The sequence below is a fragment of the Streptomyces sp. Ru62 genome, assembly GCF_002920615.1.
Lineage (GTDB): Bacteria > Actinomycetota > Actinomycetes > Streptomycetales > Streptomycetaceae > Streptomyces.
In genome coordinates, this window is sequence record NZ_PQSU01000013.1 from 115344 (window position 1) to 170579 (window position 55236).

Consider the following 55236-nt stretch of genomic DNA (forward strand, 5'->3'; position numbering starts at 1 on the left):
CCCACAACACCCCGCACTGCAAGTCGAACGTCGTCTACAAGGGCGCCCTCCAGGGCGACGACGCGCACGCGGTCTGGATCGGTGACGTGCTCATCGAGGCCAAGGCCGAGGGCACGGACACCTACGAGATGAACCGCAACCTGGTCCTCACGGACGGCGCGCGCGTCGACTCGGTGCCGAACCTGGAGATCGAGACCGGCGAGATCGTCGGCGCCGGGCACGCCTCCGCCACCGGCCGCTTCGACGACGAGCAGCTCTTCTACCTGATGGCCCGCGGCATCCCGGAGCACGAGGCCCGCCGCCTCGTGGTCCGCGGCTTCTTCGCCGAGCTGGTCCAGCAGATCGGTGTCTCCGACATCGAGGAGCGCCTGCTCGCCAAGATCGAGGAAGAGCTGGAGGCTTCGGTCGCATGACGTCGTCGTTCGTACGCGCCTGTGGGCTGAGCGAGCTGGAGGAGGACACCCCGAAGCGGGTGGAACTCGACGGCACGCCGGTCTCGGTCGTGAAGACCGAGGGCGAGGTGTTCGCGATCCACGACATCTGCTCGCACGCGAACGTCTCCCTCTCCGAGGGCGAGGTGGAGGACTGCCAGATCGAGTGCTGGCTGCACGGCTCCAGCTTCGACCTGCGCACCGGCAAGCCGTCCGGCCTCCCCGCGACGCGCCCCGTCCCCGTATACCCCGTAAAGATCGAAGGGGACGACGTTCTCGTCTCCCTCACCCAGGAGTCCTGAGGCACCCATGGCAACGCTTGAAATCCGAGACCTGCACGTCACCGTCGAGGCCGACAACGCCACGAAGGAGATCCTCAAGGGCGTCGACCTCACCGTGAAGCAGGGCGAGACGCACGCCATCATGGGCCCCAACGGCTCCGGCAAGTCGACCCTCGCCTACTCCCTCGCGGGTCACCCGAAGTACACGATCACCGGCGGCACCGTCACCCTGGACGGCGAGGACGTCCTGGAGATGTCCGTCGACGAGCGCGCCCGCGCGGGCCTGTTCCTGGCGATGCAGTACCCGGTCGAGGTCCCCGGCGTCTCGGTCTCCAACTTCCTGCGCACCTCCGCCACCGCCATCCGCGGCGAGGCCCCCAAGCTGCGCACCTGGGTGAAGGAGGTCAAGGAGGCCATGGAGCGCCTCAACATGGACCCGTCCTTCGCCGAGCGCAACGTCAACGAGGGCTTCTCCGGCGGCGAGAAGAAGCGCCACGAGATCCTCCAGCTGGAGCTGCTCAAGCCGAAGGTCGCGATCCTGGACGAGACCGACTCCGGCCTGGACGTCGACGCGCTGCGCATCGTCTCCGAGGGCGTCAACCGCGTCCGCGAGAGCGGCGAGGTCGGCACCCTGCTGATCACGCACTACACGCGCATCCTGCGCTACATCAAGCCCGACCACGTCCACGTGTTCGCCGGCGGCCGCATCGTCGAGTCCGGCGGCCCGGAGCTCGCGGACAAGCTGGAGAACGAGGGCTACGAGGCATACGTGAAGGGTGGCGCATCCGCGTGACACAGCTGCCGGGCCTCCTCGACGTCGAGGCGATCCGCAAGGACTTCCCCGTTCTGGACCGAGTCGTCCACGACGGCAAGAAGCTCGTGTACCTGGACAACGCGGCGACCTCGCAGAAGCCGCGCCAGGTGCTGGACGCCCTGAGCGAGTACTACGAGCGCTACAACGCCAACGTCCACCGCGGTGTGCATGTGCTCGCCGAGGAGGCCACGGCGCTGTACGAGGGCGCGCGCGACAAGGTCGCCGCGTTCATCAACGCGCCGAGCCGCGACGAGGTGATCTTCACCAAGAACGCCTCCGAGTCGCTGAACCTCGTGGCGAACATGCTGGGCTGGGCCGACGAGCCCTACCGGGTGGACCACGAGACCGAGATCGTCATCACGGAGATGGAGCACCACTCCAACATCGTGCCGTGGCAGCTGCTCGCGCAGCGCACGGGCGCGAAGCTGAAGTGGTTCGGCCTCACGGACGACGGCCGGCTCGACCTGTCGAACATCGACGAGATCATCACCGAGAAGACGAAGATCGTCTCCTTCGTGCTGGTGTCCAACATCCTGGGCACGGTCAACCCGGTCGAGACGATAATCCGCCGCGCCCAGGAGGTCGGCGCGCTCGTCTGCATCGACGCCTCCCAGGCCGCCCCGCACATGCCGCTGGACGTGCAGGCCCTGCAGGCCGACTTCGTGGCCTTCACCGGCCACAAGATGTGCGGCCCGACCGGCATCGGCGTCCTCTGGGGCCGCCAGGAGCTGCTGGAGGACCTGCCTCCGTTCCTCGGCGGCGGCGAGATGATCGAGACGGTCTCGATGCACTCCTCGACGTACGCCCCCGCCCCGCACAAGTTCGAGGCGGGCACGCCCCCGATCGCCCAGGCGGTCGGCCTCGGCGCGGCGATCGACTACCTCCAGTCGATCGGCATGGACAAGATCCTCGCCCATGAGCACGCGCTGACGGAGTACGCGGTGCGGCGCCTGGCGGAGGTTCCCGACCTGAGGATCATCGGCCCGACGACGGCCGAGGACCGCGGGGCGGCGATCTCCTTCACGCTCGGGGACATCCACCCGCACGACGTGGGCCAGGTCCTGGACGAACAGGGCATCGCGGTCCGGGTCGGCCACCACTGCGCCCGTCCGGTCTGCCTCCGCTACGGAATTCCTGCGACCACGCGAGCGTCGTTCTACCTGTACTCCTCGCCGGCCGAGATCGACGCTCTGGTCGACGGCCTGGAGCACGTACGGAACTTCTTCGGCTGAGAGGCGTGTCGACACCGTGAAGCTGGATTCGATGTACCAGGACGTCATCCTGGACCACTACAAGAACCCGCACGGGCGTGGTCTCCGGGACGGCGACGCCGAGGTACACCATGTGAACCCGACCTGCGGCGACGAGATCACCCTGCGCGTGAAGTACGACGGCACGAAGATCGAGGACGTCTCGTACGAGGGCCAGGGCTGCTCGATCAGTCAGGCGAGCGCCTCCGTGCTCAACGAGCTCCTCGTCGGCAAGGACCTGGCCGAGGCGCGGAAGATCCAGGAGACCTTCCTGGAGCTGATGCAGTCCAAGGGCAAGATCGAGCCCGATGACGCGATGGAGGAGGTGCTGGAGGACGCGGTCGCGTTCGCCGGTGTCTCCAAGTACCCCGCGCGGGTCAAGTGCGCCCTCCTGAGCTGGATGGCGTGGAAGGACGCGACGGCCCAGGCGCTGGGTGGCGCCGACGCCGAAAGGAAGACGGCATGACCGACACCGCAGAGATGAAGCCGGTCTCGGAGGAAGAACTCCGCGAGGCCCTGATGGACGTGGTCGACCCCGAGCTGGGCATCGACGTCGTCAACCTCGGCCTGATCTACGGCATCCACATCGACGACTCCAACGTGGCCACGGTCGACATGACCCTGACCTCGGCGGCCTGCCCGCTGACGGACGTCATCGAGGACCAGGCCAAGTCCGCCACGGACGGCCTCGTCAACGAACTCCGCATCAACTGGGTCTGGATGCCGCCGTGGGGCCCCGACAAGATCACGGACGACGGCCGCGAGCAGCTCCGGGCGCTCGGGTTCAACGTCTGACGCACCGCCTGTGACAGGGGCCGTGGCCATGTGCCACGGCCCCTTTCGCATGCTCGGGTTGCGGGGCTCAGGCGAGCCCGTCCACCAACCGGAACGCCGAGTCCGCGCGGTAGAGGTCCGTGTTCTGGTACGGGTCCAGTCGGAGCTGGAAGTTCTGGTGGCGCAGGAAGCGGCCGGGGTAGTTGACCGACTCCAGCATGACGGCGCCGGTGAAGGCGGAGGCGCGGGGGCAGAACGTGGCGTCCTGCCGGAACAGGGGCGAGCCGTCGGCGGGTTCGGCGCGGAGCAGGAAGTCGCGGTGGCGGAGGTAGCTGCCGTCGGCCGTGGTGAAGGACCAGCACCGGGCGTCGGCAAGGCCCTTGACGCGCGTGAAGGTGGCGGCGCGGCGGTCCGCGGCCGAGCCGACGGGGTCGAGCCTCACCAGGCCGGCGCTGAGGTGCCAGGAGCGGTCGGGGTGGTTGACGGAGCGGACGGAGGTCCCGTGCTCCACCGGCTCCCGTGAACTCGCCGAGGGCGCGGGGGACTTGGCGGGAACCTGCTTCGGTTGGGCGGAGGACTCGGGAGCGCTGGGGGAAGAGGGTGGCTGTGACGGCTCGTCCGGCTCGTTCTTCGCGGAGGCCGGTGGGGTGGACGGGGTGGCGAAGGAGAGCAGACCGGGGCCGTCGTCCGGCGGGGTGATGGGCGCGGTGGCGGCTCTCCGTTCCGCCGGCTCGTCGTTCATGGACAGGGCGGTCACGCAGGCGGCCACGGTTGCCAGGGCCAGTGCGGCGGCCGGCCGGAGTCTTCGGGCGCGGGGGGTGTTTGCGGGCACGGGCCCGCACAGTAGTGGAGGCGGAAGCCGGCCGCGGGCCGTTTCAGTGAGCGGTTTCCATGAAAATGAAACTTTCTCGTCGTGTACGGGCGTACGCATCGATCCGTACGCTCGTACACATGGGGTATCTGCTGCTCTCCGGCGCCATCGCCGCGGAGGTCGCCGCCACGACGGCGATGAAGTACAGCGAGGGATTCAGCCGGTTCTGGCCCTCGCTCGTGACCGCTCTGGGGTACGTCGTCTCGTTCGCGCTGCTCGCCCAGACGCTGAAGACCGTCCAGATCGGTACGGCGTACGCCATCTGGTCCGGCGTGGGCACCGCGACCATCGCCGTCCTCGGTCTGCTGCTGTTCGGCGAGGGGCTGAGCCTGACGAAGCTCGCCGGCATCGTGCTGATCATCGGGGGAGTGGTGGTGCTCAACCTGGGCGGGGCGGCGCACTGATGCCGCGCCGCCACGACCCCGGGCGCCGGCAGCGGATCATCGACGCGGCCATCCGGGTGGTCGGCCGGGACGGCATCGCCGGGCTGAGCCACCGTACGGTCGCCGCCGAGGCGGACGTACCGCTCGGCTCCACGACGTACCACTTCGCCACCCTCGAAGAGCTGCTGGTGGCCGCGCTGAGGCAGGCGAACGAGGGGTTCGGCCGGGTGCTGGCCGAGCTGCTGCCGGAGGGCGGCGGCGACGGCGACCTCGCCGCGGATCTCGCCCGGGCGCTCGGGGAGTGGCTGGCGGGCGAGCGCACCGGCGTGGAACTGGAGTACGAGCTGTACCTGGCCGCGCTGCGCCGTCCCGCGCTGCGTCCCGTCGCCGCCGAGTGGACCGAGCGGGGGGCCGCGCTGCTGGCCCGCCGCACCGACCCGGTCACCGCGCGGGCCCTGCTCGCGCTGATGGACGGCATCTGCCTCCAGGTGCTGCTGACGGGCGGTTCCTACGACGAGGAGGACGCGCGCGCCACGCTGGCCCGGCTGATCCCCTGAACCCGCGCCCGGCACGTGAGACGCGGTTCGCCCTCACCACCCCGCCCACGTTAGGTTTTCTCCCATGACCGAGTCTGCAACCCGTACCACCGGCGCCGTCGCCGCCGGCCTCGCCACGATCGCCTCCGACGGCACCGTTCTCGACACCTGGTTCCCGGCCCCCGAGCTGGTCGAGGAGCCGGGTCCGGCCGGCACCGAGCGGCTGACCGCCGAGCAGGCGGCCCAGCTGCTGGGCGGCGGCGCGACCGCGGCGACCGGCCCGGACGCCCGCCGGGGCGTCGAGGTGGTCGCGGTCCGCACGGTCATCGCCTCGCTGGACGAGAAGCCGGTCGACGCCCACGACGTCTACCTGCGCCTGCACCTGCTCTCGCACCGCCTGGTCAAGCCGCACGGCCAGAACCTGGACGGCATCTTCGGCCACCTCGCCAACGTCGCCTGGACCTCGCTCGGCCCGGTCGCCGTGGACGACATCGAGAAGGTGCGCCTGAACGCCCGTGCCGAGGGCCTGCACCTCCAGGTGACCTCGATCGACAAGTTCCCGCGCATGACGGACTACGTCGCCCCGAAGGGCGTGCGCATCGCCGACGCCGACCGGGTCCGCCTCGGCGCGCACCTCGCGGCGGGCACCACGGTCATGCACGAGGGCTTCGTCAACTTCAACGCCGGCACCCTCGGCACCTCCATGGTCGAGGGCCGGATCTCCGCGGGTGTCGTGGTCGGCGACGGCTCGGACATCGGCGGCGGCGCCTCCACCATGGGCACCCTGTCCGGTGGCGGCAACGTGATCATCTCCATCGGCGAGCGCTGCCTGGTCGGCGCCGAGGCGGGCGTCGGCATCGCGCTCGGCGACGAGTGCGTGGTCGAGGCCGGCCTGTACATCACCGCGGGCACCCGCATCACCATGCCCGACGGCCAGATCGTCAAGGCCCGCGAGCTGAACGGCGCCTCCAACATCCTGTTCCGCCGCAACTCGGTCACCGGAACGGTCGAGGCCCGCCCGAACAACGCGGTCTGGGGCGGCCTGAACGACATCCTGCACAGCCACAACTGACGCATCCCGTCCGGCCGAGCGCCCTCCACCGTGGTGTGGGGGGCGCTCGGTCATGTGGGTGGTGCCGCGATGTGGTGTGAGGGTCTGCGGCCCGTCGTGGCTGGTCGCGCGGTTCCCCGCGCGGATCAGCCCGCGCAGAGCGCCTCGTACGCCGTCAGCAGCCCGTCGGCCGTCTCCCGGTCGGCGGGCAGCAGCGGTGCGCGGACCGGGCCCGCGGGCAGACCGAGGCGGGCCAGGAGGGCCTTCGCGGTGACCGTGCCGGGCAGACCCGCGCCCATCATCGCCTCGGTCAACGGAGTGACGGCCCGCTGGAGTCCGGCCGCGCGGGCGGTGTCGCCGGCGTCGAACGCGGCCAGGATCGCGGCGACCCGGTCCGGTACGGCGTTCGCGACCGTGCTCACACAGCCCGCCGCCCCGACCGCGTACAGCGCCAGTACGTGCTCGTCGCAGCCCGCGTAGTACGCCAACTCCGTGCGCTCCAGCACCTTCAGGGTGCCGAGGAAGTCGTAGGAGCAGTCCTTGACGGCCACGATCCGGGGGTGGTCCGCGAGGCGGATCATCGTGTCGGGCTCGATCCGGGTGCCCGTGCGGCCCGGGATGTCGTAGAGCATCACCGGCAGGTCGCTCGCGTCGGCGACCTGGAGGAAGTGGGCGGCCACGGCCTCCTGCGGGGGCCGGCTGTAGTACGGCGTCACCACCAGGACACCGTCGGCGCCCGCCTTCCCGGCCGCCAGCGCCAGCTCCACCGTGTGCCGGGTGTCGGACGTGCCCACGCCCGCGACCAGCGCGGCCCGGTCGCCGACCGCCTCCCGCACGGCCGCGACCAGCCGCGCCTTCTCCTCGTCGGTGGTGGTCGGCGACTCGCCGGTGGTGCCGTTGAGGACCAGGCCGTCGCAGCCCCGCGCCACCAGGTGCGCGGCCAGCCGCCGGGCGCCGTCCAGGTCGAGGGCGCCCTCCTCGGTGAACGGCGTGATCATGGCGCAGAGGGTGCGGCCGAAGGGAGCGGGCCCACGGGTACTCGTCATGGGAGTAGTCTCGGCAGCACGTCCGTGAAGCTCTACTTAATTCTGCTACCAGGTATCAGTAAGAGTTGCTAATAACTTGCGAGCCCGGGCGGAGGCCCTGTGTCCAACTCGGCACCTCATGGGTCACTATGGCCGGAGGGTCACCGACGTCCGTCATGGGAGGCGCCATGAAGCTCGGCAAGGTACTGGCCACCGGGATCGCGGAGGAGCGGCCGCTGGTCCAGGAGGAGAAACCGCAGGTCGGCCCCGAGGAGACCGTCCGCACGGACGCGGCCGAACCGGCCGGGCCGGCCCGCGAAGAGGTCCCGGCCGCCCGATGAGGCTGCGGCTCCCGGCGGAACGCCCGACGGAGCCGCCGACCGGCTACAAGATCGCCCACCCGGTGCTGTCCCAGGACGGCACCCGGGCCGGGTTCACGGGTGTGTCGCTCGGCGGCGCGCTGCCGTACGGCGTGCTGGACGACGCCTCCTGCGTCTACGGCTTCCGGCACCGCCCGCCCGCGCGCCGGTGCGACTGCGGTTTCCACTGCGTGCACGACCGGGCGGCGGCCGAGGCGCTGCTGTGCACCGCCGACCACCGCGCGGCCGTCCTGCTGGAGGTCTCCGTCCTCGGCGCCTACATCCGCTTCGAACGCGGCTTCCGCTACGCCCGGCAGCGCGTGCGCACGGCCACGGCCGGTCCCTGCGGCTGCGGCGCCCGTGCCGTCGCGCTGGCCGACGCCGGCTGGGGCCGGCCGGGCTGGCGGGTCATGGCACCCGTCTGCGCGGGCTGCGTGCGCGGTCGCGCGTCGGTCACGCTCGCGGGGTTCGCCCGGCTGGCCGGACACGGGCTCCGGGTGATCGCGGGCGGCGGCGGCACGGCCCGCGCGGCCGCCGGATTGGCAGCGGGCGGCGAGCCGGGCGTACCCGAACTCGTGGCCGAGGCGGCCCTGTTGCAGGCACGCCTGGACTGGTTCCAGTCCCAACTCGCGCGTCTCGGGGAACGCGGGCCCGGCGGCACCGCGCAGGGCTAACGACCTTCGGCCCGGGTACCCGGAGGTTCCGCACTGAGAGGAGGCGGAACACCGTGACCGTGACCCCGCACACCCGGCCCGCGGCCGACGGGCACCCCTCCACGGGCGAACTCGTCGGCCGGGCCACCGAACAGCTCTCCCGGCTGTTGCGCCAGGAGGTCGCCCTCGCCAAGGAGGAACTGGCCGAGAAAGGACGCCGGGCCGGACGCGGCGGCGGCCTGCTGGGCGCCGCCGGCGCCGTCGGCTACGTCGGACTGATCACCCTGGCCGGAGCGGCCACCGCCGCCCTCTCCCTGGCACTGCCCGTGTGGGCGGCGGCGCTGATCGTGGCAGCGGTGTTCTTCGCCGTCGCCGGCCTGCTGGCCGCGACCGGCCGCGCCCAGCTGCGCCGCGCCGCCCCGCCCACGCCCGAGAAGACCCTCGGCAGTGTCAGGGCGGACGTCGACGCCATCAGGGAAAGGGCACACCGATGACGCACAGGAACCCGCACGGCTCGGGCGCCAAGGGCCCCGACGAGCTGCGGCGGCAGATCGAACACACCCGGAGCCAGCTCGGCGACACCGTCGCCCAGCTGGTGGACCGGGCCGATGTGAAGGGCCGGGCCCGGGCGCGCGCCGCCGACCTGAGGGACAAGGCCGGCGCCATGACCGTCCAGCTGCGCGCCGGCGCCGCCCAGGCGGGGCACGGGGTGCAGGACCGGGCGGCCAAGGCGGGCCACCTGGTGCAGGACCGCGCCGCGCGCGCCGGCCACACCGCGCAGGAACGGATGACCAAGGCCGGGCACCTGGTGCAGGAACGGGCCGGGCACAGCCGGCACGCCCTGCGGGACCGGGCGGCCCACGCCGGCCACACCATGGAGCACGACGCGCGGGTGCCGGGCCCGGTGCGGTCCGCCCTGAGCGCCGCGATGCGGCACCCCCGGCCGGCGCTGATCATCGGCGCGGCGGGCGCCGCCGTCGTCGGCGCGGCCGTGCTCTGGCGCCGCATCGACCGATGCCAGTGAGCCCCTGCCACTGAGCTGCTGCCGCTGAGCTGCTGCCGGTGAGCCCCTGCCGCCTGGCCGCTGCCAGTGGGCCTCTGTCACCGGGCCGCTGCCGGTGAGCACGGGACGGCGGGATCGCCCGGGCGTGAACCCGGGCCGGTCCCGCCGTTCTGTCACGGACGGAACCGCAGCACCTGCGGGTCGTGGTCGCTGATCTGGTCGTTGAACTCCGAGTTGATGTGCACGCTGTCGTACTCGAAGTCGCAGCCGCGGCGGATCGCCGGGCTGATCAGGATCTGGTCCAGGACCTGCTGGTTGCCCTGGTAGTCATAGGTGTAACGCTCGCTCTTCGGCAGCGACTTGATCGCCGACCACAGCTCGCCGTCGCCCTCCAGGATCCGCGCGGTCCCGGAGAACTCGAAGTCGTTCATGTCGCCGAGCGCGATGACGTCCGCGTTCTTCTGCGCGGACAGGATGTCCTTGACGAACGCGTTCACCTCGGTCGCCTGGGCGTGCCGCTGGATCTCCGAGCTGCGCACCGGCGGCTGGTACTGCGCGGTGAGGCCCTGGTCGCCGCCCTTGGAGTTGAGGTGGTTGGCGATCACGAAGACGGTCCTGCCGCGGAAGACGAACTCGCCCGCGAGCGGCTTGCGGCTGTTGCTCCAGGCCGCGTTCGCGGGGTCGATCCGGCCCGGGGAGACCGTCAGCTGCGCCTTGCCGTGCACCTTGGTGACGCCGACGGCGGTGGTCGGGTCGCCGCCCGCGCGGTCCACGAAGGAGACCCGCTCGGGGTTGAACAGGAACACCTGGCGGATGTTGCCGCCGGGCTCACCGCCGTCCTGGTCGTTGACCGGGTTGACCGAGCGCCAGTCGTACCGGGGGCCGCCCGCCGCCACGATCGCGTCGATCAGCTTGGTCACGGTCTGGTCCGCGTCGACCGTGCCGTCGTCCTTGGCGCCGTTGTTGTCCTGGATCTCCTCCAGGGACACGATGTCCGGCGACTGGAGGTTGTGCACGATCGCGAAGGCGTGCTGGTCGAAGGTGGCGTCCGACGGGTCGAGGTTCTCGACGTTGTAGGTCGCCACCGCCAGCTCGCGGCCCGACTGCTTCCGTGTCGTCTCGCGCTCCAGACCGGCGCTCTTCAGCGTGCCGAGCTCGCTCGCGACGAGGGTGTAGCCGCCGTACTGGTTGAAGTCCAGCGGGCCGGTGGTGGTGCCCTCCAGGGTGTCGCCGACGTTCGCCTTCGGGAAGTCGGCGGTCGAGCCCAGCGACTGGATCTGGAGCCGGCCGGTGTTCTGGGAGTCGTAGGAGCCGTACACCGTGCCGCCGCGGCGGCTGCGGTGCTCCCACGGCTTCACGGTGACCCACAGCTCGCTGTACGGGTCGGTCGCGGTGACCACGCGGGCGTCGGCGACCTGGACGTTCATGCCCTCCAGGGACTCGTAGTGGTCCAGCGCGTACGCGGACGGGTCCAGGGGGAGGCCGTTGATCGAGTTGGCCGCGGCGGCGTCGCCGGTGGGCGCGTACGCGTCCGGCACCGTGTCCTCGTCGACGACGACCGGCGCCGGGACCGCGTTGCCCGTGGAGACGGTGGTGATCACCGGCTTGGTGATCTCCGTCAGCGACTGGTTGCCGGAGGAGGTGCCGCCCGGGACGTACTCGGAGACCGTGCCGGTCACCTTCACCGCGTCACCGACCGCCACCTTCGGCGTGGAGCTGGTGAAGACGAACACGCCCTCGCTGGTGGCCGGGTTGTCGTCCGGGGTCGGGTCCTGGAGCCAGAAGCCCCTGGAGGAGCCGTACGTGCGCGTGGCCGTGACGATGCCGGGCACGTCCGTCACCTTCTGACCGGCGAACGGGGATATCCGGGTCGTGCCCTGGATGTCGTGCACGCGCACCGAGTCGGCGTGCGCGGGCGTGGGGAGGGCGACTATCTGGCTGACCGCCGCCGCGCTGCAGACGGTGGCGACGGTGAGCGCGGCGAGGCGCGCGGAAGACCTGCTCGGCAAGGGATCCCTCCGGGGACGTGACGATGCGCCGGGACGAGGGTGGAACGGGAGCGTGTCGAGGTCGTGGCCCTCTGTGACACGCGTAGAGCCGAGTGAACAGTTGTCCCCCCAACTTCTACGCGCGTCAATCTCCTGCCTGCCCCTGGGAGTTGTCAAGGTTTCGGCCATGTCCGGCCGCTTACGGTGAGATGAACCGGGCGGCATGGGTGGAAATCCGTCTAGGCTGAGCGGCTGAGCCCGTTCACGGTCCGAGGAGAACCAGCCGATGTCAGACAGCTCCCCCCTGCCGCCCGTACGGCTGCATCCCGAAGCGGAGCTGGCGCGCGCCGCGCTGTCCACGCCGTTGCTCTCCAGGGCGGCCCGCCTCGCCCGCTGGGCCGGCCCCGGCACCCGCGTCGACGCCGGCGGCGGGCTGGTCGAGGAGCAGTTGCCGGCCGCCGTCGAACTGCTCGGACTGACCGGGGACGACGCCGCCGCGTACGCGAGCGAGGCCTGGCGGGTCGCCGTGGACGCCGGTCTGGTCGAGATCGTGGACGAGGAGGCCGGCACCGTCCGGGCCGGCGAGGAGCTGGAGCTGCTCACCGGCGGCTCCCCGCGGGACGTGCTCACCGTGTGGCTGGCCGCACTGGAGACCGTCATCGCCGACGCGACCGTCCCCGACCTGGACGACCTGGTCGACGCGCTGGACGAGGGCGGCGAGGTCGATTTCTCGTCACTCGGCTGGGACCCCGAGGCCGAGGCGGAGTTCCTCGACGGCGTCCTGGGCAACCTCTACCTGCTGACCGTCAGTGAGGACGGCCCCGGCGACGCCACCGTCCCGCTGCCCGCGCTCGCCGCCTCCGTGATCGTGCCCGACGGCATGGGCGAGCCCACCAACGACGTCCTGGAGCAGATCTCCGACGCGATGATGCGGCTGGACGACCAGTTCCGGGTGCTGGAGCCGGTCGGACTCGTGGACTACCGGCCGGTGGACGAGGCGCTGATGGCCGACACCGACGAGGAACCCGCGGCGACCGTGGACGACACCGACGTCGCCCGCTACGGCATGGTCCGCCTCACCCCGCTCGGCGCGTACGGGCTGCGGGCGCGGCTGCTGGAGGCCGGGTTCGAGGCGCCCGCCGTCGGTGACCTGGCCGACAAGGGCGCGGACGTCCTGCTCGACGGCACCGCCCGGTTCGGCCAGTCCGCCGCCCGGGCCGAGACCGAGCAGTGGCTGGCCCGCCGCGAACCCCTCGCTGCCGCACGGGAGTTGCTGGCGGCGGCACGCGGCGCGGACGCCGGGGCCCCGTTGCGCAGGCTCCGCTGCCAGCAGGCCCTGTCGCTGGTCGGCGCCGAGGCCGAGCCCGCGCTGCGCGAGGTGCTGGACGACCCCGAGCTGGGCGGGCTGGCCCGGGTGTGGCTGAGCGAACGGGGCGCCGCCGGAGTGCCGGCGCCGTCCGAGGACATGGTGTTCTGGCTGACCGTCGACACACTGGCCGCACAGCTCGCGGCCGAGGGCAACTCCGAGGAACTCCAGGCCCTCGTGGAGGGGCTGGCCGCCCAGCACAGCGGGTTCTTCACGGCGGCCTGGCGGGTGGAGCACCCCGACACCGCCGAGGTCCTGGACGCGATGGGGCGGCTGCACCCGGACAAGAAGGTGGCCAAGCAGGCGCGGAAGGCTGCGTTCAAGGCGCGTTCGCAGCAGGGGAGTTGAGGACGCGCCCGGTCGGCGGCCCGACCGGTGCCTTTTGCTGGCGATGGGGTGGTGCGTACGGATTCTTGAACAAGGACCGGTGAAGTAGCCCGGCGTTCAACTCGCGTTCACAAGTGGGCGGGAGCGTGTGCGCCGAACCGAGGCCCCCCACCCTCCACGGCACTACCACCGTCGTCACAGGAGACACCATGTCGCTCACCCGCAGGGACTTCGCCAGAAAATCCGCGATCACCGGTGCCGGGGTCGCCCTGGCGGGCAGCGTCGGCGCCCTCGCCACCGCGCCGAACGCCCTCGCCGCCACGGACACCGAGAGCGCCGAGGCCGAGTCCGCGCACGGGGGCCACCACCACGGCGTCGGCTACGGCCCGCTGATCGCCGACCCCAAGGGCATCCTCGCCCTGCCCGCCGGCTTCTCGTACAAGATCATCACCTACAGCGGCAGGACCAAGCTGGAGTCCGGCGAGTTCACCCCGTCCAACCACGACGGCACGGCCACCTTCGAGGGCCCCCGTGGCACCACCCTCCTCGTCAACAACCACGAGCTGGCCGGCGCCCGCTCCCAGTGGCCGTACCCGGTGCCGCTCACCGAGGGCCTGGTCTACGACCCGGCGGCGGCCGGCGGCTGCACCGTCGTCGAGGTCCGCCGCGGCGGCGAGGTCGCCGAGTGGGTGGGCATCGCCGGCACCGCCACCAACTGCGCCGGTGGCAGCACCCCCTGGGGCACCTGGCTGACCTGCGAGGAGACCGAGGACAAGGCCGGCAAGAACGGCTTCACCAAGGACCACGGCTACGTCTTCGAGGTCGACCCGGAGGACCGCCGGGCCAACCGCGACCCCAAGCCCGTCAAGGCCCTGGGCCGCTACGCCCACGAGGCCGTCGTGGTCGACCCCAAGCGCGGGCACGTCTACCTCACCGAGGACGCCTCCGGCCCCAACGGCCTGTTCTACCGCTGGACCCCGCCGGAGGGCTTCCGTCACGGCCGGGGCAAGCTGCGCACCCTCGCCGACGACGCGGGCGTGCTCCAGGCGTTCAAGTGCTTCGACTCCGGCGGCAAGTTCGTGGACGACCTGTCCCGTGCCACGAAGATCGGCACCGTGTACGGCGTCGACTGGGTGGACGTCCCCGACCGTGACGCCAGGACCGTCTCGGTGCGCAAGCAGTTCACCGACGGCCAGGTCACCCGCGCCCGCAAGCTGGAGGGCATGTGGTGGGGCGACGGCGGCGTCTACGTCGTCTCCTCCTACGCCCGCCAGGAGAGCCCGGTCCAGCACGACGGCCAGGTCTGGTTCTACGACCCCAAGCGCCGCACGCTGACGCTGAAGGTGCTGCTCGGCGTGAACCCGGACCCGGCGAAGGACGGCGCCTTCGACGGCCCCGACAACATCACCGTCTCCCCGTACGGCGGCCTGGTCATCGCCGAGGACGGCGAGGGCGTCCAGCACCTGTTCGGCGCCACCGACAGCGGCCGGACCTACCCGATCGCCCGCAACGAGCTGAACATCGGCACCGCCGAGGCGCCGGAGTACAGCGAGTTCACCGGCGTCACCTTCTCGCCTGACGGCAAGACCCTCTTCGCCAACATCCAGACGCCCGGCATCATGCTCGCCATCACCGGCCCCTGGAAGCGCCAGAAGTGCGACTGAGCCCCGCTCGGTGACTGACGCGCCGGCTCGTTCCCGCTGCCGCCTCCGAGGGTGATCCCCGTACGGTGGCCGTGGGAACGAGCCACGCCTCTTCGGGCGCCGCGTCACACACGCTGTGGCGTGCGGGCCTCGGTCACTTCACCGGCTCGCGCCGGCCGGTCAGGACCGTCGCCGCGAGCAGCAGGCCGGCCAGGGTGATCAGGGCGCCGGCGGCGAAGGCGTGGGCGGCGCCGTGGGTGAGGACGGCGCCGGGTGAGCCGGTGGTGTGCCGGGTGGCCGTGCCGTACACCGTGACCAGGACGGCCAGGCCGACCGTGCCGCCCAGCCACTGCAGGGTCTGGAGCAGCCCCGAGGCCGCGCCCGCGTCCCTGGGGGTGACGGCGGCCAGGATCGTCGCGTTGAGCGGCATGAAGCTCAGGCCGACGCCCAGGCCCACCAGGAGCAGCGGGCCGAGCAGCCCGGCCGCGTAGCCGTCCCCGGGCTCCAGCCGGGCCAGCCAGCCGCTGCCGAGCGCGGCCAGGGACATGCCGGTCAGCAGCACCGGCTTGGTGCCGAACCGGGCCAGCAGCCGGGGCACCAGCCGCACGGTCGTGAACATCACCAGGGTCATCGGCAGGAACGCGAAGCCCGCGCGCAACGGGCTGTAGCCCAGCACCTGCTGGCCGAACAGGGTGAGGAAGTAGAAGGCGCCGAACATCCCCGCGGGCAGCAGCAGGATGCTCGCGTACCCGCCGGCCCGGTCGCGGTCGGCGAACAGGCGCAGCGGCAGCACCGGTTGGTCCGCGCGGGACTCCACCAGCAGGAAGCCGGCGAGCAGGACGGCCGCAGCGGCGAAGCCGAGCAGCGCCCGGGTGTCGCCCCAGCCGCCCTGCGAGACCCGGATGAACGCGTACACCAGCGAGGTCGTCCCGGCCGTCCCGGTCAGCGCGCCGGGCAGGTCGAACCGGCCTGTGTGGCGCGGGGTCTCGGGGACGAACCGGGGCAGGGCGAGGGCCAGGGCGAGGCCGATGGGGACGTTGACGAGCAGCGCCCAGCGCCACGAGGCCCACGAGGCCCACGAGGTGAGCATGCCGCCGAGGACCAGGCCGACGGAGCCGCCGACGCCGGCCATGGCGGAGTAGACGCTCAGCGCGCGGTGCCGGCGCGGGCCCTCGGGGAAGCCGGTGGTGATCAGGGCCAGGGTGCTCGGGGCGATCAGGGCGGCGCCCAGACCTTGTGACGCGCGGGCGACGAGCAGCCAGGCGCCGTCGGCGGCGAGGCCGCCGAGCAGGGAGGACAGGGCGAACAGCAGGACGCCCGCGGTGAGGGTGCGGCGGCGGCCGAGGAGGTCACCGACCCGTCCGCCGAGCAGCAGCAGGCCGCCGAAGGCGAGGGTGTAGGCGTTGAGGACCCAGGACAGGCCGGTGCGGCTGAAGTGCAGGCCGCGTTGGATGTCCGGCAGCGCCACGTTGACGACGGTGGAGTCGACGCCGACCATCAGGTAGGCGGTGACGATGACGAGGAGCGTGGTGCCGAGCCGCGCCGGTGGCGCGGTCCCGGCGGAGGCTTCGGTGGCCGGCGAGGCGATGGGTTCGGACGGGGTGGACGGGGTGGACATGGCGGTCTCCCGGTCTGTGCGTCCCCGGGCACGCGGATGTCCGGGCAGGGGTGAGCTGCCCGCGAAGCACTACTACGGTAAGCGGGGACTGTCTCCGTTTAGTGCTCGATAAGATACGGAGAGAGTCCCCGGTTTGCAAGGAGTGAGTGGATGACGCAGGGCAGGCCCATGCGCGCGGACGCTCGGCGCAACTACGAGCGGCTGCTGAAGGTCGCGGCCGAAGCCTTCGCCGAGCACGGGGAGAACGCGTCACTCGACGACATCGCCAAGCGGGCGGGCGTCGGCTCCGGCACGCTCTACCGGCACTTCCCGACCCGGCAGGCGCTGCTGGAGGCGGCGTACGTCGACCGGATCGAGGCGCTCGGGGCGCGCGCCGACGAGCTGGCGGAGGAACGGCCGCCGGGCGAGGCGCTCATGGAGTGGCTGTACGAGCTGGCGGTCCGCACCCTTCAGGTGCGGGGGATGAAGGCCCTGCTCAGCTCGGCGGTGACGGAGCACAGCAGCGCGGCGGCGCTGACGGCGTGCGGGACCGTGGTGAAGAGTGCGGTGACCCGGCTCGTGGAGGCGGCACAGGCGGAGGGTGCGCTGCGGCGGGACGTGGAACCGATCGAGGTGCTGCGCCTGGCCCATGGAGTGGCCTCGGCGGCGGAGCTGGCCGGAGTGGGGGAGCGGGAGATCCGGCGCTACCTGGGGCTGCTGACGGAAGGGCTGCGGGCCGGCTGAGGTGCTGGTTGCCCGGCCGGGGCGGAGCGGTGGCCGGGGGACCGCCGTCAGGACGACAGCGAGTCCCCGGCACAGCCCGGGCTCCCCGCCGGACTACAGGGCGCGAGCCCCCGGATCCACCATGTTCCGTACGGTGCGGGCCTTCACGAACTCGCCCATCGCCGTCATGTCCCACTCGCCGGAGAACTGGCGGACGAGCTTGGCCATCATGACGCCGGTCTGGGGCTCCGCGCCGGTGAGGTCGAAGCGGACCAGCTCCTCGCCCGAGAAGGCGTCGACCAGCCGGCAGTACGCCTTGGCGACCTCGGTGAACTTCTGTCCGGAGAACGAGTTCACGGTGAAGACCAGCCCGGTGACCTCCTGCGGCAGCCGGCCCAGATCGACCGTGATGACCTCGTCGTCGCCCCCGCCCTCGCCGGTCAGGTTGTCCCCGGAGTGCCGGATCGCGCCGTTCAGGATCGTGAGCTTGCCGAAGTAGCAGCTGTCGATGTGGTTGCGCTGCGGGCCGTAGGCGATGACCGAGGCGTCCAGGTCGATGTCCTTGCCGCGGAACGCCGGCTCCCAGCCGAGGCCCATCCGCACCTGGGAGAGCAGGGGCCGGCCGCCCTTGATGAGGGACACGGTCTGGTTCTTCTGCAGGCTGACCCGGCCCTTGTCCAGGTTGATCTTCCCGGCGCCGGGCGCGGGAGCGGGCGGCGGGGTCACCGGCTGCGGCGGGGCGGCGGGGGCGGCGGCCGGCTGGGGCGGGGCGGTCGGCGCGGCCGGGGCCGCGGCCGGCTCCTCGACCGTCACTCCGAAGTCGGTCGCGATGCCCGCGAGCCCGTCGGCGTACCCCTGTCCGACGGCCCGCGCCTTCCACTGGCCGCCCCGGCGGTAGATCTCCACGACCACCAGCGCGGTCTCACCGCCGAGCTGCGGCGGCGTGAACGTCGCCAGCACGGCGCCGCCGTCGGCGTCCCGGATCGTGGCCGTCGGCTCGATGCCCTGGAAGGTCTGGCCGGCCGCGTCCGGGCTGGCCGTGACGACGATCTTCTCGATCTCCGGCGGTACGGCGGCCGTGTCGACCGTGACCGCGTCCGGCGCCGTACCGCCGCCCGACCGGTACGTCACGCCCGGCCCCGTGGGCTGGTTGTAGAAGATGAAGTCGTCGTCGGAGCGCACCTTGCCGTCGCCGGTGAGCAGCAGGCCCGACACGTCGAGCCGCACCGGAGCGGAGACGTCCACCGTCACGCGCGCGGCCGGGAGGGGGATGTTCGAGCCAGGGGTCATAGCTGTCATGCCGGGAGAACGAACGACACCGCTTTACCGTTCCCTTACTCATCCCCCGATCGGCTCAGGGCCCGCCCCCCCCGGTCGGCCGAGGGCCCGACCCCGAGCCGGTTCAGGGCACCACCACGATCTTCCGCCCGACCCCCGCCGCGAACTGCTCCAGCGCCTGCGGGTACCGCTCCAGCGGGATCCGGTCGCTGATGAAGACGCCCGGGTCCAGCACGCCGTTCGCGAACAGCTCGGCCGCCCGCTCGAAGCTGTGCAGCACCGCCATGGAGCCGGTGATCGTGATCTCCTGGTTGTAGATCCGGTACGGGTCGATCGTCACCCGCGTCGCATAGTCCGCCACCCCGAACTGGAGGAAGGTGCCCGCCTTCGCGACCCGGTCCAGGCCGTCCTGGATCGCCGCCGCGTTGCCGGTCGCGTCGATCACCACGTCCCAGCCCTGAGGGCGGTCCAGTTCGTCGGCGTTCGCCGCGGACGCCGAGACGCCGAGCAGGCCGGCCGTCTCCAGCCGCGCCGGGTTGACGTCGACCACGTCCACGCTCGCCGCGCCGGTCCGCTTGGCCAGCTCCAGCATCATCAGGCCCATGGTGCCGGAGCCGTAGATCAGCACGTGGGCGCCCAGGCGGGCCCGGAGGACGTCGTAGCCGCGGACCGCGCAGGACAGGGGCTCTACCAGGGCCGCGTCCTCGGTGCGGACGTGGTCGGGCAGCTTGACGCAGTTGGCGACCGGGGCGAGTGCGTACCGGGCCGCGCCGCCCGCCGTCGTCACGCCGATCGCCGCCCACCGCTCGCACAGGTTGTTGTGGCCCGTACGGCAGTACCGGCACTCGTAGCAGTAGAGCGAGGGGTCCACGGCCACCCGGTCGCCGACGGCCACCTCGGTGACCTGGGTGCCGACGCCGACGACCTCGCCCGCGAACTCGTGCCCGGGGACGATCGGCAGCTTGGGCGCGAACTCGCCCTGGAGGATGTGCAGGTCCGTGCCGCACAGACCGCAGGCCGCGACCTCGACGACCACCTCCCGGGGGCCCGGCGTCGGGTCGGGCACCTCGGTGACGACGGCGCGGCCCACGGACTCGATGACGGCGGCCTTCATTTCACGGCTCCCAACGACAGGCCCTGGACCAGCTTGTCCTGGGCGGCGAACCCCGCGGCGAGCACCGGCAGGGAGATGACGAGCGACGCGGCGCACACCTTGGCCAGGAACAGGCCCTGGCTGGTGATGAAGCCGGTCAGGAAGACGGGGGCGGTCTCGGCGACCACGCCCGTCAGGACTCGGGCGAAGAGCAGTTCGTTCCAGCTGAAGATGAAGCAGATCAGGGCGGTGGCGGCGATGCCGGGCAGGGCGATCGGGGCCACCACGCGCGCGAGGATCACCGGGAGCCGGGCGCCGTCCACCCGTGCCGCCTCGATGACCGCGACCGGCACCTCGGCGAGGAAGGACTGCATCATCCACACCGCGATCGGCAGGTTCATGGAGGTGTACAGGACGACCAGGAGCCAGATGTTGTCGAGCATCCCGGCGTTCTTGGCGAAGAGGTAGATCGGCAGCAGGCCCGCCACGGCCGGCAGCATCTTGGTGGACAGGAAGAAGAACAGGACGTCGGTCCACTTCCGCACCGGCCGGATCGACAGCGCGTAGGCCGCCGGGAGGGCCAGCAGCAGGACCAGGAGCGTCGAGGCGACCGACGCCACCGTGGAGTTGACCAGCGCGGGCCACGGGCTCGCCCCGCCGCCGCTGCCGAAGAACTCGCGGTAGCCGTCGAGGGTCAGCGAGGCGGTGAAGGACGGCGGGTTGGTCGCCGCGTCCGCCTCGGAGTGGAAGGACGTCAGTGCCATCCACGCGATGGGCAGGAAGAAGACGATGCCGGCCAGCCAGGCCACCAGGCCGACACCGCCTCGACGCAGTACGGCGGTCATGCGCGGGACACCTCCTCGCGGAACAGGGACGACACCACGCGCAGGGCGAAGGTGGCGATGACGATCGAGCCGATGACCACCAGGACGCCGGCGGCCGAGGCCAGGCCGTTCTCATGGGCCTGGTAGAAGCTCTGGTAGACGGTGTAGGGCAGGTTGGCGGTGCCCAGGCCGCCGGAGGTGATCGTGAAGACCGCGTCGAAGTTCTGGACGATGTAGATCGACCCGAGCAGCGCGCCCAGTTCCAGGTAGCGGCGCAGGTGGGGCAGGGTCAGATGACGGAAGATCTGCCAGTCGCTCGCGCCGTCGACCCGCGCGGCCTCGATCTGCTGCTGGTCCCGGCTCTGGAGCCCGGCCAGCAGGATCAGCATCATGAACGGCGTCCACTGCCACACCAGGGATGCCTCGACCGCGAGCAGCGGGGTGCGGGAGACCCAGTCCGGCTGCGGCCCGCCCACATAGTGCAGCAACCCATTGAGCAAGCCGTATTCGGGGTTGTAGAGCACATGTTTCCAGAGCAGCGCGGCGGCCACCGGCACCACCAGGAAGGGGGCGATGAGCAGGGTGCGGACGATGCCCCGGCCGCGGAACCGCCGGTCCAGCAGCAGCGCCAGCGCCAGCCCGAGGACCAGGCTGGCCAGCACCACGGCAGCCGTGAGCAGCACGGTCGTCCACACCGAGTGGCGCAGGCCGGCGTCGGTGAGCACCTGGCGGTAGTTGTCCAGGCCGGTGAAGCGGCGGGCCTTGGGATAGAGGGCGTTCCAGTCGAAGAAGGAGATCACCAGTGTGGCCACGAAGGGCAGCTGGGTCACCACGATCATGAAGACGAGGGCCGGCAGGAGCGGGGCGCGGGTGGCCCAGGCGCGCAGCCGGGCCGAGGGCTGCCTGACCGTCCGGGTGGGTGTGGCCGCGAGGGGGGCCGTGGTCGTCGCTGTCATCGTCCCTCGTACTCCTTGGAGATCTTCTCGGCGAGCGCTTGCGACTTCTTCAGGGCCGCGCCGACGGACTGGCGCCCGGCGATGGCCGCGCTGATCTCCTGGGAGACCTTGGTGCCGAGGTCGGTGAACTCGGGGATGCCGACGAACTGGATGCCGGGCGCGGGGCGCGGCTGCACGCCGGGGTCGTCGGGCCGGGCGCTCTCGATGGCCTCCTTGGTCATCTCCTGGAACGCGGCGGCCGACTTCCGGTAGTCGGCGTTGGTGTAGGTCGACGCCCGCTTGCCCGCCGGGACGTTCGACCAGCCGCTGGTCTCGCCGACCAGCTGCTCGTAGCCCTTGCCCGACGCCCAGGAGACGAACTTCCACGCCTTGTCCGGGTTGCGGGAGGCCTGCTGGATGCCCCAGGCCCAGGTGTAGAGCCAGCCCGAGGACGTGGTGCGCTCGACGGGGGCCGGGGCGTAGCCGAGCTTGCCCTTGACCGGGGAGCCGGCCGCCTCCAGCAGTCCGGCCGCGGAGGTGGCGTCGTACCACATGGCGACCTTGCCCTGGGTCATGTTGTTCAGGCATTCGGCGAAGCCGGACTGGGCGGCGCCGGACTCGCCGTGCCCGCGGACGAGGTCGACGTAGAACTTCGTCGCCTTCTCGAAGGCCGGGGAGTCCAGCCGCGCCTTCCAGTCCCTGTCGAACCAGGTGCCGCCGAAGGTGTTCACGACCGTGGTCAGCGGTGCCATCAGCTCGCCCCAGCCGGGCAGTCCGCGCAGGCAGATGCCCCGCATGCCCGGCCGGGCGCCGTCCGCCTTCGAGGCCAGGTCGGCGACCTGCCGCCAGGTGGGACGGTCGGGCATGGTCAGGCCCTTCGCCGCGAACACGTCCTTGCGGTACATGAGGAAGGACGACTCGCCGTAGAAGGGCTGCCCGTAGAGCTTGCCGTCGTCGCCGGTGAGGGACTGGCGCATCGGCTTCAGCACGTCCTGCTCGTCGTACGACCGGTCCTTCGCGACGTAGGAGTCCATCTCGTGCAGCCAGCCGTTGCGGGCGTAGATCGGTATCTCGTAGTTGGACAGGGTGGCCACGTCGTACTGGCCGGCCTGGTTGGCGAAGTCCTGGCTGATCTTGTCGCGGACGTCGTTCTCGGGCAGGACCGTGAAGTTGACCTTGATGCCGGTGTCCTTGGTGAAGTGCTCGGCGGTCAGCTTCTGCAACTCGGTCATCTGCGGGTTGTTGACCATCAGGACGTTGATGGAGTCGCCGCCGGAACCGGTCCCGCCGGCACCGGCCCAGCAGCCGGAGAGCAGCGGGGCGAGCAGCGTCCCTGCGGCGGCCAGGGCGAGCGTGGCTCGCGGCCTCCGTCGGCTCGGGGTGCGCATGGATCGCTCCTGAGAGTGGGGAAAGTGGAAAAACGTGGGCATAAGGGGCGCTCGGGGGGTGAGGAACGCCCCTGGAGGGGGGCGAGTGGGAGCATCAGACCCGGATGACCTGCGGGCCCAGCAGGGAGTAGCGGTGGGCCTCGGCGGCCGGGAGGAGGGTGCTGGTGACGATCGCCTCCAGCGCGCCGATCTCCGCGAACCGGCAGAAGCTGACCGCGCCGAACTTGGTGTGCACGCCCGCGAAGACCGTGCGCCGGGCGGCCCGGACTGCCTGCGCCTTCACCTCGCTGACCGCCGGGTCGGGGGTGGTCAGACCGTGTTCGCGGGAGATGCCGTTGGCCCCGATGTAGGCGAGGTCGATCACGAAGCCGGCCAGCATCTTCGTCGTCCAGTGGTCGACGGTGGCCAGCGTGCCCGGGCGGACCCGGCCGCCGAGCAGCAGCACGGAGACCTGGTCGGCCTCCGCGAGGGTGCCCGCCACCGGCAGGGACGCGGTGACCACGGTCAGCGGCCGGTCCCTGGGCAGCGCCTCGGCGATGAGCTGGGGGGTGAAGCCCTCGTCGACGAAGACGGTCTCGGCGTCCCCGAGCAGTTCGGCCGCCGCGGCGGCGATCCGGCGTTTCTCGGGCACGTGGCTGGTGGCGCGGAAGGCGAGGGTCGTCTCGAACCCGGCGCTCTCCACCGGATAGGCGCCGCCGTGGGTGCGGCGGACCAGGCCGTGGTCCTCCAGGGCGCGCAGATCGCGCCGGATGGTCTCCTTGGCCACGCCCAGGTCGGCGGCGAGCGCGGTGACGTCCACCGAGCCGGTGGCGCGGGCGGCCCGCACGATCTCGCGCTGGCGTTCTTCCGCCGTCCTGGTGGTCATGTCGTCACCCACTTCCCTGTGGACCTGCCCGTTCGGGCCCATGGGGGAAGTTCTACCGCCGGTGCGCGGCGCTGACCAGGTCTGTTGCGGGCCCGATACTGCCCGCTTGTGCCCGCTTCACGCGGACCGTGCCCGTCGCGGACCTGCGCGGCTGTCCGGGGCGGGGTGGGATCGGGCACGGCGGATGCCCGGACACGGCGGCGGGCGGGCCCGTTCGGTGCCCGCCCGCGCGCGTGGACGATCGTTTCCGGCCGCCGGGTGCCGCCCGGGGAGCCGGCGGAGGGGTTCAGTACGGCCAGATCGGCGGGTCGTTCACGAAGTGCCCGCCCAGGTGGCCGTGGGCCGGGTTCTCCGGGTCCAGCTCGCCCTGTTCGGAGATGAGCTTCCCGGCGTACGGCTCGGAGTCGTCCTGGGGGTCGTAGCCGAGCGCCCGCGCGGTGGTCAGGTCCCACCACAGGCGGGTGTTGGCGGAGGAGCCGTAGACGACCGTGTGGCCGACCTCCTCGGCGGTCAGGGCCGCGTGGAAGAGGCGGGCGCCGTCGGCCGGGCTCATCCACACCGAGAGCATGCGGACGCTGGTGGGCTCCGGGAAGCAGGAGCCGATGCGCACGGAGACGGTCTCCAGGCCGTGCTTGTCCCAGTAGAACTGGGCCAGGTCCTCGCCGAAGGACTTCGACAGGCCGTAGAAGGTGTCCGGGCGGCGCGGGGTGTCGATGGGGATCAGCGGCTCGCCCGCGCGCGGGGCCGGGGTGAAGCCGACGGCGTGGTTGGAGGAGGCGAAGACGATCCGCGGTACGCCTTCCAGGCGGGCGGCCTCGTACAGGTTGTAGGTGCCCTCGATGTTCGACCTGAGGATCTTCTCGAAGGGTGCCTCCAGGGAGATCCCCGCGAGGTGCAGGACCGCGTCCACGCCCCGCACCGCCTCGCGCAGCGCCACCTTGTCGCCGAGGTCCGCGCTGATCGCGTCCGGCTCGCCCTCGACGGGCCGCACGTCGAACAGGCGCAGCGTGTAGCCGTACTCCGGCAGCAGGGACCGCATCAGGGTGCCGAGCCCGCCGGCGGCGCCGGTGAGCAGGATCGTGCGGGGAGCGGGCATCCTCGGTTCTCCTTGTGGCCGGTATTCACATACGTGGACACGCTAGAGAGTTCGCCCGGCACCGTCAAGTGTCGCGTGATGACGGGGATTTCGCTCCCGTCGTGCGAGTTTGCCTGCTTGACCCGCCACAAGAAGGCCCTTTAGCGTGGTCACGTTCAGAAATATGGACATGGATCAGAAACATGCACCGGCGTGTCCCAAGGGAGAGTCCGTGACGCCAGCCCCTCTGACCGAACGGCTCAGCGATCCGCGCGGGCCGCTGTTCTTCCCCGTCACGGCCTACGGCCCCGGCGGCTCACTCGACCTGGACGCCTACCGCACCCATGTGCGCCGCGGTGTCGCGGCCGGTGCCGCCGCCGTCTTCGCCTGCTGCGGCACCGGGGAGTTCCACGCGCTGCTGCCGGAGGAGTTCGAGGCCTGCGTCCGGGCGGCCGTCGAGGCGGCCGAAGGGCGCGTCCCGGTCGTCGCGGGCGCCGGGTACGGTACCGCCCTCGCCGTCCGCTACGCGCGTCTCGCCGCCGGTGCGGGTGCCGACGGCCTCCTCGCCATGCCGCCGTACCTCGTGCTCGCCGGCCAGGAGGGCCTGCTGCGGCACTACCGGGAGGTCGCCGCCGCCACCGACCTGCCCGTCATCGTCTACCAGCGCGACAACGCCCTCTTCACCCCGGCGACCGTGGTCGAACTGGCCCGCACCGACGGCGTCATCGGCCTCAAGGACGGCCTCGGCGACCTCGACCTCATGCAGCGGATCGTGAGCGCGGTCCGCACCGAGGTCCCCGGCGACTTCCTGTACTTCAACGGCCTGCCCACCGCCGAGCAGACCCAGCTCGCCTACCGCGCCCTCGGCATCACCCTGTACTCCTCCGCGGTGTTCTGCTTCGCGCCGGAGATCGCCCTCGCCTTCCACCGCGCGCTGGAGACGGGCGACCTGCCCACCGCCCACCGCCTCCTGGACGGCTTCTACCGCCCGTTCGTCGAACTGCGCGCCCAGGGCCGCGGATACGCCGTCTCCCTCGTCAAGGCCGGGGTACGGCTGCGCGGCCTGGAGGTGGGCGAGGTCCGGCCCCCGCTGCACGAGCCGCCCGAGGAGCACGTCAAGCAACTCGCCCGGCTCATCGAACGCGGCTACGAACTGCTGGAGGAGGACGCGTGAGCGAGCACGGCCACGCCCTGCCGGAGGTGGACGCGTGAAGGCGTCGGCGTTCGTCTACCCCTGGGACGTCAACGGGGACCCCGCCGCCCCGGAGCGGATCGCGGGACTCGGAGTGGAGCAGGTGACCCTGGCCTCCGCCTACCACTCCACCCGTGCCCTCACCCCGCGCCACCCCCGCCACCGCATCGTCACCGCCGAGTACGCGGCCGTCCTCTACCCGCCGGGCGACCGCTGGGCGGGCCGCGGCCTGCGGCCCTACCCAGCCGGCCGCTGGGCCCCCGGCAACGCCTACGGCGAGGCCGCCGAAGCCCTCGCCGCGGCCGGCCTGGAGGTGCACACCTGGGTCGTCCTCGCCCACAACTCCCGCCTGGGCGCCGAACATCCGGACACCTCGGTCGTCAACGCCTACGGCGACCGCTACCCGTGGGCGCCCTGCGTCGCCCAGCCCGCCACGCGCGCGTACCTGGTCGACCTGGCCGCCGAGGCCGCCGTGCGCCCCGGCGCGCACGGCACCGAACTGGAATCCCTCGGCTGGTACGGGCTCCAGCACCTGCACGCCCACGACAAGACCGCGGGCGTCGGCCTCGGGGACGCCGGGCAGTACCTGATGTCCCTGTGCTTCTGCCCGACCTGCCGCACCGGCTACGGCGAGCAGGGCCTGGACGCCGACGCGCTGGCCGGGGCCGTACGCGAGGCGCTGGAGCCGCTGTGGCGGGGCGCGGCGGACGACGGGGGCTGGCCGACCGTGGAGAAGCTGCTCGGCGAGGACACGGCGGCCGCCACGCGCGCGTGGCGCGACACCACCGCCCGCACCCTCCAGGAGGAGGCGGTCACCGCCGTGCGCGCCGCCGCGCCGGACGGCTTCCAGATCCTGCTGCACGCCGACCCGGTCCCGTACCACTGCGGCGCCAACGTCGGTGTCGACCCCGCTCACATCCTGTCCGTGGCCGACGGCGTGGTGGTGCCCTGCGCCGGCGGTACGGCCCTGCTGGCGCCCTTCGCCGGGCAGGCGCGCGAGAGCACCGTGCTGGCCGCCAACTTCACGGTCGTCGCGGGAATGGGCGGCAGCCCCGGCACGCTCACGGCGGACGCGGCACGCGCGCGTGCCGAAGGCGCGACGGAACTTCGGCTCTACCACGCCGGGTTGGTGTCGGACGGTGACCTGGCGGCGGTCCGGGAGGCACTGGTGGCGCGGTGAGCGGTCGGCAGGGGTGCCGGGCCGTTGGGCGGCCGGGGCGGGTCGCGGCATGCGCGCGTGCCGGGGGCGCGGCGGAAATGCGGCTCCGTCACGCCGGGTTGGTGTCGGACGGTGACCTGGCGGCGGTCCGGGAGGCACTGGTGGCGCGGTGAGCGGTCGGCAGGGGTGCCGGGCCGTTGGGCGGCCGGGGCGGGTCGCGGCATGCGCGCGTGCCGGGGGCGTGACGGAAATGCGGCTCCGTCAGGCCGGGGTGGTGTCGGACGGGGAGCTGGTGGTGGTCCGGGGGGTGCTCGTGGTGCGCTGGGTCAGCGGCAGCGCCGTCAGGAGCAGTGCCAGGCCGTAGAGCGGCAGCAGCAGCCCGGGGCCGGCCAGTTCGACCAGGCCGGCCCCCAGGGCGAGGCCGACCACGTTCGGGGTGAAGAGCAGCGTGTTGGCGGTGGCCGTCGCCCGGCCCAGCAGCGGGCCGGGGGTCTCCCGCTGGACCGCCGTCAGCGCGGCGACCAGCACACAGGGCAGGCCCAGACCGCACGCCACGCTGGTGGCCAGTGCCATCGGGTCCCACGGCACGGCCCGTGCCACCACCGCGGCCCCGGTCAGCGCGATCCCGGCCGCCGCGAACCGCCGCCCGCCCAGCCTGCGCAGCGCCGGGCCGGCGAGCAGCCCCGCCGTCACCGAACCGGCGCCCTGAGCGGCGTACAGCACGCCCGTGTAGGCGGGGGAGTGGCCGAGGCGGTCGACCACGGCGTACACCGTGGTGCTGCTCAGCGCCGTCAGCAGCATCGTCGTACCGCCCGCCCGGACCAGCGGGCGCAGCACGGGGTGGCCCCACAGGTGCCGGACTCCCTGCGCCGCCTGCTGCCGCCAGCCGGCGGCGGACCGCACGGGCTGTTCCTCGCGCACCCGCAGCAGGCCGCACAGCCCGGCGGCGAGGAGGAAGGTGACGGCGTCCAGGCAGGCCACGGCAGGGCCGCCCCAGACCGTGTACAGGCCCGCCCCGGTCAGCGGGGCGACGAGCTTCATGCCCTCGGTGAGTGTCATCCGCAGCCCGTTGACGTCACCGAGCAGATCCGGGCCGACCGCCGCCGTCAGCAGTGCCGACTCGGCGGCGTCGTGTACGGCACCGGCCGCGCCGTACACCACCAGGACGGCGAACAGCAGCCACAGACGGCCGGGGGAGTCGACGGCGAACAGGGCGGGCAGCAGCGCCGCGAGGCCCAGGTTCACCGTGATGAGCAGAGGCTTTCGGCGGAACCGGTCGGCGAGCGTGCCGAGCGCCGGGCCGGCCGGGGTGGGCGCCCACATCGCGAGCAGGCACAGGGCGGCCAGTCCGTCCGACCCGGTCAGCTCCTTCACCCACACGCCCGACGCCAGCCACAGCGAGGAGGTGCCGAAGGCGGACACCACCAGGCCGGTGAGACACAGCCTCGCGTTGTGGTCCCGCAGCACGCGGGACACGGTCCAGGAAGTCGTCATGCCCGGTCATCGTGGCCCTAAGGCGCGGGGCCGCGGATCGGGCAGTTTCCCTAGGTTCGCGAGCTGCCCCGGTACGGCGGACGCCCGCGCCCGGCGCCGTCCCCCGGCCCTGGGCAGCACGCCTCCGGGGGGAAGCGGCCTGACTCCGCGCGGCGACAATCCGTCGGAACGTGGCACGGGAGCCCCTGGGGCGCCGGGGCCCGGAAACCTACCGTCGACCGCATGCGCTACCTCGCTCCCCTTCTCATCGGCCTGCTCTACGTCATCCTCATGTCCCTCGTCCCGGAACCCCACCGGCGCCGCCTCAACGCCGTCATGGTGGCCGGTGCCGGGGCCGCCTACCTCAGCGGCGGCGGCCTCGGCGGCTGGGAGTTCGCCTTCACGGCGGTCGCCACCTACGTCGCCTACAAGGGACTGGACTCCTGGACGTTCATCGGCGTCGGCTGGCTGCTGCACACCGCGTGGGACGTCGTCCACCACCTCAAGGGCCACCCGATCGTCCCCTTCGCGCACGACTCGTCGTTCGGCTGCGCGCTGTGCGACCCGGTGATCGCCCTCTGGTGCCTCGGCGGCGGCCGTGCGCCGTGGGAGTGGTCGCGCCGCACCGATGAGTTTCCGGAGGCCCACCGGTCACCCCTTCGTACGGAGAGCGCCACCCTGAAGGAGTGAGCATGACCATGGTGGACCTAGGCCCCCAGACCAGGATCGTGGCCCGGCTCGCCGAGTCGGTGACCGACGGGCAGCTCACGGCCGCCACACCGTGCCCGGGACGAGCGGTGCGCAACCTGCTGGGCCACCTGCTGATGCTGTCCGTGGCCTTCCGGGACGCCGCCCGCAAGGACCTCGGCACGACCACCGACACCCACCCGGACGCCGCCGCCTGGGACGTCGGCCCCGACTGGCGCGAGGAACTGCCGAAGGCGCTGGACGCGCTGGCCGACGCCTGGCGCGACCCGGCCGCCTGGACCGGCGACACCCGCGCCGGCGGGGTGGACCTGCCGGGCGCGGTCGCGGGTGCCGTCGTCGCCGACGAGCTGGTGATCCACGGCTGGGACCTGTCCCGCGCCACCGGCCAGGACTACGCCCCGGACCCGGCCGCCCTCGACTCGGCCCTCGTCTTCCTCCGTGCCGCGGCCGACGACCCCCACCGCGGCGACGGCCCCTTCGGTCCGGTCGTCCCGGTCCCCACGGACGCACCCCCGCTGGACCGGGCCGTCGGTCTCAGCGGGCGGAACCCGGCGTGGCCGCACCGGGCCTGACCCCGCCGGCCGGACCCGGGCCGGGCGGCGGAAGCGGCGCATCGGGCCTACGGTGACCCTGAGAGGGGGGCGAGCCGAACGGGTACGGAGGGAGCCGCCATGCGGGAGCACTACGTGTGGGTGACGACGCGCCGCCTTCAGCCGGGCACGCTGGAGGACTTCGAGAGTGCCTGGCGCCCGGAGCCCGCGCCGCAGGGCCTGCACCGGGCCTACGCGTACTGGTCCGAGGACGGACAGGAGATCACCGGGGTGTCGTTCTGGGACTCCCGCGAGGCGTGTGACGCGTGGCGGGCCTCCGAGGCGGAGGCGCGGCGGCGGGCGGCGATGGCCCCCTATGTCGCCGAGGAGCGCGAGGGCTTCTACCGCGGCCGCGAACTCGGCCTGCCCGGCGCCACCGGCGGGTGAACGGGCCGCACCGGGCCGCCGCGCCTACGGTGGAGACATGAGCGGGATCGTCGTTGTGTACGAGCTCGAACAGCCCGTGGCCGCACGCGTGCCCGCGGCCGGACCGCCCGACGCCGAACGGCTCCCGCGCAGGGTGCACGCGGCGCCCGCCGCACCCGGCAGGCCCGGAGCCGCCGGCCCGCGGACCCTGTGCGGCAAGGACACCTTCGCCATGACGAAGGCCCCCCCGAGCCCTGCCGGGCACCCCGGGGAGCCCTGGTACCCGGCCGCGTACGCGTCCCTGGTGTGCCCGGACTGCGACGCGGTGATGGAGATCTGACCGGAGTACCGGTGCGACAGCAGGTGCCGCACCCCGGTCCCGGCCGGCCCCGCTCCGGGTACCTGCGGTCGGGAGGGGGCGCCGAGGTGGGGGTACGCGGGGCCCGGCATGTTCGCCGGGTTGCAGCCGCACACTTTCACGGGAGCGAAGACTGCACGCAGGTGCACCGGACGCCGGAGGCCGCCGCCGTCTTCGGCCGGCCCGCGTTCACCGCCGGCGAGGGCCACATCCCCAGCGTCTGAGCGCACCGTCCGACTTCTTTTGTCACAAGCATTGACGAAGACCGGGCCCCCTCCTACCTTCAACGCGTCGTACTTCGTACGTCATATATGAGACGCGATATGTGAGATCCGAGAGGGCCGCATGAGCTCTGTGCCCACCCCGATCCCGTCCCGCACGCAGTACGTGCTCGACGCGATCAAACACCGCATCCTGACCGGCAGGCTGACGCCCGGTCAGGCCCTGGTGGAGGCGGAACTGGCCGCGCAGTTCGGGGTGTCCAAGACCCCGGTGCGCGAGGCGCTGAAGACCCTCGCCGGGACCGGCCTGGTGGTGATGAACCAGTACAAGGGCGTCACGGTGCGCATGGTGGACGCGGACATGGCGCGCGAGGTCTACGACGTACGGCTGCTGCTCGAACCCGAGGCCCTGCGCCGTGCCGTCGCGCGGGGCGCCTCCCTCGACGCCGCCCGGGACGCGCTGACCCGCGCCGACACGGCCACCGACACCGCCGAACGCTCCCTCGCCAACCGGGAGTTCCACCGCGCCCTCTACCTGCCGTGCGGCAACCCGCTGCTCGGCCGGATGCTGGACGAGGTCCGCGACCAGGCCGCCCTCGTCTCCGCCGTCGCCTGGGCCGCCGACCCCTCCTGGGAGCGGGAGGCCGCCGAACACCGGGAGATCCTGCGGCTGGCGCTGGACGGTGACGCCGACGGCGCCGCGAACGCCCTGCACGCGCACATCGCGTCCTTCGTACGCCGTGCGTTCCCCGAGCCCCGCCCAGAGGAGGGCCAGAGATGAGCAGCGTGACGTTCGAGCGCCAGCGGGCGGCCCTGGCCGATGTCGTGGCCATCCCGGTGACCCCGTTCGCCGAGGACGGCTCCGTCGACCGGGAGACCCACCGGGCCCTGCTGCGCCGCCTGCTCGACGGCGGGATCAGGACCCTCACCCCGGGCGGCAACACCGGCGAGTTCTACGCCCTCACTCCCGAAGAGCGCCGGCTCGTCACCGAGTCGACCGCCGAGGAGGCCGGCGACCGGGCCACCCTCCTGGTCGGGGTCGGGCACGACCTGCCCACCGCCATCGCCTCCGCCCGGCACGCCCGCGACCTCGGCGCCCAGATGGTGATGGTCCACCAGCCGGTGCACCCGTACGTCTCGGCGGCCGGCTGGGTCGACTACCACCGGGCCATCGCCGAGGCCGTCCCGGAGCTGGGCGTGGTGCCGTACCTGCGCAACGCCCAGTTGCCCGGCGCCCGGCTCGCCGAACTCGCCGACCACTGTCCGAACGTCATCGGCGTCAAGTACGCCGTCCCGGACGCCGCCCGGTTCGCCGCCTTCGCCCGGGACGCGGGCCTGGAGCGCTTCGTGTGGGTCGCCGGCCTCGCCGAACCGTACGCGCCCTCCTACTTCTCCGCCGGCGCCACCGGCTTCACCTCCGGACTCGTGAACGTCGCCCCGGCCGTCTCGCTGAACATGATCGAAGCGCTGCGGTCCGGTGACTACCCGGCCGCCATGAAGGTCTGGGAGCAGATCCGCCGCTTCGAGGAACTGCGCGCCGCGCACGGCAACGCCAACAACGTCACCGTCGTCAAGGAGGCCCTGGCCGCGCTCGGCCTGTGCCGCCGGGACGTCCGCCCGCCGAGCAGGCCGCTGCCCGAGGACGAGCGTGCCGAGGTCGCCGCCATCGCCGCCGGGTGGTCCATATGAACGCCCTCCGCAAGAGGCCCGAGGAACTGCGCAGCCACCAGTGGTACGGCACCGACGGGCTCCGCTCCTTCAGCCACCGCGCCCGCACCCGCCAGCTCGGCTACCTGCCGGAGGAACACCTCGGCAAGCCGGTCATCGCGATCCTCAACACCTGGTCCGACATCAACCCCTGCCACGTCCACCTCCGCGACCGCGCGCAGGCCGTCAAGCGCGGAGTGTGGCAGGCGGGCGGCTTCCCGCTGGAGTTCCCGGTCTCCACCCTCAGCGAGACCTTCCAGAAGCCGACCCCCATGCTCTACCGCAACCTGCTCGCCATGGAGACCGAGGAGCTGCTGCGCTCCTACCCGGTCGACGGCGCGGTCCTCATGGGCGGCTGCGACAAGTCCACGCCCGCGCTGCTGATGGGCGCCGCCTCCGTCGGCCTGCCCGCCGTCTTCGTGCCCGCCGGCCCCATGCTCCCGGGCCACTGGCGCGGCGAGGTCCTGGGCTCCGGCACCGACATGTGGAAGTACTGGGACGACAAGCGGGCCGGCCTCATCGGCGACTGCGAGATGGCCGAGCTGGAGAGCGGCCTGGCCCGCTCGCCCGGCCACTGCATGACGATGGGTACGGCGTCCACGCTCACCGCCGCCGCCGAGGCGCTGGGTGTGACCGTGCCGGGCGCGTCCAGCATCCCGGCGGTGGACTCCGGGCACGACCGGATGGCGGCGCGGGCGGGCCTGACCGCCGTCGAACTGGTCCACCGGGACCGCGGGCTGTCCGGCATCCTCACCCGCGAGGCCTTCGAGGACGCCGTCACCACCGTGCTCGGCCTGGGCGGCTCCACCAACGCCGTGATCCACCTGATCGCGATGGCCGGCCGGGCGGGGGTCCGGCTCACCCTGGACGACTTCGACCGCATCGCCCGCACGGTCCCGGTCCTCGCCAACGTCCGTCCCGGCGGCCGGCGGTACCTGATGGAGGACTTCCACTTCGCGGGCGGTCTGCCCGGCTTCCTCTCCCGGATCACCGACCTGCTCCACCTGGACCGGCCGACGGTGGCGCACGACACCCTGCGCGAGCAGCTCGGCGGCGCGCAGGTGCACGACGACGACGTCATCCGGCCCCGGGACAACCCGGTGGCGAGCGAGGGCGGGGTGGCCGTGCTGCGCGGCAACCTCTGCCCGGACGGCGCGGTCATCAAGCACATCGCCGCCGAGCCCCGCCTGCTCAAGCACACCGGCCCGGCCACCGTCTTCGACGACTACCGCACCATGCAGCGCACCATCAACGACCCGGCGCTCGGCATCACCGCCGACAGCGTGCTGGTGCTGCGCAACGCCGGCCCCAAGGGCGGCCCGGGGATGCCCGAGTACGGCATGCTGCCGATCCCGGACCACCTGCTGAAGCAGGGCGTGCGGGACATGGTCCGGATCTCCGACGCCCGCATGAGCGGCACGAGTTACGGGGCCTGTGTGCTGCACGTCGCCCCGGAGTCGTACGTCGGCGGCCCGCTGGCCCTCGTGCGCACCGGCGACCTCGTCACGTTGGACGTCGACGCCCGCAGCCTCCACCTCCACGTGGACGACGAGGAGCTGGACCGCAGGCGGGCGGAGTGGACGCCACCGCCCGCGCGGTTCGAGCGCGGTTACGGCGCCCTCTACAACGAGCAGATCACGCAGGCCGACACAGGCTGCGACTTCGAGTTCCTGGCCCGCCCGGGCACCGTCCCGGACCCGTACGCCGGCTGACGTCCCCCCGTCCCGTCACACCCCACGCACGTGCACATAGCAAGCGCTTCCTGCACTCATTGTGATCGACCCCTTGCGAACGGAGAACAGTCATGGCCCAAGCCGCAGCCGTGGCGAAACCGCCCGCGCCACCCCGGCGGCGCCGTGCCTCCGCGACCCCGCGCAGGCTGCCGTATCTGCTGATCGCCCCGGCGGCCCTGCTGATGCTGGGCTTCATCGCCTACCCGGTGCTCAGCGTCTTCTACTACAGCCTGCGGAACTACAACCCCACCAAGCCGTGGCGGAACGGCTTCGCGGGCCTGGACAACTTCACCCAGGCCTTCGCCCACGACCCGCAGTTCTGGGACACGCTGACCTTCAGCGCCAAGTGGGTCGTGGTCGAGGTCGGGCTGCAACTGCTGTTCGGACTCGCCCTCGCGCTCATCGTCAACCAGACCTTCGTGGGCCGGGCGCTGGGCCGCGCCCTCGTCTTCTCGCCCTGGGCCGTCTCCGGCGTGCTGACCTCCGCCATCTGGGTGCTGCTCTACAACTCCCAGACGGGCATCACCCGTTACCTCGCCGACGCGGGGCTGGGCTCCTACGGCACCAGCTGGCTGTCGGACACCTCCACGGTGTTCCCGGCTGCGGTGGCCGCCGACCTGTGGCGCGGGGTGCCGTTCTTCGCGATCCTCATCCTCGCCGACCTCCAGTCCGTCTCCCGGGACCTGTACGAGGCCGCCGGGGTCGACGGGGCGAGCCGGCTCAGGCAGTTCTGGCACATCACCCTGCCCCACCTGAAGGACGCCATCGTGCTGTCCACGCTGCTGCGCGCGGTGTGGGAGTTCAACAACGTCGACCTGCTCTACACCCTCACGGGCGGCGGACCGGCGGGGGAGACCACCACCCTCCCCCTCTACATCGCCAATACCAGCGTCGACGCCCACAACTTCGGCTACGCCTCCGCCCTGACGACGGTGGCGTTCGTGATCCTGCTCTTCTGCTCGATCGTCTATCTGCGGCTGAGCAAGTTCGGAGGTGACTCCAAGTGATCACCGAGATCGCTCCCGCGCCCGAACGCGTGGCGGCCGAGCCCGCCCGGCCCGGCAGGAGGCGCCGCGCCTGGGACGAGGTCCCGCGCTGGCAGATCTACGTCCCCCTGACGGTCTACCTCCTGTTCACCCTGATCCCCTTCTACTGGATCCTGCTCTTCGCGCTCCGCCCGGCCGGCTCCACCTCGCTCGTGCCGTGGCCGATGACGTTCGAGCACTTCGAGAAGGTGTGGACCGAGCGCAGCTTCGGCACCTACTTCACCAACAGCGTCTACGTCGGCCTCGCCACCCTGGTGCTCACCACCGTGGTCGCCCTGGCCGGCGGCTACGCCCTGGCCCGCTTCGACTTCCGCCTCAAGCGCGGCTTCATGCTGGCCCTGCTGTGCTCCCAGTTCGTGCCGGGCGCGCTGCTGCTGGTGCCGCTGTTCCAGATCTTCGCCAAGCTGTCGATGATCAACTCACTCGGCAGCGTGATCATCGCCGAGACCGTCTTCCAGCTGCCGCTGTCGATGATCCTCATCAGCGGGTTCATCCGGAACGTGCCGTACTCCCTGGAGGAGGCGGCCTGGGTGGACGGCTGCAACCGGTTCACCGCCTTCCGGATCGTGGTGCTCCCGCTCCTGCGGCCGGGCCTGATCGCCGTCGGCTCCTTCGCCTTCGTACACGCCTGGAACCACTTCCTGTTCGCTTTGATGTTCCTCTCCGACCAGAGCAAGCAGACCATCCCGGTCGGCCTCAACACCCTGATGAGCGCGGACAGCGTGGACCTGGGCGCCCTGGCGGCGGGCGGCATCGTCGCGGCCGTACCCGTGGTGATCGTGTTCGCCTTCATCCAGAAGTGGCTGATCACCGGGTTCAGCGCGGGGGCGGTGAAGGGATGAGCGTCGACGTCGTCCTGGCGGGCGCACGCGGCCACGGCCGCCGGCACCTGGACAACATCCGCCGGCTCCAGGCCACCGGCCTCGTGCGGCTGGCCGGGATCTGCGAGCTGACCCCGCTGACCGGGGAGGAGATCCCGGACGGACTCGGCACACCCGAGCAGTCCACCGACCTCGGCGCGCTCCTGGACGCGACCGGCGCCCGGATCGCGGTCGTCTGCACCCCGATCCCCACCCACACCGACCTGGCCCTCACGGCCGCCGCGCGCGGGGCGCACGTGCTGCTGGAGAAGCCGCCGGCACCGTCGTACGCGGAGTTCCGGCGGATGGCCGACGGGGTCGCCGAGGCCGGGGTGGCCTGCCAGATCGGCTTCCAGTCACTCGGATCGCACGCGGTCCCCGTGATCCGGCGCCTCATCACCGAGGGCGCGGTCGGCGAGGTCATCGGGGTCGGCGGGGCCGGTGCCTGGGCGCGGGACGAGGCCTACTACCGGCGGGCGCCCTGGGCGGGCCGGCGCCGGCTGAACGGCGCCGACGTGGTCGACGGAGTGCTCACCAACCCCCTCGCGCACGCCGTCGCCACCGGCCTCGCCCTGCTCGGCACCACCCGCGCCGAGGACGTCACCCGCATCGAGACCGAGCTGCTGCGCGCCAACGCCATCGAGTCCGACGACACCTCCTGCGTCCGCGTCCGCACCCCGCGCGGGCCCGTCACGGTCGCGGCGACCCTGTGCGCGGAGCACCCCGGGGAGCCCTACCTGCTGGTGCACGGCAGCAGCGGCCGGATCACCTTCTGGTACAAGCAGGACCGGGTGCTGCTCCAGCGGACCGGCCACGGCCCGGAGGAGACCGAGTACGGCCGCACGGACCTGCTGGAGAACCTGGTCGCGCACCTGGACGACGGCGCGGAGCTGCTGGTCCCGCCGGACGCGACCGGCGCCTTCATGCGGGTGGTCGAGGCCGTCCGCACCGCCCCCGACCCGGCGCCGCTCCCCGAGGACGCCTGGCGCCCGCTGCCCGCCGAACACCGCCGGATCGTGCCCGGCATCGACGGCCTGGTCGCGGCGGCGGCCGACACCCTCGCCCTCTACTCCGAACTGGGCGCCTCCTGGGCCCTGCCGAACGAGGTGAGCACCTGATGACGCCCCCCGACAGCCCGGTCCTGCGGGTCGCCGGCCGCCCGGTCGGACGCTACGTCACCCGGCCCGAGCTGCCCGCCCGGCTCTCCCCGCGCCCCTATCTGCACCCCGTCACCACCCTGGCCGGCGCGGCGGTCACCGAGGTGAGCCCCACCGACCACGCACACCACCTCGGCGTCGGTGTCGCCGTTCCCGACGTCGAGGGGCACAACTTCTGGGGCGGCCGGACCTTCCTCCGCGACCGGGGGCCGACCGAGCTCGACAACCACGGCGCCCAGCGGCACACCGGCTTCCAGCTCCGCGACCCCGACGGCTTCGTGGAGGAGCTGCGCTGGGTCGCCGCCGGCACCGAGCTGCTGCGCGAGCGCCGTACCGTCGCGGCCACCGGACTCACCGGGACCGCCTGGGCGCTGGACTTCACCTTCTCGCTCACCAACGTCACCCCCGGGCCGCTGTCGATCGGCAGCCCGGCCACCAACGGCCGGCCCGGCGCGGCCTACGGCGGCTTCTTCTGGCGGGCCCGCAAGGAGCCCCGCGCCCCGGAGGTCTTCACCGCCGACCGGGAGGGCGAGACCGAGGTGCACGGCACCCGCGCCGACTGGCTCGCGCTGGCCGGATGGGGGTCCCCCCGTTCGAGCGGAGCCGAGAGCGGGGGAGGCTGGACGCTGGTATTCGCCGGTGCCACCGAGGAGACCCGCCGGGACCCCTGGTTCGTCCGGGCCGCCGAGTACCCCGGCGTGGGCTCCTCCCTGGCGCACACCGAGCGGCTGACCGTGCCGCCCGGCGAGACCGTCGTACGGCGGATCGTCACCGTCGTCGCCGACGGCCGGCCGGCCCGCGAGGAGGCGGCGGCCCTGGTCCGCAAGGCGGTGAGCCAGTGACGACCTACCGCAACCCGGTCCTGAACGCCGACTGGTCCGACCCGGACGTCGTCCGTGTCGGCGACGACTTCTACCTCACCGCCTCCAGTTTCGGCCGCGCCCCCGGCCTGCCGCTGCTGCACTCGCGGAACCTGGTCGACTGGACGCTCGTCGGCCACGCCCTCGAACGCCTGGAACCCGAGGAGGAGTTCGCCCGGCCCCGGCACGACCGCGGGGTCTGGGCGCCGGCCATCCGGCACCACGACGACCGCTTCTGGATCTTCTGGGGCGATCCGGACCAGGGCATCTTCCAGATCAACGCGCCGGGGATCAGGGGCCCGTGGACCCGCCCGCACCTCCTCAAGCCGGGCAAGGGCCTGATCGACCCGTGTCCGCTGTGGGACGACGACACCGGCGAGGCCTACCTCGTGCACGCCTGGGCCAGGTCCCGCTCCGGCGTCAAGAACCGCCTCACCGGCCACCGGATGCACCCCGACGGCACCTCACTGCTCGACGAGGGCAAGGTGATCGTCGACGGCGACCGCATCCCCGGCTGGTTCACCCTGGAGGGGCCCAAGCTCTACCGGCACGACGGCTGGTTCTGGATCCTCGCCCCCGCCGGGGGAGTGGAGACCGGCTGGCAGGGCGCGTTCCGCTCGCGCGGCTTCTTCGGCCCGTACGAGGAACGCGTCGTCCTGGAACAGGGGGACACCGACGTCAACGGGCCCCACCAGGGCGGCTGGGTGCGCACCGCCGCCGGCGAGGACTGGTTCCTGCACTTCCAGCAGCGCGGCGCCCACGGCCGGGTGGTCCACCTCCAGCCGATGCGCTGGGGCCCGGACGGCTGGCCGGTCCTCGGTGACGAGGGCGCCCCCGTCGCCGAACACCGGCGGCCGGACCTCCCGCCGCAGCCGCCCGCCGCTTCGGCGACCGACGACGACTTCCCCGGCGGCCGGTACGGCCGGCAGTGGCAGTGGACCGCCAACCCGGGCGACGGCTGGGCCACCCAGCACTCCGCGGACGGGCTGCGGCTGACCTGCCTCCGCTCGGCCGACGCCCGTGACCTCAGGAAACTGCCGAACGTCCTCACCCAGCGGCTGCCCGGCCGGCCGGGCACGATCGAGGTCGGGCTGCGCCTGGAGGGCACCGAGCCGGGTGCGCGGGCGGGGCTCGCGGTGCTGGGGGACGCCTACGCCTGGATCGGGCTGGAGCGCGGGGCCGACGGGACGGTCCGGCTCGTGCACCGGTTCGCGGAGGCGGTCGCCGACGCGGAGCGTGACGCCGGGGTGCCGTGCCTCGCCCCCGAGGGGCGGGCGCTGCTGCGGATCGAGGCCGGCGCCGGGGCGCGCTGCCGGTTCCGGTACGACGCCGGGGACGGCCTCCGCCCGTCCGGACCCGTCTTCGCGGCCACTCCCTGGTGCTGGGTGGGCGCCCTGCTCGGCCTGTTCGCCACCGCATCCGAGGGACCGGGACCCGCCGGGACGGCGACCTTCACCCGGTTCCGGATCACCCCCCACTGAACTCCACACCGTCATGTCCCCGTTGGATCCAGCAGAAGAGAGCCGACCCATGAGAAGAAGCATCCGCAGAAGCAGGCGCGCCGCCCTCACCGTCGCCCTGGGCTCCGTCCTCGCGCTGACCGCCACCGCCTGCGGCGACGACGGCAGCGGCGGCGCGGGGGACAAGGGGGACGAGGGCTCCGGCAAGGGCACGATCACCTTCTGGGACAACAACGGCGGTGTCCGCACCGACATCTGGAAGCAGGTCATCGCCGACTTCGAGAACAAGTACCCGGACATCAAGGTCAAGTACGTCGGCATCCCGGCGGCCGGCGCCCAGTCCAAGTACGACACCGCCATCCAGGGCGGCGGCCTGCCGGACGTCGGCGGCGTGGGCACCGCGATGCTCGCCGAGGTCGCGGCCCAGGGCGCGCTGGAGCCGCTGGACGGACGGCTGCGGAAGAGCCCGCTGAACGGAAAGCTGAGCCAGAACCTGATCGACGTGAGCAAGGCGGCCGGCGGCGGGAACACGCTGTACCAGGTGCCGACCTCCGCGAACAACGGCACGCTGTGGTACCGGACCGACCTGTTCGAGAAGGCCGGCCTGGACGCGCCGACCACCTGGTCGAAGTTCTACGAGGCCGCCGACAAGCTCACGGACAAGGGCAAGAACCAGTTCGGCTTCACCATTCGCGGCGGCGAGGGCGCCATCGCGCCGGCCCTCGACGCGGTGTACGGCCAGACCGGGATCACGTCGTTCTGGAACGGCGACAAGACCACCGTCAACGACCCCAGGAACGTGGCCGCCCTGGAGAAGTACGTCGCGCTCTACAAGAAGGACACCCCGTCCGCCGACGTGAACAACGACTTCACGAAGATGGTCGCCCAGTGGGACAGCGGCACGATCGGCATGCTGAGCCACAACCTGGGGTCCTACCAGGACCATCTGAAGGCACTGGGCAAGGACAAGTTCCGGGGCATCCCCAACCCCACGCAGGACGACGGCACCCGGGTGCAGGTCTCCAACCCGGTCGACGGACTCAGCCTGTTCAAGTCGAGCAAGAACAAGGCGGCCGCGTGGAAGTTCATCGAGTTCGCCGTCTCCGCCGAGGAGAACTCCAAGTTCAACGAGTCGGCGGGGCAGGTCCCGGCCAACACCGACGCGGCCGGGGACGCGTGGATCCAGCAGTCCGAGCCGACGAAGCTGGCGGCCGAGGCGCTGAACGGGGGCGACACGAAGATCGTGCAGCTTCCCTACTACCTGCCCGACTGGAACACGATCTCCAAGGCCGACAACGAGCCCAACTTCCAGAAGCTGCTGCTCGGGAAGATGAGCGCGAAGCAGTTCCTGGACATCCTGGCCGAGCAGCTGAACAAGGCGCAGGCCGACTGGAAGAAGAACCACTGAGAGCTGGGGTGGTTTCCGCCGCGGGGGGCTGCGGGCCGGTTGCGGCCGGTCGCGCGGTTCCCCGTGCCCCCTCGGAGTCCCCCCACGCCGGAAAGGCGCCGATCTTGTCCCTCACCCGTAGGCAGGTCACCTCCGCCGCGATCGCTGCCGTTCCTCTCGTCGGCCGTTCCCGTCGGGAGTCCCGCACGCTGTACATCGCCGGTGATTCGACGGCCGCCCAGAAATACGCCGATGCCGCCCCCGAGACCGGGTGGGGGACGGCACTGCCCTTCTTTCTCCGCAAGGAGGTGACAGTCGCCAACCATGCCGTGAACGGACGGAGTTCGAAGAGCTTCGTCGACGAAGGGCGGCTCGACGTGATCCTCGCCGGCATCCGCTCCGGCGACCTCCTGCTCGTCCAGTTCGCGCACAACGACGAGAAGGCCACCGATCCCGCCCGGTACACCGAGCCGTGGACGACGTACCAGCAGTACCTGCGGAGGTACATCGACGGGGCACGGGCCAGGAAGGCGTACCCCGTTCTCGCCACCCCCGTCGAGCGCCGCAGGTTCGACGGCGACGGCAACGCCCTGCCCACCCACGGCGACTACCCGGCGGCCATGCGGGCGCTGGCCGCGGCGGAGAGGGTGCCGCTCCTCGACGTCGAGGCGCTGTCGCTCGCGCTGTGGCAGCGGCTCGGGGCGGAGGAGACGAAGACCTGCTTCAACTGGACCACGACCGAGCAGGACAACACGCACTTCAATCCGCCGGGCGCGATCGCCGTGGCCCGGCTCGTGGCGCAGGAGCTGCTGCGCACCCGGGTGGCGGCCCGGCGCGACGTCGTACGGCTGCACGAGGACATACCCACCTCCTGGATCACCTGGCCACCCGCATAGCCGAGGAGAACCCCACAGTGCGCATATCGAAATGTCATGGACGCGTCATAGCGGTGCTGGCCGGCTGCACGGCCCTCGTCCTCGCCGTCACCGGCACCGCGTCCGCGCAGACCGCCCACCGCGCCGGCCCCGGCCGGCAGGTGCTGCCCGCCGGGGACGGCTGGGCGGCGTACGGGACCGGGACGACCGGCGGGGCCGCCGCCGACCCCGCCCATGTGTACACCGTCACCACCTGGGAGCAGTTCAAGGCGGCCCTCGCGGACGGCGGCAGCGCGCCGAAGATCGTGCGCGTGAAGGGCACCATCGACGCCGACGGCCCGGACTGCGCCTCGTTCGCCGTCCCCGGGTACGACTTCGCCGCCTACCTGAAGACCTATGACCCGGCGGTGTGGGGGCGCTCGACGACCCTCGACGGCGAGCCCGACGGCAGCCCCGAGGGACTGCGCCGCGCCTCCGCCGCCCATCAGGACGCCTTCATCAAGGCGGACGTGCCGGCCGACACGACCATCGTCGGCATCGGCCGGAACGCCGGTTTCCAGGGTGCCAGCCTCCAGATCAAGGGCGTGGACAACGTCATCGTCCGCAATCTGAGCTTCGAGAGCCCCCTCGACTGCTTCCCGCAGTGGGACCCGACCGACACCGCCGACGGCAACTGGAACTCCGAGTACGACAGTGCCGTGATCCACGGGTCGACCCATGTGTGGATGGACCACAACACGTTCACCGACGGGGACCACCCCGACAGCACCCTGCCGTCGTACTACGGCCGGATCTACCAGCAGCACGACGGCGAACTGGACATCGTCAAGGGCGCCGACTACGTCACCGCCTCCTGGAACGTCTTCGAGGACCACGACAAGACGATCCTCATCGGCAACAGCGACAGCGCGGCCACGGCCGCCGTCGACCGGGGCCATCTGAAGGTCACCTTCCACCACAACCTGTTCCGGAACCTGGTCGAGCGGGCCCCGCGGGTCCGCTTCGGACAGGTGGACTCGTACAACAACCACTTCGTCGCCGGCGACGGCTACTCCTACAGCTACGGCATCGGCATGGAGTCCCAGCTCGTCGCCGAGCACAACGCGTTCACCCTGACGGCCGGGGTGGGCGCCGGTTCGATCCTGAAGAAGTGGAAGGAGGCGCCGGTCACCGCCGCCGACAACTACGTCAACGGCGCGCCGACGGACCTCATCGCCGTCCACAACGCGCAGGTGCCCGGCGAGATCCTCCGGTCCGGGGCCGGCTGGACCCCGGTCCTGCGGACCCGGGTGGACCGGCCGCAGGCCGTGCCGGGCCTCGTCGACCACCGCGCGGGCGCCGGACACCTGCGCTGACCGCGCCGGCGCGACCGGGCCGGGGCGCGGCCCCGGCCCGGTTCCTCCCCCCCCAGAGCCGTCCTTCGAAGGAGCACGTCCATGCCCTTGACCAGACGCGGTTTCCTCGCCGCGAGTGCCGGGGCCGCCGCCGCGCCCCGCCTCGCCTCCGTCCCCGCGCACGCCGTGCCGCGCCCGTTCGGCCGCTACGGCTCCCCGGCCCGCCGCCTCACCCCGGGCACCCTGTACGTCGACCCGCACGGCCGCGGCGACTTCACCTCCGTGCAGGCCGCGGTGACCGCCGCCACCGGTACCGGCCGGACCCTCGTGATCGCTCCCGGCAGTTACCGGGAGACGGTCGTCGTCGACGCCGGCCGTACGGGGATGACCTGGATCGGCGCCTCGGAGAACCCCCGGGACGTCGTGATCGTGTACGACCGCGCGGCCGGCACCCCCAAGCCCGGCGGCGGCACGTACGGCACCTCCGGTTCGGCGACGGCCACCGTCCAGGCCGACGGGTTCACCGCCCGCTGGATCACCTTCGCCAACGACTGGCTGCGCGCCGACCACCCGGACACCAGCGGCACCCAGGCCGTCGCCCTCAAGGCGCAGGGCGACCGGGGCGCCTTCCTGCACTGCCGCTTCCTCGGCCACCAGGACACCCTGTACGCCGACTCGATGGCCCTCGGCGCCTTCGCCCGCCAGTACTACGCCCACTGCCACCTCGAAGGAGACGTCGACTTCGTCTTCGGCCGGGCGACGGCGGTGTTCGACCGCTGCCACTTCCGCACCCTCGACCGGACCGACCGCGCCGCGCCGCCCTACGGGTTCGTCTTCGCGCCCTCCACGGCCGCCGCCAATCCGCGCGGCTACCTGGTCACACGCGGCCGTGTCACCAGCGAGGCCCCGGACGGCGCCTACAAGCTGGCCCGCCCCTGGGTCCCCAGCTCCGACCCCACGGCGCGCCCGATGCTCACCGTCCGCGACAGCTGGCTCGGCCCCGGCATCGACGCGGTCGCCCCCTACACCGACATGTCGGCGGCCTACCCGTGGCAGGACCAGCGGTTCGCCGAGTACCGCGACACCGGCCCGGGAGCCGAGATCACCGTCCCGGGGAACCGCCCGCAACTCACGCCCACGCAGGCCGAGTCGGCGACGCGAGCGGCCTACCTCGGGGACTGGGCACCCTGGCGGAAGCGCTGACGCACAGGCGCGCGCTGCTCGCCGGGGGAGCTGCCACCCGGACGCGGTGGTTCAAGGGGGCGTCAGGGCCAGGTCATCGGACGGCAATGGCGCGGGTCGGTGCGGGACAAGGCGTCGGTATCGATCGGATAACAGGGCTCGCCCTGCGTGTGTGATGCGCGTAGACAGTCCTGACCTGGTACATCATTCTCATCCACCAGATCCGGAGAATCCATGCGGAAGTCCCTCAAGGCGGTCGCGGCCGGTGCCGCCTGTGTCGTTGCCGGTGCGGCGCTGTACGGCGCGGGCGCGGCCGGCGCCGGTCAGTCGACGGCCAACTCCACCCACGAGCCGTACAACATCGGGCTTTTGGTGAAGGACATCGACACCTACTACGGCACCACCGCCGACAGCGACGGCGTCTACCAGGCGTCCCAGGACAGCCCGTACGCCAAGGACCTGGCGCGCATAGACGCCGACGCGAAGAGCTACATCGACAAGGCGGCCCGCAAGGCCCACCACAGGGGCGAGAAGCCGGCCGTCGTCTTCGACATCGACGACACGCTGCTGCTCAGCCTCGACTACGAGAAGCGGTACAACTACACGTACAACGCCGGCACCTGGAACGACTACGTGAACCGCGCCGACCGGCCCGCCGTCTTCGGCAGCCCGGAGCTCGTGCGCTACGCCGCGTCCAAGGGCGTCGAGGTCTTCTACAACTCCGGCCTCAGCGAGGCCCAGCGGGCCGCCGCCGTGGAGAACCTGAAGAAGGTCGGCGCCGATGTGAACCTCGACGCCGGCCACATGTTCCTCAAGGACAAGGCCGCCCCGCCGGCCTACCTGAAGGACTGCGCCACCCCGGGCACCTGGAACTGCACGACCGTGCAGTACAAGTCCGGGACGCGCGAGCACATCGAGGACGACCTGGGCTACGACATCATCGCCAACTTCGGCGACCAGTACTCGGACCTGGACGGCGGCCACGCCGACCGGACGTACAAGCTGCCGAATCCGACGTACTTCGTCAGCTGAGCCTGGCCGTAGGTCCTGAGCAGCCGCTCGTACTCGGCCTCCGTCACCGGCAGCACCGTGCCGTGGCGGGGGCCGGCGGGCAGCGCGTAGTCCGTGGACGGGGTCCACGTGCCGGAGGCGAGGTCGGTGGTCTCGAAGACGACGTGCGGACGGGGCGGCCGAGAGCTTCTGGTGGTTTCGAGGCGCGCGGGGCTATCCGCCGGCATGCGGGGCGAAGTCGCCGGTCACCGCGTAGGTGCGGCCCCCGGTCACCCCGGTCATGACGTAGCTGTCGTCTCCCGCGTCGCGCCCGCCCCGCTCATGGTCGTACTGCCCCGCGAACACCCACTCGCCCGCCGGTACCGTCCGCTCCTCCTTCAGCTTCCAGGTGTAGACGACGAAGCCGTCCTGCTCCGTGACGCTCTGGCTGAAGTCCCCCTCCGGCAGCGAACGCCAGGCACCCGTCGACGTCACTCCGCCGGTCTGGGCGATCCTCAGCTCCACGGTCAGGGACGAAAGCCGCTCGGACGTCTTCAGCGTCAGGTTGCTCTGCGCCCAGAAGGCGTTGCTGTGCGGGTCGACCGAGCCGTCCGACCACAGGGGGCCGGCCTGCTCGGCACGTGCCACCGGCGGCTCGGCCGTGGCGGTGGTCTTCGGGGTGCGGGAGGGGGAGGAGTCAGGCGTGCGGGACGGCCGGCCGATTCCCCCTCCGGGCGTCGGGTCCGCCGAGTGGACGGGGGCCGCCGGTGCCGCGGTCCGGTCCGGCGACCGCGTGGGCGTCGGCGAGACCGCCGCCGTCTGCCGCCGCGGCGGGTCGTCCTTCACCGCCGATGCCACCGCGTACCCGCAGAGCGCGAGCACACCGGCCACCGCGGCCGTCGCCGTGCCCACCCGCAACCAGCCGGACACCGGCGGGCTTACGGACCGGTGGCCGGACCCCGGCCGCGCGGCCATGCCCCGCTCCACGCGGGCCAGGATGCGGGCGCGGTCGGGCTCATGGGCCCCGGCCGCCTCGTGCAGCCGGGCGCGCAGCTCGTCGCGCACGTCCCGCTGCCTCATCGCTTCGTTCCTCCGCTCTCGCCGCCCCGGGCCGCCATCGCCGCGTGCACCCGCCGCGGGTCGCCGCCCTGCGGGCCGAGCAGCCGCTGGAGTTCGGCCATGCCCTTGGACGTCTGGCTCTTCACCGTACCCACCGAGATCCCGAGGGCGAGCGCGGTGTCCTTCTCCGACAGGTCGAACGCGTGCCGCAGCACCACGCACGCCCTTTTCCGGAACGGCAGCCTGCGCAGCGCCTCCTGGACGTCCACCACGCCGGCGACGTCCGGGTTCTCGGTCCGCTCCTCGCCGCGCGGCCAGAACAGCGCGATCCGCCGCCGCTCGCGCACCGCGCCGCGGATCCTGGTGCGGGCCAGGTTCGCGACCACGCCCCGCGCGTACGCCACCGGATGGTCGGCCGCGCGCACCCGGTCCCAGCGGTGCCACAGCGCCAGCAACGCGTCCGCCGCCAGATCGTCGGCGGCGTCCGCCTCCCCGGTCAACAGATGGGCGAGGCAGGCGAGTTCGGCGTAGTGCCGTTCGAGGAAGGCATGGAACTCCACGGAGGCGGCGTCGTCCGGGGCGCTGGACGCCGTATGGCGGGCCGAACTCGATGACGTAACACGGAGAAAACCTGAAACAGGTTCGACAGGGGAACAATCCAGCCAGCATCCGCTGACCGATCTTCAGGTGACGAGGAGTGGGACCATGTCCGTCGACAGGTACTTCAGGATCTCCGAGCGGGGATCCACGCTCGGGCGCGAGATACGCGGCGGCTTCGCCACGTTCTTCACCATGGCCTACATCCTTGTCCTGAACCCGATCATCCTGGGCAGCGCCAAGGACAAGTTCGGCCACACCCTGGACACCGGCCAACTCGTCACCGCCACCGCCCTGGTGGCCTGTGTGATGACGGTCATCATGGGCGTCGGCGGCAATCTGCCCCTGGCCATCGCCGCCGGACTCGGCCTCAACGCCGTCGTCGCCTTCCAGCTCGCCCCGCTGATGAGCTGGGCGGACGCCATGGGCCTGGTCGTCCTCGAAGGCGTCGTCATCTGCGTGCTGGTGCTCACCGGACTCCGGCAAGCGATCATGAACGCGATCCCGCAGCAGCTGAAACAGGCCATCGGCGTCGGCATCGGCCTGTTCATCGCCTTCATCGGCTTCGTGGACGCCGGGTTCGTCAGCCGCATCCCGGACGCCGCGCACACCACCGTCCCGGTCCAGCTCGGCGCCGTCGGCCGGCTCACCGGCTGGCCCGTGCTGGTCTTCTGCCTCGGGGTGCTGCTCACCGTCGCGCTGCTCGCCCGCAGGGTGAAGGGCGCGATCCTCATCAGCATCGTGACGATGACCGTCGTCGCGATCGTCATCAACGCCGTCGCCGACATCAGGAGCTGGGGCCTGACCACGCCCAAGGTCCCCGACAAGGTCGTCGCCGCCCCGGACTTCGGGCTGGTCGGTCACTTCAGCCTGTTCGGCGGCTTCGCCGAGGCCGGTGTCCTCACCGCCGTCCTGCTGGTCTTCACCCTCGTCCTGTCGGACTTCTTCGACGCCATGGGCACGATCGTCGGCATCACCGCGGAGGCCGGACTGCTGGACGAGCAGGGCCAGGTGCCCGGCATCGGCCGCGTGCTGCTCATCGACGGCGCCGCGGCCGTCGCCGGCGGTGTCGGCTCCGCCTCCTCCAACACCGCCTACATCGAGTCGGCGGCCGGCGTCGGCGAGGGCGCCCGAACCGGCTTCGCCAACCTGGTCACCGGCGGCCTGTTCGGCCTCGCCCTCTTCCTCACCCCGCTGCTCACCATCGTCCCGCTCCAGGCGGCGGCGCCCGCGCTGATCGCCGTGGGCTTCCTGATGATGACCCACGTCAGGCACATCGACTGGGACGACTACGAGATCGCCGTCCCGGCGTTCCTCACCATCGCCGCGATGCCGTTCACGTACTCCATCACCGACGGGATCGGCGCGGGGTTCCTGGCCTACGTCGTCATCAAGACGGTGGTGGGGAAGGCGCGGGAGGTCAACTGGCTGCTGTGGGCGGTCTCGGCGCTGTTCCTGGTGTACTTCGCGATCGACCCGGTGGAGCAGGTCCTCGGGGTGAAGTGAGGGGCTACTTCAGGGCCGCCTGCATCATCGCCCTGGCCACCGGCGCCGCCAGGCCGTTGCCGCTCACTTCCGAGCGGGCCGCGTCCGACTGCTCCACCATCACCGCGACGGCGACCTCCTTGCCGTTGCTGTCGGACTTGCCGTAGGAGGTGAACCAGGCGTACGGCGTCTTGCTGTTGTTCTCGCCGTGCTGGGCGGTACCGGTCTTGCCGCCGACGGTCACCCCGTCGATCAGCGCGTTCGTGCCGGTGCCGTCCTTCACCACCGTCTGCATCGCCGACCGGAGCTGCTCGGCGGTGGTGGAGCTGATGATCTCCTTGGTGCCGGCGCTGTCGTCGTAGTCCTTCAGCACGTCTCCGCCGCTGTCGGTGATCTGCGAGACCATATGCGGCGAGACCAGCTTGCCGTCGTTGGCGATGGCCGCGGACACCATGGCCATCTGGAGCGGGGTCGCGGTGACGTCGAACTGTCCGATGCCGGACAGGGCGGTCTGCGCCTGGTCCATCCCGGACGGGTACACGCTGGCGTAGGCCCGCACCGGCACGTCCTGCGCGTCGTCGTCGAAGCCGAACTTCTCGGCCATGGCCCTGACCTTGTCCTGACCGAGCTGGACGGCCATGTGGCCGAAGACGTTGTTGCAGGAGTACCGCAGGGCGACGCGGATCGAGGCGTTCTCGCAGGGCGCGGACTTGTTCTCGTTGTCCAGGTCGCGCACCGTGCCCGGCAGCCGGTAGGGGTTGGGGCTGTCGGTCGGCTCGTCCACGTTCTTGTACAGCCCGTCCTCCAGCGCGGCCGCCGCGACGACCAGCTTGAACGTCGAGCCCGGGGGCAGCGGCTGGCGCAGCGCGCGGTTGGTGAGCGGCTTGTCCTTGTCCGCGTTGAGCGTCTTCCAGGCCTTGCCCGCCGTGTTCGCGTCGGTGAGCGCGGAGGGGTCGTACGACGGCGTCGACACCACGGCGAGGATCCTGCCGGTCTTCGGGTCGATCGCGACGGCCCCGCCCTTCTTGTCGCCGAGCGCGCGGTAGGCCGCCTTCTGCACCGCCGGGTCGATCGTCGTCAGCACGTCACCCGGTTCGGCGCGCTCGCCGGTGACGGTGTCCATCACGGTCTTCAGCCGGTTGTCCGTGCCGTTGAGCAGGTCCTTGTAGACGCCCTCCAGCTGGGTGGGGGCGTAGGCCTGCGAGGCGTAGCCCGTCACGGCCGCGTACAGCTCGCCGTCCGTGTACGTCCGCTTGTACGCGAGGTCGCTTCCCTTCGTCCGCGTCGAGCCGGTGATCGCGTCCCCGGCCACGATGATGTTCCCTAGGGGCCGCGAGTAGGTCGCGATCGCGTTCCGCCGGTTGTCGTTGTCGTCCGCGAGGGCCTTGCCGTCGTAGAACTGCAACCATGTGGCCCTGACCAGCAGGGCGAGCACGAGCAGCAGCGCGAAGACGGACGCCCGCCTGATCGTCTTGTTCATCCCGACGGGAAGACGAGCGGGACGGGGGTGACCGTTCCCGTACGACCGTTTTTCTCATCCGGCGTTCATCTCGTCCGGCGTCCACCCCGGCCCGCGTTCAGGGAGCGTCCAGGACCAGCACGACCTCCTCGATCTCCCGGCCCCGCGCGTTCGCGTACCCCTGGGCACGGGCCGCCTCACGGAATCCGCACTTCTCCAGGACGCGCAGCGAGGCGTGGTTGTCGGCCGCCGCGCGCGCGTACAGCGGCCGTTCGGGAACCTCCGCGAGCAGGGCCCGCAGCGCGGCCGTCGCCACACCCCGGCCCCAGTACGCGCGGTCGATCCAGTACGTCACCTCGCGCTCGCCGGCCACGCCGTAGACGGCCGCGGTGCCGACCACCTCCCCGTCGGCCAGGACCGTGCGCAGCACGTCGGAGGAGTCCCGTATGCGCTGCCAGTAGGCCGCGAGGGCCTGCCGGTCGTACGGGTTCTCCGGGCCGAACGCGGCCATCCGGAGGGCCTCCGGGTCGGTCATATGCCGGTAGAACACCGGCAGGTCGCTGTCCCGTACGGCCCGCAGCGCGATCTCCATGCGACCGAGCCTACGGTTCCCGGCGCCGGGGCGGCGGCCGGCGGGGTCAGAGCCTGCGGGTCGCCAGCGTCAGCCGATCCCGCGCGTCGAACAGCGCGTCCTTGATCATCTGTTCGTGTGCGGGGGTCAGCCGGGCCACCGGCACCGAGCAGCTGATGGCGTCCCGCGCGGGCGTGCGGTACGGGATCGCCACGCCGAAGCAGCGCAGGCCCAGCGTGTTCTCCTCGCGGTCGACCGCGAAGCCCTGCTCCCGGACCTGGTGCAGCTCCTCGATGAGCTTCTCCCGGTCGGTGATGGTGTGCTCGGTGAGCGCGGGCAGCGTCTCAGGCAGCAGCTTGCGCACCTGCTCGTCGCTGTAGCTGGCGAGGATCGCCTTGCCCAGGGAGGTGGAGTGGGCCGGGAGCCGGCGGCCGACGCGGGTGAACGGCCGCAGGTAGTGCTGGGACTGCCGGGTGGCCAGGTAGACCACGTTGGTGCCGTCGAGCCGGGCCAGGTGGATGGTCTCCGTGGTGTCGTCGGAGAGCCGGTCCAGGGTCGGGCGGGCGGCGGCCACCACCTCGTCGCCGTCGATGTACGACGTACCGACCAGCAGCGCCCGCACCCCGATGCCGTACCGCGTGCCCGTCGCGTCCGTCTCCACCCAGCCCAGCTCCACGAGCGTGCGCAGCAGCATGTACAGGCTGGACTTGGGATACCCCACGGCCTCCTGGACGGCCGCGAGGGAGTGCATACCGGGCCGGCCGGCGAAGTATTCGAGCAGCTCAACGGTCCGTACCGCGGACTTGACCTGCGCCCCGCCCCCTGTGTCGCCTGCCGCCATCGCCCTTGACCCCTTCGTTCGACGAGGACTGAGTTATATAGTCTCCGAGCAGCATATTCATCATCAGAGACAGCGTTCAGTATATCGAACGCGGCTGATGGGTGAGCCTGGATCGTCGTATGACAATGCGGCCTTTACTGGGAGGGACCCGCGGTGGCAGCAGCACCAGTCTGGAGTGTCGACCCGCGCACCGGGAAGCAGCGTGAACAGGTTGCGGTGGAGGCCACAGCCCAGGAGGTGGACGCGGCCGTCCGGGCGGCCCACGCCGCGCGCGACGCCCTCACCGACCGCGCGGTCCGCGCCGCGTTCCTGCGCTCGGCCGCAGCGGGCCTCGACGCGGCCAAGGACGGCCTCGTCGAGACCGCCGACGCCGAGACCGCGCTCGGCCCCGCCCGGCTGACCGGCGAACTCGCCCGCACCTGCTACCAGCTGCGGGCCTTCGCCGACATCGTCGACGAGGGCGCCTTCCTCGACGTCATCATCAACCACCCCGACGACACCGCGACCCCGCCCGTCCCGGACCTGCGCCGCTACAAGGTGCCGCTCGGCGTCGTCGCCGTCTACTCCGCCTCCAACTTCCCCTTCGCCTTCTCCGTCGCCGGCGGCGACACCGCGAGCGCGCTGGCCGCGGGCTGCCCGGTCGTCGTCAAGGCCCACCCCGACCACCCGGCCCTGTCCGAGCTGGTCGCCAAGGTGCTGCGCCGGGCCGCCGCCGAACACGGCATCCCCGAGGGCGTCGTCGGGCTCGTGCACGGCTTCGAGGCGGGCGTCGAGCTGATCAAGCACCCGCTGGTCGCCGCGGCCGGCTTCACCGGTTCGGTACGGGGCGGACGGGCGCTGTTCGACGCGGCCGCCGCCCGCCCGGTGCCGATCCCGTTCCACGGCGAACTCGGTTCGCTGAACCCGGTCCTGGTCACCGAGGCCGCCGCGGCCGAGCGGGCCGAGGAGATCGGCGGCGGGCTCGCCGGGTCGATGACCCTCGGCGTGGGCCAGTTCTGCGTCAAGCCCGGCCTGGTGCTGGTGCCCTCCGGCGCGGCCGGCGACCGGCTGGTGAAGTCCCTGACCGACGCCGTCAGCGACACCGACGCCGGGGTGCTCCTCGACCACCGCATGCGGGACAACTTCGTCGCCGGTGTCGCCGAGCGCGCGGAACTGCCGGACGTGGAGTCGCCGGTCACCCCGGGCGCGGGCGGCGAGCACTCGGTCAGCGCCGGGTTCCTCACGGTGCCGGCGGAGAAGCTGGCCGCGGAGGGGGCGTACGACCTGCTGCTGGAGGAGTGCTTCGGGCCGGTCACCGTGGTGGCCCGCTACGCGGACGAGGCCGAGGCCACGGCTGTGCTGTCGCGGCTGCCGGGCAACCTGACGGCGACCGTCCAGGTGTCCTCCGACGAGGCCGCCGGGCGGGGGCGGGGGCCGGAACTGCTGGCCGAACTGACGCCGCTCGCCGGACGTGTGCTGGTCAATGGCTGGCCGACGGGGGTCGCGGTGGCGCCCGCGCAGCATCACGGGGGGCCTTACCCGGCCACCACCTCCACGTCGACGTCGGTGGGCGGCACCGCCATCGAGCGGTGGCTGCGGCCGGTCGCCTACCAGAACGCGCCCGAGGCTCTGCTGCCGGCCGAGCTGAAGGACGACAACCCCCTGGGGCTTCCCCGGCGGTTCAACGGCGTTCTGGAGCGGTAGCGCCGTAGGGGGTGAGGAGAGGTTGACGGACTTGGACATTCCCGAGGTGCCCTTCCCTCTTGAGGTCCACGGACCGGACGGTGACTGGTCGTACGCGGACGGTGTGCTGACCGGGCGGGCCGGACCACGTCAGGACCGGTTCGTGCCGCCCGGCGGTGACGCGCTGGAGCCCGCCTCCGACGCGCCCCGGCTGCTGGGGGCCGCGCCCGCGGGGGACTTCCAGCTGATCGCCCGGGTCCGCGTGGGGTTCCGGGACGCGTTCGACGCCGGGGTGCTCTACGTCCATGCCGGCGAGCGGGCCTGGGCCAAGCTCTGTCTGGAGTACTCCCCGGACGTGCCCACCGTCTGCACGGTCGTCACCCGGGGACACTCCGACGACGCCAACTCCTTCACGGTGGACGGGGACTCGGTGTGGCTGCGGGTCAGCCGGACCGGGCGGGCCTTCGCCTTCCACGCCTCCCGGGACGGCGCGCGCTGGACCTTCGTCCGGTTCTTCACCCTGGGTGAGGAGAAGGAGACCGGTGGTGCCGCGCTGGTCGGGTTCATGGCGCAGTCACCGGTGGGGGAGGGGTGCGCGGTGACGTACGACCACATCGCGTTCAGGTCCGGCGGGCCGAGCGACCTGCGGGACGGCAGCTGAGGGCGGCGGCCTCGGGAATGAAACGGGCTGCTTGAACGTTCAGGTACCGGCGGGGGAGAGCCCCCGCACCCGTACGACCCGGAGAGAGCCGAAGACATGCGCGTCGAGATCTGGAGCGACATCGCCTGCCCCTGGTGCTACGTGGGCAAGGCCCGCTTCGAGAAGGCGCTGGCAGCCTTCCCGCACCGCGACCAGGTCGAGGTGGTGCACCGCTCCTTCGAGCTGGACCCGGGCCGCGCCAAGGGCGACGTCCAGCCGGTGATCACCATGCTGACCAGGAAGTACGGCATGAGCGAGGCGCAGGCCCAGGCCGGTGAGGACAACCTGGCCGCCCAGGCCGCCGCCGAGGGCCTGGACTACCGCACCCGGGACCGCGACCACGGCAACACCTTCGACATGCACCGCCTGCTGCACTTCGCCAAGGAGCAGGGCCGGCAGGACGAGCTGATCCAGATCCTCTACCGGGCGAACTTCGCCGAGGAGCGGTCCGTCTACACGGAGGGCGACGAACGCCTGGTGGAGCTGGCCGTCGAGGCCGGACTGGACGCCGGGGCCGCCCGCGCGGTGCTCGCCGACCCGTCCCGCTACGCCGACGAGGTCCGCGCCGACGAGCGGGAGGCCGCCCAGCTCGGCGCGACCGGGGTGCCGTTCTTCGTCCTCGACCGGACGTACGGCGTCTCCGGCGCGCAGCCCGCCGAGGTCTTCACACAGGCGCTCACCCAGGCCTGGGGCGAGCGCTCGCCGCTGAAGCTCGTCGAGCAGGGTGACGCCCAGGCGTGCGGGCCCGACGGGTGCGCGGTGCCGCAGCAGGGCTGAAAAGCGCAGGTCGGGGCGGTCGTATAAGCGCCGCTAAGAGGAACCACGTAAAAGTCCGCAATGGACGCGTAGTTCCCTGGGCCGCAGAGTGGACCCATGGAGACCACGGAGACGTTCGACCGCCTCGTCCGCGCCGAGTTCACCCCGAAGAGCATCTACCTCAACACCGCGAGCAACGGCCTGCTGCCGGCCCGTACCGTCGCCGCCCTGAAGGACGCGGCGCTGCTGCGGGCCGAGGGCCGGCCGCTGACCTCGCTGTACGAGGACGTGGAGGCGAGCCGGGCCGCGTTCGCCCGGCTCGTGGGCGTCCCGGCCACCCGGGTCGCGGCCGGAGCCTCGGTCGCCGCGCACACCGGCGTGATCGCCGCCTCGCTCCCGGCGGGCGCCGAAGTCCTCACCGCCGAGGACGACTTCACCTCCGTGCTCAACCCCTTCCACGTCCGCGGCGACCTCAAGGTCCGCACGGTCCCGCTGGAGCGGATCGCCGAGTCCGTCCGGCCGGGCACCGCGCTCGTCGCGGTCAGCGCCGCGCAGTCCGCCGACGGCCGGATCGCCGACCTGCCCGCCCTGCGCGAGGCCGCCCGCGCCCACGGCGCCCGCACCTACGTCGACTTCTCCCAGGCCGCCGGCTGGCTGCCGGTGGAGGCGGACGCCTACGACTTCACGGCCAGTGTCTCCTTCAAGTGGCTGTTGGGCCCGCACGGCGCCGCCTTCCTCACCGTCCCCGAGGACTTCGGCGGGCTGACCCCGCTGCTCGCCGGCTGGGTCGCGGCCGAGCGGCCGTGGGACAGTTGCTACGGCCCGGTGGCCGAACTCGCCCACTCGGCCCGGCGGTTCGACCTCACCCACGCCCTGTTCACCTTCGCGGGACTGCGGCGCTCGCTGGAGCTGATC

The 55236-nt window shown here is 72.1% G+C and carries 57 protein-coding genes (2 of these 57 running past the window's edge); 40 read left to right on the forward strand and 17 right to left on the reverse strand.

Translation table 11 applies throughout. The annotated features are described in order from the left end of the window. The 6 genes in view from sufD to C3492_RS19240 are tightly spaced (at most 16 nt apart) and all read left to right on the forward strand, a layout consistent with a single transcriptional unit that may run on beyond the window. Positions 1-413: the 3' end of a Fe-S cluster assembly protein SufD gene (gene sufD, locus C3492_RS19215; RefSeq protein ID WP_103812959.1), read on the forward strand. Its footprint begins 772 nt before the window's first position; only the last 413 of its 1185 coding nucleotides appear in the window; its start codon lies off the left edge, out of view; its stop codon occupies positions 411-413. Beyond that, the gene (locus C3492_RS19220) at positions 410-733 is read left to right on the forward strand and encodes a non-heme iron oxygenase ferredoxin subunit (protein WP_103812960.1); all 324 of its coding nucleotides are present in this window, start codon (positions 410-412) and stop codon (positions 731-733) included. Before sufD ends, C3492_RS19220 begins: the two co-directional genes overlap by 4 nt. A gap of 7 nt (positions 734-740) precedes the next feature. Beyond that, positions 741-1505, forward strand: a complete 765-nt coding sequence (gene sufC / locus C3492_RS19225; RefSeq protein WP_014671977.1) for a Fe-S cluster assembly ATPase SufC — start codon at positions 741-743, stop codon at positions 1503-1505. Beyond that, positions 1502-2758 (forward strand): cysteine desulfurase, encoded by a 1257-nt coding sequence (locus C3492_RS19230; RefSeq protein WP_103812961.1) that lies wholly within the window; start codon positions 1502-1504, stop codon positions 2756-2758. Before sufC ends, C3492_RS19230 begins: the two co-directional genes overlap by 4 nt. A gap of 16 nt (positions 2759-2774) precedes the next feature. Next, positions 2775-3242, forward strand: a complete 468-nt coding sequence (gene sufU / locus C3492_RS19235; protein ID WP_030642422.1) for a Fe-S cluster assembly sulfur transfer protein SufU — start codon at positions 2775-2777, stop codon at positions 3240-3242. Beyond that, the gene (locus tag C3492_RS19240) at positions 3239-3571 is read left to right on the forward strand and encodes a metal-sulfur cluster assembly factor (protein WP_103812962.1); all 333 of its coding nucleotides are present in this window, start codon (positions 3239-3241) and stop codon (positions 3569-3571) included. The genes sufU and C3492_RS19240 overlap by 4 nt, the downstream gene beginning before the upstream one ends. Positions 3572-3638: 67 nt before the next feature. Here C3492_RS19240 and C3492_RS19245 read toward each other — a convergent pair whose 3' ends face one another. Continuing rightward, on the reverse strand, positions 3639-4382 hold the full coding sequence (locus tag C3492_RS19245) for an AbfB domain-containing protein (protein WP_258055765.1): 744 nt from the start codon (positions 4380-4382) through the stop codon (positions 3639-3641). 119 nt (positions 4383-4501) lie between these two features. Between C3492_RS19245 and C3492_RS19250 the strand changes: the two genes are divergently transcribed. The 3 genes from C3492_RS19250 (at position 4502) to dapD (ending at position 6412) form a co-directional block, all read left to right on the forward strand. Next, a complete protein-coding gene (locus tag C3492_RS19250) occupies positions 4502-4825 on the forward strand; it encodes a multidrug efflux SMR transporter (RefSeq protein ID WP_103812964.1) in 324 nt (107 codons plus the stop codon). Further along, positions 4825-5361 carry a TetR/AcrR family transcriptional regulator gene (locus C3492_RS19255; RefSeq protein ID WP_103812965.1) on the forward strand — a complete coding sequence of 179 codons (537 nt, stop codon included), beginning with the start codon at positions 4825-4827 and terminating at the stop codon, positions 5359-5361. Before C3492_RS19250 ends, C3492_RS19255 begins: the two co-directional genes overlap by 1 nt. A gap of 64 nt (positions 5362-5425) precedes the next feature. Then, complete coding sequence (gene dapD, locus C3492_RS19260; RefSeq protein WP_103812966.1) at positions 5426-6412, forward strand: 2,3,4,5-tetrahydropyridine-2,6-dicarboxylate N-succinyltransferase; 987 nt, start codon at positions 5426-5428, stop codon at positions 6410-6412. A gap of 125 nt (positions 6413-6537) precedes the next feature. Here dapD and dapA read toward each other — a convergent pair whose 3' ends face one another. Then, positions 6538-7437, reverse strand: a complete 900-nt coding sequence (dapA, locus tag C3492_RS19265; protein WP_103812967.1) for a 4-hydroxy-tetrahydrodipicolinate synthase — start codon at positions 7435-7437, stop codon at positions 6538-6540. A gap of 167 nt (positions 7438-7604) precedes the next feature. Here dapA and C3492_RS44675 point away from each other — a divergent pair, with 167 nt between their 5' ends. Genes C3492_RS44675 through C3492_RS19280 form a run of 4 tightly spaced genes read left to right on the forward strand, consistent with a single transcriptional unit; the run spans position 7605 to position 9452 of the window. Further along, positions 7605-7757, forward strand: a complete 153-nt coding sequence (locus C3492_RS44675; RefSeq protein WP_181140447.1) for a hypothetical protein — start codon at positions 7605-7607, stop codon at positions 7755-7757. Further along, a complete protein-coding gene (locus C3492_RS19270; RefSeq protein ID WP_103812968.1) occupies positions 7754-8449 on the forward strand; it encodes a hypothetical protein in 696 nt (231 codons plus the stop codon). The genes C3492_RS44675 and C3492_RS19270 overlap by 4 nt, the downstream gene beginning before the upstream one ends. A 53-nt stretch (positions 8450-8502) precedes the next feature. After that, a complete protein-coding gene (locus C3492_RS19275) occupies positions 8503-8922 on the forward strand; it encodes a phage holin family protein (protein ID WP_103812969.1) in 420 nt (139 codons plus the stop codon). Then, the gene (locus C3492_RS19280; protein ID WP_103812970.1) at positions 8919-9452 is read left to right on the forward strand and encodes a DUF3618 domain-containing protein; all 534 of its coding nucleotides are present in this window, start codon (positions 8919-8921) and stop codon (positions 9450-9452) included. Before C3492_RS19275 ends, C3492_RS19280 begins: the two co-directional genes overlap by 4 nt. A gap of 152 nt (positions 9453-9604) precedes the next feature. Here C3492_RS19280 and C3492_RS19285 read toward each other — a convergent pair whose 3' ends face one another. Next, positions 9605-11440, reverse strand: coding sequence for an endonuclease/exonuclease/phosphatase family protein (locus C3492_RS19285; RefSeq protein WP_103812971.1), 1836 nt, complete (start codon positions 11438-11440; stop codon positions 9605-9607). A gap of 265 nt (positions 11441-11705) precedes the next feature. Here C3492_RS19285 and C3492_RS19290 point away from each other — a divergent pair, with 265 nt between their 5' ends. Further along, positions 11706-13133 carry a hypothetical protein gene (locus C3492_RS19290; protein ID WP_103812972.1) on the forward strand — a complete coding sequence of 476 codons (1428 nt, stop codon included), beginning with the start codon at positions 11706-11708 and terminating at the stop codon, positions 13131-13133. 188 nt (positions 13134-13321) lie between these two features. Further along, the gene (locus C3492_RS19295; protein ID WP_103812973.1) at positions 13322-14776 is read left to right on the forward strand and encodes an alkaline phosphatase PhoX; all 1455 of its coding nucleotides are present in this window, start codon (positions 13322-13324) and stop codon (positions 14774-14776) included. A gap of 133 nt (positions 14777-14909) precedes the next feature. Here the strand turns inward: C3492_RS19295 and C3492_RS19300 are convergent, their stop codons facing one another. Beyond that, positions 14910-16373 carry an MFS transporter gene (locus tag C3492_RS19300; protein WP_103812974.1) on the reverse strand — a complete coding sequence of 488 codons (1464 nt, stop codon included), beginning with the start codon at positions 16371-16373 and terminating at the stop codon, positions 14910-14912. A gap of 150 nt (positions 16374-16523) precedes the next feature. Between C3492_RS19300 and C3492_RS19305 the strand changes: the two genes are divergently transcribed. Beyond that, positions 16524-17096, forward strand: coding sequence for a TetR/AcrR family transcriptional regulator (locus tag C3492_RS19305; RefSeq protein ID WP_103812975.1), 573 nt, complete (start codon positions 16524-16526; stop codon positions 17094-17096). Positions 17097-17189: 93 nt separating this feature from the next. Here C3492_RS19305 and C3492_RS19310 read toward each other — a convergent pair whose 3' ends face one another. The 7 genes from C3492_RS19310 to C3492_RS19340 all read right to left on the reverse strand — a co-directional run bounded on the left by C3492_RS19310 (position 17190) and on the right by C3492_RS19340 (position 24554). Beyond that, positions 17190-18365 (reverse strand): TerD family protein, encoded by a 1176-nt coding sequence (locus C3492_RS19310; protein WP_103812976.1) that lies wholly within the window; start codon positions 18363-18365, stop codon positions 17190-17192. Between the two features lie 112 nt (positions 18366-18477). Beyond that, positions 18478-19467 carry a zinc-dependent alcohol dehydrogenase family protein gene (locus C3492_RS19315; protein WP_103812977.1) on the reverse strand — a complete coding sequence of 330 codons (990 nt, stop codon included), beginning with the start codon at positions 19465-19467 and terminating at the stop codon, positions 18478-18480. Beyond that, positions 19464-20291, reverse strand: coding sequence for a carbohydrate ABC transporter permease (locus C3492_RS19320; protein ID WP_103812978.1), 828 nt, complete (start codon positions 20289-20291; stop codon positions 19464-19466). The genes C3492_RS19315 and C3492_RS19320 overlap by 4 nt, the downstream gene beginning before the upstream one ends. After that, positions 20288-21226: a carbohydrate ABC transporter permease gene (locus tag C3492_RS19325; protein WP_103812979.1), complete on the reverse strand. Its 939-nt coding sequence runs from the start codon at positions 21224-21226 to the stop codon at positions 20288-20290. Before C3492_RS19325 ends, C3492_RS19320 begins: the two co-directional genes overlap by 4 nt. Continuing rightward, positions 21223-22593 (reverse strand): sugar ABC transporter substrate-binding protein, encoded by a 1371-nt coding sequence (locus C3492_RS19330; protein WP_103812980.1) that lies wholly within the window; start codon positions 22591-22593, stop codon positions 21223-21225. Before C3492_RS19330 ends, C3492_RS19325 begins: the two co-directional genes overlap by 4 nt. Positions 22594-22687: 94 nt before the next feature. After that, on the reverse strand, positions 22688-23458 hold the full coding sequence (locus C3492_RS19335; RefSeq protein WP_103812981.1) for a DeoR/GlpR family DNA-binding transcription regulator: 771 nt from the start codon (positions 23456-23458) through the stop codon (positions 22688-22690). 286 nt (positions 23459-23744) lie between these two features. Next, positions 23745-24554: an NAD(P)-dependent oxidoreductase gene (locus C3492_RS19340; RefSeq protein ID WP_103812982.1), complete on the reverse strand. Its 810-nt coding sequence runs from the start codon at positions 24552-24554 to the stop codon at positions 23745-23747. A 211-nt stretch (positions 24555-24765) separates the two neighbouring features. On the opposite strand from C3492_RS19340, the gene C3492_RS19345 reads away from it, so the two are divergent. Beyond that, positions 24766-25707, forward strand: a complete 942-nt coding sequence (locus tag C3492_RS19345; RefSeq protein ID WP_103812983.1) for a 5-dehydro-4-deoxyglucarate dehydratase — start codon at positions 24766-24768, stop codon at positions 25705-25707. Between the two features lie 34 nt (positions 25708-25741). Next, on the forward strand, positions 25742-26905 hold the full coding sequence (locus tag C3492_RS19350) for a hypothetical protein (protein WP_103812984.1): 1164 nt from the start codon (positions 25742-25744) through the stop codon (positions 26903-26905). A gap of 240 nt (positions 26906-27145) precedes the next feature. Here the strand turns inward: C3492_RS19350 and C3492_RS19355 are convergent, their stop codons facing one another. Then, positions 27146-28378 (reverse strand): MFS transporter, encoded by a 1233-nt coding sequence (locus C3492_RS19355; RefSeq protein ID WP_103812985.1) that lies wholly within the window; start codon positions 28376-28378, stop codon positions 27146-27148. Between the two features lie 222 nt (positions 28379-28600). Between C3492_RS19355 and C3492_RS19360 the strand changes: the two genes are divergently transcribed. From C3492_RS19360 to C3492_RS19440, 17 genes are all read left to right on the forward strand, one after another. Further along, a complete protein-coding gene (locus C3492_RS19360; protein WP_103812986.1) occupies positions 28601-29047 on the forward strand; it encodes a DUF6010 family protein in 447 nt (148 codons plus the stop codon). A 2-nt stretch (positions 29048-29049) separates the two neighbouring features. Further along, a complete protein-coding gene (locus tag C3492_RS19365) occupies positions 29050-29637 on the forward strand; it encodes a TIGR03086 family metal-binding protein (RefSeq protein ID WP_103812987.1) in 588 nt (195 codons plus the stop codon). A gap of 99 nt (positions 29638-29736) precedes the next feature. Continuing rightward, on the forward strand, positions 29737-30042 hold the full coding sequence (locus C3492_RS19370; RefSeq protein WP_103812988.1) for a hypothetical protein: 306 nt from the start codon (positions 29737-29739) through the stop codon (positions 30040-30042). A 37-nt stretch (positions 30043-30079) separates the two neighbouring features. Further along, on the forward strand, positions 30080-30361 hold the full coding sequence (locus C3492_RS19375; RefSeq protein WP_103812989.1) for a hypothetical protein: 282 nt from the start codon (positions 30080-30082) through the stop codon (positions 30359-30361). 363 nt (positions 30362-30724) lie between these two features. Further along, complete coding sequence (locus C3492_RS19380; protein WP_103812990.1) at positions 30725-31381, forward strand: GntR family transcriptional regulator; 657 nt, start codon at positions 30725-30727, stop codon at positions 31379-31381. Further along, positions 31378-32289 carry a dihydrodipicolinate synthase family protein gene (locus C3492_RS19385; RefSeq protein ID WP_103812991.1) on the forward strand — a complete coding sequence of 304 codons (912 nt, stop codon included), beginning with the start codon at positions 31378-31380 and terminating at the stop codon, positions 32287-32289. The genes C3492_RS19380 and C3492_RS19385 overlap by 4 nt, the downstream gene beginning before the upstream one ends. Further along, complete coding sequence (araD, locus tag C3492_RS19390) at positions 32286-34019, forward strand: L-arabinonate dehydratase (RefSeq protein ID WP_103812992.1); 1734 nt, start codon at positions 32286-32288, stop codon at positions 34017-34019. The genes C3492_RS19385 and araD overlap by 4 nt, the downstream gene beginning before the upstream one ends. 92 nt (positions 34020-34111) lie before the next feature. Beyond that, positions 34112-35047, forward strand: coding sequence for a carbohydrate ABC transporter permease (locus C3492_RS19395; RefSeq protein WP_103812993.1), 936 nt, complete (start codon positions 34112-34114; stop codon positions 35045-35047). After that, entirely contained in the window at positions 35044-35928 is an 885-nt protein-coding gene (locus tag C3492_RS19400; protein ID WP_103812994.1) for a carbohydrate ABC transporter permease, read from the forward strand. Before C3492_RS19395 ends, C3492_RS19400 begins: the two co-directional genes overlap by 4 nt. Further along, a complete protein-coding gene (locus tag C3492_RS19405; protein ID WP_103812995.1) occupies positions 35925-37064 on the forward strand; it encodes a Gfo/Idh/MocA family protein in 1140 nt (379 codons plus the stop codon). The genes C3492_RS19400 and C3492_RS19405 overlap by 4 nt, the downstream gene beginning before the upstream one ends. Beyond that, positions 37064-37945 carry a PmoA family protein gene (locus tag C3492_RS19410; protein ID WP_103812996.1) on the forward strand — a complete coding sequence of 294 codons (882 nt, stop codon included), beginning with the start codon at positions 37064-37066 and terminating at the stop codon, positions 37943-37945. Before C3492_RS19405 ends, C3492_RS19410 begins: the two co-directional genes overlap by 1 nt. Then, positions 37942-39444 carry a glycoside hydrolase 43 family protein gene (locus tag C3492_RS19415; RefSeq protein ID WP_103812997.1) on the forward strand — a complete coding sequence of 501 codons (1503 nt, stop codon included), beginning with the start codon at positions 37942-37944 and terminating at the stop codon, positions 39442-39444. Before C3492_RS19410 ends, C3492_RS19415 begins: the two co-directional genes overlap by 4 nt. A 49-nt stretch (positions 39445-39493) precedes the next feature. Beyond that, positions 39494-40831: a sugar ABC transporter substrate-binding protein gene (locus C3492_RS19420; RefSeq protein ID WP_103812998.1), complete on the forward strand. Its 1338-nt coding sequence runs from the start codon at positions 39494-39496 to the stop codon at positions 40829-40831. A gap of 104 nt (positions 40832-40935) precedes the next feature. Continuing rightward, on the forward strand, positions 40936-41706 hold the full coding sequence (locus C3492_RS19425; protein ID WP_103812999.1) for a rhamnogalacturonan acetylesterase: 771 nt from the start codon (positions 40936-40938) through the stop codon (positions 41704-41706). Positions 41707-41723: 17 nt separating this feature from the next. Next, on the forward strand, positions 41724-43040 hold the full coding sequence (locus tag C3492_RS19430) for a polysaccharide lyase family 1 protein (RefSeq protein ID WP_103813000.1): 1317 nt from the start codon (positions 41724-41726) through the stop codon (positions 43038-43040). Between the two features lie 81 nt (positions 43041-43121). Continuing rightward, on the forward strand, positions 43122-44222 hold the full coding sequence (locus C3492_RS19435; protein WP_103813001.1) for a pectinesterase family protein: 1101 nt from the start codon (positions 43122-43124) through the stop codon (positions 44220-44222). 213 nt (positions 44223-44435) lie between these two features. Then, positions 44436-45233, forward strand: coding sequence for an HAD family acid phosphatase (locus C3492_RS19440; protein ID WP_103813002.1), 798 nt, complete (start codon positions 44436-44438; stop codon positions 45231-45233). 192 nt (positions 45234-45425) lie between these two features. On the opposite strand, the gene C3492_RS19450 is transcribed toward C3492_RS19440, so the two are convergent. Further along, a complete protein-coding gene (locus C3492_RS19450; protein WP_103813004.1) occupies positions 45426-46271 on the reverse strand; it encodes a hypothetical protein in 846 nt (281 codons plus the stop codon). Further along, positions 46268-46810, reverse strand: coding sequence for a SigE family RNA polymerase sigma factor (locus tag C3492_RS19455; protein WP_103813005.1), 543 nt, complete (start codon positions 46808-46810; stop codon positions 46268-46270). Before C3492_RS19455 ends, C3492_RS19450 begins: the two co-directional genes overlap by 4 nt. A 145-nt stretch (positions 46811-46955) precedes the next feature. Here C3492_RS19455 and C3492_RS19460 point away from each other — a divergent pair, with 145 nt between their 5' ends. After that, positions 46956-48353: an NCS2 family permease gene (locus C3492_RS19460; RefSeq protein ID WP_103813006.1), complete on the forward strand. Its 1398-nt coding sequence runs from the start codon at positions 46956-46958 to the stop codon at positions 48351-48353. Positions 48354-48357: 4 nt separating this feature from the next. Here C3492_RS19460 and C3492_RS19465 read toward each other — a convergent pair whose 3' ends face one another. From C3492_RS19465 to C3492_RS19475, 3 genes are all read right to left on the reverse strand, one after another. Continuing rightward, complete coding sequence (locus C3492_RS19465) at positions 48358-49812, reverse strand: penicillin-binding protein 2 (RefSeq protein ID WP_103813007.1); 1455 nt, start codon at positions 49810-49812, stop codon at positions 48358-48360. A 97-nt stretch (positions 49813-49909) separates the two neighbouring features. Continuing rightward, on the reverse strand, positions 49910-50383 hold the full coding sequence (locus C3492_RS19470) for a GNAT family N-acetyltransferase (RefSeq protein ID WP_103813008.1): 474 nt from the start codon (positions 50381-50383) through the stop codon (positions 49910-49912). A gap of 46 nt (positions 50384-50429) precedes the next feature. Beyond that, on the reverse strand, positions 50430-51203 hold the full coding sequence (locus C3492_RS19475; protein WP_103813009.1) for an IclR family transcriptional regulator: 774 nt from the start codon (positions 51201-51203) through the stop codon (positions 50430-50432). A gap of 153 nt (positions 51204-51356) precedes the next feature. Here C3492_RS19475 and C3492_RS19480 point away from each other — a divergent pair, with 153 nt between their 5' ends. The 4 genes from C3492_RS19480 to C3492_RS19495 all read left to right on the forward strand — a co-directional run. Next, a complete protein-coding gene (locus C3492_RS19480; protein WP_103813010.1) occupies positions 51357-52886 on the forward strand; it encodes an aldehyde dehydrogenase (NADP(+)) in 1530 nt (509 codons plus the stop codon). 22 nt (positions 52887-52908) lie between these two features. Beyond that, the gene (locus C3492_RS19485) at positions 52909-53526 is read left to right on the forward strand and encodes a DUF1349 domain-containing protein (RefSeq protein ID WP_181140448.1); all 618 of its coding nucleotides are present in this window, start codon (positions 52909-52911) and stop codon (positions 53524-53526) included. A 96-nt stretch (positions 53527-53622) separates the two neighbouring features. Beyond that, entirely contained in the window at positions 53623-54342 is a 720-nt protein-coding gene (locus tag C3492_RS19490; protein WP_103813012.1) for a DsbA family oxidoreductase, read from the forward strand. 96 nt (positions 54343-54438) lie between these two features. Further along, positions 54439-55236 carry the 5' portion of an aminotransferase class V-fold PLP-dependent enzyme gene (locus C3492_RS19495; RefSeq protein ID WP_103813013.1) on the forward strand. 264 nt of this gene lie beyond the right edge of the window, so 798 of the gene's 1062 nt are visible here — the first part of the coding sequence; the start codon lies at positions 54439-54441; the stop codon falls past the right edge of the window.

Excerpts from the sequence above, each read along its gene's own strand:
- C3492_RS19220 (WP_103812960.1), top strand. The coding sequence starts at position 410 with ATGACGTCGTCGTTCGTACGCGCCTGTGGGCTGAGCGAGCTGGAGGAG.
- sufC (WP_014671977.1), top strand. The coding sequence starts at position 741 with ATGGCAACGCTTGAAATCCGAGACCTGCACGTCACCGTCGAGGCCGAC.
- C3492_RS19240 (WP_103812962.1), top strand. The coding sequence starts at position 3,239 with ATGACCGACACCGCAGAGATGAAGCCGGTCTCGGAGGAAGAACTCCGC.
- C3492_RS19250 (WP_103812964.1), top strand. The coding sequence starts at position 4,502 with ATGGGGTATCTGCTGCTCTCCGGCGCCATCGCCGCGGAGGTCGCCGCC.
- C3492_RS19255 (WP_103812965.1), top strand. The coding sequence starts at position 4,825 with ATGCCGCGCCGCCACGACCCCGGGCGCCGGCAGCGGATCATCGACGCG.
- dapD (WP_103812966.1), top strand. The coding sequence starts at position 5,426 with ATGACCGAGTCTGCAACCCGTACCACCGGCGCCGTCGCCGCCGGCCTC.
- dapA (WP_103812967.1), bottom strand. The coding sequence starts at position 7,437 with ATGACGAGTACCCGTGGGCCCGCTCCCTTCGGCCGCACCCTCTGCGCC.
- C3492_RS44675 (WP_181140447.1), top strand. The coding sequence starts at position 7,605 with ATGAAGCTCGGCAAGGTACTGGCCACCGGGATCGCGGAGGAGCGGCCG.
- C3492_RS19270 (WP_103812968.1), top strand. The coding sequence starts at position 7,754 with ATGAGGCTGCGGCTCCCGGCGGAACGCCCGACGGAGCCGCCGACCGGC.
- C3492_RS19280 (WP_103812970.1), top strand. The coding sequence starts at position 8,919 with ATGACGCACAGGAACCCGCACGGCTCGGGCGCCAAGGGCCCCGACGAG.
- C3492_RS19290 (WP_103812972.1), top strand. The coding sequence starts at position 11,706 with ATGTCAGACAGCTCCCCCCTGCCGCCCGTACGGCTGCATCCCGAAGCG.
- C3492_RS19295 (WP_103812973.1), top strand. The coding sequence starts at position 13,322 with ATGTCGCTCACCCGCAGGGACTTCGCCAGAAAATCCGCGATCACCGGT.
- C3492_RS19300 (WP_103812974.1), bottom strand. The coding sequence starts at position 16,373 with ATGTCCACCCCGTCCACCCCGTCCGAACCCATCGCCTCGCCGGCCACC.
- C3492_RS19305 (WP_103812975.1), top strand. The coding sequence starts at position 16,524 with ATGACGCAGGGCAGGCCCATGCGCGCGGACGCTCGGCGCAACTACGAG.
- C3492_RS19310 (WP_103812976.1), bottom strand. The coding sequence starts at position 18,365 with ATGACCCCTGGCTCGAACATCCCCCTCCCGGCCGCGCGCGTGACGGTG.
- C3492_RS19315 (WP_103812977.1), bottom strand. The coding sequence starts at position 19,467 with ATGAAGGCCGCCGTCATCGAGTCCGTGGGCCGCGCCGTCGTCACCGAG.
- C3492_RS19320 (WP_103812978.1), bottom strand. The coding sequence starts at position 20,291 with ATGACCGCCGTACTGCGTCGAGGCGGTGTCGGCCTGGTGGCCTGGCTG.
- C3492_RS19325 (WP_103812979.1), bottom strand. The coding sequence starts at position 21,226 with ATGACAGCGACGACCACGGCCCCCCTCGCGGCCACACCCACCCGGACG.
- C3492_RS19330 (WP_103812980.1), bottom strand. The coding sequence starts at position 22,593 with ATGCGCACCCCGAGCCGACGGAGGCCGCGAGCCACGCTCGCCCTGGCC.
- C3492_RS19335 (WP_103812981.1), bottom strand. The coding sequence starts at position 23,458 with ATGACCACCAGGACGGCGGAAGAACGCCAGCGCGAGATCGTGCGGGCC.
- C3492_RS19340 (WP_103812982.1), bottom strand. The coding sequence starts at position 24,554 with ATGCCCGCTCCCCGCACGATCCTGCTCACCGGCGCCGCCGGCGGGCTC.
- C3492_RS19355 (WP_103812985.1), bottom strand. The coding sequence starts at position 28,378 with ATGACGACTTCCTGGACCGTGTCCCGCGTGCTGCGGGACCACAACGCG.
- C3492_RS19360 (WP_103812986.1), top strand. The coding sequence starts at position 28,601 with ATGCGCTACCTCGCTCCCCTTCTCATCGGCCTGCTCTACGTCATCCTC.
- C3492_RS19365 (WP_103812987.1), top strand. The coding sequence starts at position 29,050 with ATGACCATGGTGGACCTAGGCCCCCAGACCAGGATCGTGGCCCGGCTC.
- C3492_RS19370 (WP_103812988.1), top strand. The coding sequence starts at position 29,737 with ATGCGGGAGCACTACGTGTGGGTGACGACGCGCCGCCTTCAGCCGGGC.
- C3492_RS19375 (WP_103812989.1), top strand. The coding sequence starts at position 30,080 with ATGAGCGGGATCGTCGTTGTGTACGAGCTCGAACAGCCCGTGGCCGCA.
- C3492_RS19380 (WP_103812990.1), top strand. The coding sequence starts at position 30,725 with ATGAGCTCTGTGCCCACCCCGATCCCGTCCCGCACGCAGTACGTGCTC.
- C3492_RS19385 (WP_103812991.1), top strand. The coding sequence starts at position 31,378 with ATGAGCAGCGTGACGTTCGAGCGCCAGCGGGCGGCCCTGGCCGATGTC.
- araD (WP_103812992.1), top strand. The coding sequence starts at position 32,286 with ATGAACGCCCTCCGCAAGAGGCCCGAGGAACTGCGCAGCCACCAGTGG.
- C3492_RS19395 (WP_103812993.1), top strand. The coding sequence starts at position 34,112 with ATGGCCCAAGCCGCAGCCGTGGCGAAACCGCCCGCGCCACCCCGGCGG.
- C3492_RS19405 (WP_103812995.1), top strand. The coding sequence starts at position 35,925 with ATGAGCGTCGACGTCGTCCTGGCGGGCGCACGCGGCCACGGCCGCCGG.
- C3492_RS19410 (WP_103812996.1), top strand. The coding sequence starts at position 37,064 with ATGACGCCCCCCGACAGCCCGGTCCTGCGGGTCGCCGGCCGCCCGGTC.
- C3492_RS19420 (WP_103812998.1), top strand. The coding sequence starts at position 39,494 with ATGAGAAGAAGCATCCGCAGAAGCAGGCGCGCCGCCCTCACCGTCGCC.
- C3492_RS19435 (WP_103813001.1), top strand. The coding sequence starts at position 43,122 with ATGCCCTTGACCAGACGCGGTTTCCTCGCCGCGAGTGCCGGGGCCGCC.
- C3492_RS19440 (WP_103813002.1), top strand. The coding sequence starts at position 44,436 with ATGCGGAAGTCCCTCAAGGCGGTCGCGGCCGGTGCCGCCTGTGTCGTT.
- C3492_RS19450 (WP_103813004.1), bottom strand. The coding sequence starts at position 46,271 with ATGAGGCAGCGGGACGTGCGCGACGAGCTGCGCGCCCGGCTGCACGAG.
- C3492_RS19460 (WP_103813006.1), top strand. The coding sequence starts at position 46,956 with ATGTCCGTCGACAGGTACTTCAGGATCTCCGAGCGGGGATCCACGCTC.
- C3492_RS19465 (WP_103813007.1), bottom strand. The coding sequence starts at position 49,812 with ATGAACAAGACGATCAGGCGGGCGTCCGTCTTCGCGCTGCTGCTCGTG.
- C3492_RS19470 (WP_103813008.1), bottom strand. The coding sequence starts at position 50,383 with ATGGAGATCGCGCTGCGGGCCGTACGGGACAGCGACCTGCCGGTGTTC.
- C3492_RS19475 (WP_103813009.1), bottom strand. The coding sequence starts at position 51,203 with ATGGCGGCAGGCGACACAGGGGGCGGGGCGCAGGTCAAGTCCGCGGTA.
- C3492_RS19490 (WP_103813012.1), top strand. The coding sequence starts at position 53,623 with ATGCGCGTCGAGATCTGGAGCGACATCGCCTGCCCCTGGTGCTACGTG.